Below are 57,279 nucleotides of genomic sequence, written 5' to 3' on the forward strand. Positions count from 1 at the left end.
AAGCACAGGGGGCTGTGGCGCTACTTCCAGAAGTTCGAGGCCAGGCAGCGTTCGCTGCCGGTGCGCGCGGCGGTATGGGCTGCGATCTGGGTGCATGCGCTGATGCTGGTGCCGCGCCTGCTGCGCAGGTCGTTGTAGAGCCGAGCCCACGCTCGGCTGCATGGATAGGGGCATCCACGCATGGTGTGGCTCCACTCGCCGCGCCCACGGTTCACTCCGCCGGGCGCATAATCCGCCCCATGCCTATCATCCAGTCCCTGCTCGACACCGACCTGTACAAGTTCACCATGATGCAGGCGGTGCTCCACCAGCACCCCGGCGCCCAGGTGCAGTACCGGTTCAAGTGCCGCACCCCCGGCATCGACCTGGCAAGCTACATCGCCCAGATCGATGAGGAAATCGACCACCTGTGCAGCCTGCGTTTCAGCGACGCGGAACTGGACTACATGCGTGGCCTGCGCTTCGTGAAGCCGGACTTCGCCGATTTCCTCGGCCTGTTCCATCTGGACCGCAAGTACATCCAGCTGCGTGCGTCGACGGCCGTGCCCGGCGAGATCGAGCTGGACATCACCGGCCCGTGGCTGCACACCATCCTGTTCGAAGTGCCGCTGCTGGCGATCATCAACGAAGTCTGGTTCCGCAACACCACCACGGCCGACTTCGCCGAAGGCGAGCGCCGCCTGCAGGCCAAGGCCGCGCTGCTGCGCGATACCCCCGGTTTCGAGCACTGCCGCATCGCCGACTACGGCAGCCGCCGCCGCTACTCGCGTGACTGGCATGCCCGCCTGCTGCCGCTGCTGCGCGACGCGCTCGGCCCGCAGCTGGTCGGTACCAGCAACGTCCACTTCGCGCGCCTGTATGGCATGACCCCGCACGGCACCATGGCCCACGAGTACCTGCAGGCGTTCCAGGCGCTCGGCCCGCGCCTGCGTGATTCGCAGGTGGCAGCACTGGAATCGTGGGCGCGCGAGTACCGCGGCGATCTTGGCATCGCGCTGTCCGACGTGGTCGGCCTGGACGCGTTCCTGCGCGACTTCGACATGTATTTCTGCAAGCTGTTCGACGGTGTGCGCCATGACTCCGGCGATCCGTTCGACTGGGGCGACCGCATGCTGGCGCATTTCCAGCAGCGCCGGGTCGATCCGCGCAGCAAGGTGCTGGTGTTCAGCGATGGGCTCGACATCGCCAAGGTGATGCGGCTGTACGACTACTTCCGCGGTCGCTGCCAGGTCGCGTTCGGCGTTGGCACCCACCTGACCAATGACCTCGGCCCGACGCCGCTCAACATCGTCATCAAGATGGTCCGCTGCAACGGCCAGCCGGTGGCCAAGCTCAGCGATTCGCCGGGCAAGAGCATGTGCGACGACCCGGGTTACCTGGCCTACCTGCGCCAGGTGTTCGAATTGCCGCAGCCGGAGTAATACCGGCCTGCAGGGCTTACAGGTAGTCGACGACCACCAGGTAGGCGCCCTGCAGCGGCTGCTGCTTCGAAGCCTGCACGCTGTATCGCTCGGAGAAGGCGATATCGCCGGCGCGCATCGCGCTGGCCGACACCGACAGCTTCTGGCCCTGGCGCTTGCCGTCACGCAGCGTCGCCGCCTGGCCATCGGCCAGTGCCGTCACGGCCACCGTCGAGCCCTTGGCCGACGGTGGGCAGGCCGCCAGGCTCAGCTCACCCTGGGACAGGTTCGTCGTGCAGCCCGGCTCGGCGATACGGCCGCTGAAACGGATGCTGCCGCTGCTGGCCTGGGCCAGCGCACTGACGGACATCAGGGCCACGCACAGCAGAATGGAGTTCCTCATGACACGTTCTCTGGTTCGGTGTGTCCTAGTTAGCGACAGGATCGATCAACCTTTAATAGGACGATTCCGAATCTGCTAGGGCCATCACCAAGAAAGAGTGATGCGCATCAAAGAAGCCAAATTCCCCCTGAAAAATGCCTGTTTCCGCGCGTGCCGAACGCGTCGCGCAATGCGACATCTCCAGTCGTTTGTAGCGTGACCGGGCCCCGCGTCAAATCCCCCGCACCCCGAGGCTGTGATTTCGCCTAGCACGTCACATTTAATGCGTCAATGAATTGGCGTTCAGAAAAATAATGAGACTTTCATCACAGTTGTGCCTATACTTGCGTCACGGATTCAGGGAGAGGTATGTCCGAGTCCGGCCACAGGTGAGACGCAAGGATGGGTCTTGTTAGCCCGGCAGTGCTCCTTGCTTCCTCCTCTACTTCTCATCTCTTCAGTAGGGTTAGGTAAAAGCGAATGCACAAGATGAACCTCATTGCCGCTCTGATGCTGGCCGCCGCTCCGCTGGCCGCCAACGCCGCCGACGGCACCATCACCTTCAATGGCAAGGTGACCGACAAGACCTGCACCATCTCGACCCCGGGCGGCAAGGACTTCGCCGTGACCCTGCCGACCGTGTCCAAGAACACCCTGGCCACCGCCGGTGCCGTTGCGGGCCGTACCCCGTTCGCCATCAACCTGACCAAGTGCAGCGCCGGCAACGTCGCCACCTACTTCGAGCCGGGTTCGACCGTCGACTTCAACAGCGGCCGCCTGGTCAACCAGGCCTCGGCCAACGCTGCCACCAACGTGCAGCTGCAGCTGCTGGGCTCGAACAACCAGTTCCTGCCGATCAAGGCTGCTGGCGCTGGCCTGGCGCAGACCAACTCGCAGTGGGTCACCGTCGGCACCGACGGCTCGGCCGATCTGAACTACTACGCTGAGTACTACGCCACTGCCGCCGCCACCCCGGGCGACGTCACCAGCAGCGTCAAGTACACGATCATCTACAACTGATCGTCGTCGTACCCGCATTGGCCGGCGTACGCGCCGGCCAGTGCTTCGCGGCCCCTGGCCACACCCCTCGAGCGTAGTACTTCCGATGAAAGCAATCTTTCCCCGGGCGCTGCTGCTGGCAGCGTTCACGCTGCCCTTCTGCCAGAACGCTCTGGCCGGCGTGGTGGTCAACGGCACGCGAGTGATCTATCCGGCGCAGGCGCGCGAAGTGACCGTGCAGGTCGACAACGTGGGCGATTCGCCGGCGCTGGTCCAGGCCTGGATCGACAGCGGCGACGCCAACCAGACCGCCGACAACAGCGACGCCCCGTTTGTACTGACGCCGCCGATCGCGCGTGTCGAGCCGGGCCGCAGCCAGGCGCTGCGCGTGATCTTCTCCGGTGCGCAGCTGCCGACCGATCGTGAGTCGGTGTTCTGGCTCAACGTGCTGGATGTGCCGCCGTCGCCCGACAACGCCGACAGCGGCGACCAGAATTACCTGCAGGTCGCGTTCCGTTCGCGCCTGAAACTGTTCTACCGGCCGCAGGGCCTGAAGGGCGTCGCCAACGACGCGCCGGCAGCGTTGCGCTGGACCCGCACGGGCGATCGCCTGCGGGTGGAAAACCCCAGCCCCTTCCACGTTACGCTGGCCGAAGTGCATGCCGTGACCGGCAGCAGCGAGAAGACCGTCGAGGACAAGGGCGCCATGGTCGCGCCGAAGCAGAGCCTGGAGTTCACCGCACCGGCGGGCTCCGACCAGGTGCGCTTCATCACCATCAACGATTACGGCGGTCGGGTGGAGCACACGGTCCGCCTCGGCAGTACCGGGGGCTGAACGCGCCGCGCCGGCCATGGGCCTGCGCATCCCGCCACCGCCGCCGTGCGGCGAATTGAAGGAATGTCAGTGTGATCGGAAACAGATTGACATTGTCGATCCACCAGGCGATCTGCCTGCTGGTTGCTGGCGTGGCCTGCCCAGGATGGGCGCTGGCTGCGCCGGCCAATCTCGGCGAACAGGCGCTGATGGCGCAGAGCGGTGCGGCCAATGCGCGTGCACCCGAGTCGGCCCAGTTCAACTCCAGCTTCCTCTCCGGCCAGGCCAAGCAGGTCGACCTGGCCTCCTTCACCAATGGCAACCCGATGGTGGCTGGCACCTACCGTGTCGACGTCTACGTCAACGGTGGCTGGCAGGGCCGTCGCGATCTGCAGTTCAAGGCCGATGAGCAGGGCCGCGTCGACGCCTGCCTGCCGCTGCCGATGCTGGAAGAAATGGGTGTGGACAGCGAGGCCGTGCTGCTGCAGCAGGACCCGACGCTGCCGACCGACACGACCAGCTGCGTGCCGGTACAGCGGCGCATGGCCAATGCCTATGGCATCTATGACAGCGGCAACCTGCGCTACGACCTCAGCATCCCGCAGGTGTTCCTGCGCCGCGAGGCGCGCGGCTACGTCAATCCGTCGCTGTGGGACCGCGGCATCAACGCTGGCTTCGTCGGCTACAGCTTCAACGCCATCGACAGCGACAGCCGTGTTGAAGGGGGGCAGCGCAATCGCAGCGCCTACCTCGGCCTCAACGCCGGCCTGAACCTGGGAGGCTGGCAGTTCCGCCACGATTCCAACCTGACCTGGTCCGAAGGCAACGGCCGCCACTGGCAGAGCATTGCCACCTATGCGCAGCGCGGCATCCCGCAGGTGCGCGGCATGCTCACCATTGGTGAGGCCTACACCACGGGCGAGCTGTTCGATTCGATCGGCTACCGGGGTGCCAGCCTGGCCAGCGACGACCGCATGCTGCCCGATTCGCTGCGCGGTTACGCGCCGGTCGTGCGCGGTATTGCCGAAACCAACGCGCGCATCGAAGTGCGCCAGAACCAGCAGCTGATCTACTCCTCCACCGTATCGCCGGGCAGCTTCGTCATCGACGACCTGTACCCGACCGGCTACGGCGGCGACCTGGAAGTGAGCGTGATCGAGGCCGACGGCCGCCGCCGCGAATTCAAGGTGCCGTTCGGTTCTGTGCCGCAGATGCTGCGCGAAGGCGTGTCGCGCTACTCGCTGACCGCCGGCCAGGTGCGCAACAAGCTGCTGGCCGATGAGCCGTGGCTGGCGCAGGGTACCTACCAGCGTGGCATCGGCAACCAGTTGACCCTGTACGGCGGCAGCGCGCTGAGCGAAGGCTACCTGTCGCTGCTGTACGGTGTCGGCCTGTCCACGCGCGTCGGTGCCTTCGCTGCCGACGTCACCCATGCACGGACCTCGTTCGACCACTACGGCAGCCATACCGGCGCCAGTGTGCGGCTGAGCTACAGCAACATGATCGGCGAGACCGGGACCAACCTGACCCTGGCCGCCTACCGCTACTCCACTGAAGGCTTCTACAGCCTGCAGGACGCGCTGTATGGCCGTGATTCGGACAAGCGCGGCATCGACCCGACCACCCGTGGCCGTCAGCGCAGCCAGTTCCAGGTAACGCTGAACCAGCCGCTGGGCCGACGTGGCGGTGCGCTGTACGTGACCGGCTCGGTGCGTGACTTCTACGACCGTTCCGGCACCTCCAAGCAGTACCAGGTGGGCTACAACAACGCCTGGCGCTCGGTGAACTACGGCTTCTCGGCGCTGCGCACCGAAGAAGGCGTGCTCGGCCGTTCCGATACCCAGTACCTGCTGTCGATGAGCGTGCCGCTGGGCCGGGGCACCCACCCGGTGTCGTTCAGCGCCGACCTTGGCGCGCGCGACCGCGGTGGCTACGACAACAGCCGCGTCGGCATCACCGGTTCGGCCGGCGTCGACAACAACTTCAGCTACGGCGTGGCCCTGTCCGATTCCCGCGAGGGTGGCACCACTGCGGTCGGCAATGCCGAGTACCGCAGCCGCTACTCGGCGTTGAACGCCACCTACAGCCACTCGCGTGATTTCCGCCAGGCGTCGGTCGGTGCCAACGGCAGCGTGGTCGTGCATCCGGGCGGCTTCACCTTCACCCCGCAGCGCGGCGACACCATGGTGCTGGTCGAAGCGCCGGGCGCGCGCGATGCGATCGTCAGCAACGCGCCGGGCCTGCGCGTCGATGGCCGCGGCTACGCCGTGGTGCCGTACGTGTCGCCGTACCGCCTCAACACCGTCACCCTCGATCCGCAGGGCATGGCCCACGACGTCGAACTGGAAAGCACCAGCCAGTCCATCGCGCCGTTCGCCGGTGCCATCAGCTACCTGCGCTTCGACACCCGCAAGGGCAACGCGCTGCTGATCCAGGTGCGCAACGCCGATGGCCGCAGCATGCCGTTCGGTGCGCAGGTCAAGGACGAACAGGGCCAGCCGGTCGGCATGGTCAGCCAGGGCGGCCGCCTGTACGTGCGCAGCGAGAAGAACCAGGGCCAGTTGCAGGTCGAGTGGGGCGCCGGTGCCGACCAGCGCTGCACCATTGATTACCAGGTACCGGCGGGCGCCGATGCGTCCAAGACCGGCTTCATCCCGCTGGAGGCAGCATGCCGATGATTTCTTCCCGTGGCCGCAAGGCGCTGGCCGCGCTGGCCGTACTGGGCGGCGTGCTGCTGGCGCAGCAGGCCAGCGCCGCCTGCCGCATCCAGAACAGCTGGTTCATCGCCCAGGACGTGACCATGGACATGGGCCAGATCGTGATCCTGCCCAGTACCCCGGTCGGCGGTGTGATCAAGGAAATCAGTGAACCGATCACCCAGCAGAACAGCGTTGCCCGCTGCGATTCCTGGACCGGCGGTCGTTCGATCGGTGAGTACGTCAACGCAGCGCAGAAGCGCCCCGTGGCCGGCTTCTCGAACGTCTATGAAACCGATGTGGCAGGCGTCGGCATCCGCCTGTACCGCGATTCGGGTGCGATCCAGACCTACTACCCGCACTCGATCAACTTCGGTGGCGGTTCCGTGGTCAGCCTCATCGGTGGCCAGTTCCGCATCCAGCTGATCAAGACCGCTGCGCAGACCGGTTCGGGCGTGATCGCGCCGAACGGCCGCTTCACCAACTACTACTTCGACGGCGATGGCCCCGGGCGCCCGGTACTGACCTCGACGTTCAAGGGCTCGGGCACCACCGTGGTCAGCCCGACCTGTGAAGTGCAGGCCGGCAGCCGCAACATTGCCGTCGATTTCGGCAGTGTGCCCAACACCACCTTCACTGGTGTCGGCTCCAAGGCCGTTGATCGCGACTTCGAGATCCGCCTGAACTGCCAGGGCAGCAACGTTGCCGCCTACCAGAGCAAGATCGGCATCCGCCTCGATGCCGACCAGGACAGCTCGAACATGCCGGGCGTGCTGAAGCTGAGCGCGGCCAGCAACAGTGCCACCCGCATCGGCATCCAGATGGTCCAGCGCGATGGCAGCACCGAGCGTGAAGTGCGCTTCGGCCAGACCATCAGCGTTGGCACCACCGCGCCGGGTACCAGCGTCATGGCGCTGCCGCTGCGCGCGCGCTACGTGCAGACCCAGGCCGGTACGGTGGGCGCGGGTGTCGCAAACGGCCAGGCCACGTTCACCATCCAGTACGAGTAAGGCCGCCCCGGCGGCTGCCCCTGCTGCGTTCCGCCGCAACGTCGCCCGGCTCACGGGCGGCGTTGACTGCGTCTTGATCCTGCAACGATGAAGATCGATGCCACGACGCGCATACAGACGCCTTAGTGTGATGTATGTCGCGAATTTGGAGTTTCCTCATGAGGTGACCGTCTCCTGCCTGCGGGTGCTGGACGGCAACGCCGAAAGGATCCAGACGTGGCTACTGCTGCTTGCCCCCTTCCGCGCCGGCTTTCGGGAGCGCTCCGGTGAAGGTCCTGTCGGTGTTCGGCACGCGACCGGAAGCCATCAAGATGGGGCCGCTGGTGCGCGCCCTGGCACACGCTGCGGATATCGAATCGGTGGTCTGCATCACCGGGCAGCACCGGGCGATGCTCGACCAGGTGATGGCGCTGTTCGAGATCACCGCCGACCATGACCTCGATGTCATGGTGCCCAACCAGACCCTCAATGGCCTGTGTTCCAGGCTGTTCGAACGGCTTGACGCGCTCTACACGCAGGCCCGCCCCGACTACGTGCTGGTGCATGGCGATACCACCACGGCGATGACCGCGGCCCTGGCCGCGTTCCATCACCGCATCCCGATCGGCCATGTCGAGGCCGGCCTGCGCACCGGCGACATCCACCGGCCGTGGCCGGAGGAGATGAACCGGCGGGTGATCGATGTGGTCGGCCATCAGTTGTATGCACCCACTCCCGGCTCGCGCGCCAACCTGGCCCGTGAGCACCTGGGCGGGCAGATCCTGGTCACCGGCAACACCGTCATCGATGCCCTGCAGCAGACCGTGCAGCGGCTGGATGCCGATCCGGCACTGCGTGCGCAGGCCGACCAACCCTTCCATATGCTCGACCCCGGCCGCCGGCTGCTGCTGGTCACCGGCCATCGCCGCGAGAGTTTCGGCCAGGGCTTCGAGGACATCTGCCGTGCGCTGGCCGAGCTGGCACGGCGGCCGGACCTGCAGGTGCTGTACCCGGTGCACCTCAACCCGAACGTGCAGGGCCCGGTCAATGCCCACCTCGGCAACCTCGACAACGTGCACCTGGTGCCGCCGCAGGATTACCTGCGCTTCGTGCGCCTGATGCAGCGCGCCGACGTCATCCTCACCGACTCCGGTGGCGTGCAGGAAGAAGCCCCGGCGCTGGCCAAACCGGTGCTGGTGATGCGCGATGTCACCGAACGGCCGGAGGCGGTCGAAGCCGGTGTGGTCACGCTGGTCGGCACCACGCCCTCGCGCATCGTCGATGCGGTCAACGCGGTGTTGGCACGCCCCCCGCAGCCGGCCCGCTTCGACCCCGATGCCAGCCCGTACGGGGATGGCCGCGCCAGCGCCCGCATCGTCGCCGCCCTGCGCGGTGCGCCCCTTCCCGAATTCTCGCCCGGCGTCCGCAGCAGCGGCGCCGTCCACCCCATCCACGCGAAGTGACGCCATGACCCAGACCGGCCGCTCTTCCCTGTTTGCATCCGCCACTGCGTTCGTCCTGTCGGGCGTGGTTGGCAGTGCCCATGCCGCCGACAGCGTCGCCGGCCAGTTCACCGAATGGAGCAGCGACAGCACGGTGAACCGGCAGATGACCCTGCGCGAACTCGGTTTCCGCCAGCCACTGGTGCTGAGCGGGCAGGAGAGCCAGCGCGAGGTCTACCTGCCGGTGCCGGCCGGTGTGGCCACCCGCGACGCGCAGCTGCAGCTGGATGGGCGCTACGTGCGCGGCCACGCCGGGCGCACCTCGGGCCTGTGGTCGGTCGATGGCGACCCGATCGCGGCGCGTTCGATCACCGATGCCCAGGGCGATGCCAGCCAGCTGCTGGCCATCGATGGCGAACCCCGCCAGAGCGGCTTCGTACGGGTCGGCGTCGGCTGGTGGTCGATCGTGTCCGATTACCAGTGCGCCGACCAGAGCGCGCCGGCCAATGTGCTGCGGCTGTCGCCGGACTCGCGTTTCAGCTACCGCTTCGACGGCCGCGCCGTGGATACCGTTGCCAAGGCGTGGGGGGCGCTGCCACCGCGGGTGCGCCTGCTGGTGGATGGCAAGGCGCTGCAGGCAACGGCCTACGATGCGGCCTGGCGCATCGGTACCGCGTTGCAGGCCGGGGGCAAACAGGTGCAGGTGGTGGCCCTGCCCAAGGTCGGTGACAGCGTTGACCTGGCCGGTATCAGCATCCCGGCCAGCCTGCAGGGCGTGCCGGCCTACGCCGCGCTGGCCACGGGTGAGCGCGCGCATGCGATCAGGGATCTGGCCGAAGTCGGCGCGCTGCTGTCATTGCGCGACAGCGGGCCGTTGGCCGCCGATGTGATGATCGGCAGCGATGCACTGCGCGCCGGCGTGCGTGCGGCGCTGGATGCGCTGGCCGTACAGGTCGGCGCGGCGGGGGCCGATGCGGGCACCGCGTTCGCCGCGTGGCGCGGTACCGACATGGGCGGCCTGGAAAAGCCCGCCGCCAACGCGTCGGTCAGCGTGGTGGCCGTGGCCGGGCGTCCGACGCTGGTGGTCGACCCGGCGGCGGCGGGCAAGGTCGCCGGGCTGCTCGCCGAGCAGTGGCGCAGCTATGCACTGGGCCGCAGCCTGCAGGTCAGCGCAGCGGGCACGCCCAGACTGGATGGTGACCAGGTACTGCTGAGCCGGCTCGGCAACATCGCTGGCACCATGGATGTGGTGACCCGCGCCGACCGCAGCGCCAGCTTCGACCTCGGCGCACTGTCGGCCGATGGCCGCCTGCCCGAGCAGGTGGTGATCGATGTCTCGGCGGCCCCCAACGCGGCCGGGCAGGGCGCGGTCGCCACGATCTACCTCAACGATTACCTGTTGGGTGGCAAGGTGCTGTCGGCCAACGGCCAGCCGCAACGGCTGGTGGCCAAGGTGCCGGCCTACGCGCTGTCGGCACGCAACGAGATCCGTGTCAGCTTCCTGCGCCAGCCGGCGCGTCCCTACTGCCACGATCCGGCCACGGGCTATCCGGTCTCGATCCTGCCCAGCAGCCACCTGACCTTGGCCAAGCGTTCGCTGGGCAGTGACTTCGTGGGTGCCAGCAGCCAGCTGTCGCGCGGCAACCAGGTGTTCGTGCCCGGCACCTGGCTGCAGGATGCGCCGGCCTCGCTGGGCAAGGTCATCGCGGTGACCAGCGCAGTGGGCGCATCGCCGGAGGCATCGGAACTGAAGGTGGTCGAAGCCGGTGCCGTGGTCAGCCCGGGCGCGCCGTGGCTGGCGTTCGGCGTGGCGCCATCCGGTGTCGATGTGGCCGGCCTGAAGGATGGCCACCTGCTGATCGGCGGCAAGCCGCAACCGCTGTTGGATGTGAGCGGGCTGGATCGTGCCGCGGTGGTGCAGGTGGGGTCGTCCGGTGGCCAGCTGGGCGTTGTTTACAGCGACCTCGGTGCGCAGTCACCGCCGTTCGGCGCCCCATTCCGTTTGCTGCGGGGCGATCTCGCCGTGCTCGACGGCAGTGATGCCGTGCGCGAATTCGACCGCCAGGATCCCTACGGCACGCGTATCGCGCAGGACGGCAACCCGCAATCGAAGTGGGAACGGCACATGGTCTGGCTGCTGCTGCTGGTCGGCGTGATCGTGTTCGCGCTGCTGGCCGCCCGCGTCACCCAGGTGCGTCGCCGCAAGTCCGCCAACACAGGGCACTGATCCACCGTGGACGGTCTGTTCTGGAACATCCAGCTGGCCAACTACTACGCCGCCCTGGAAACCACGGCGGCGGCGGTGGCCGTGCTGATCCTGATCTCCAGCCTCGATGACCTGTTCATCGATGTCTGGTACTGGGTACGCGAGAGCTGGCGCGCGCTCACGATCAAGCGCCGCGATGCCTACCGGCCGCTGACCCAGGACGACCTGCTGCAGCGCCCGCAGCAGCCGCTGGCGATCATGGTGCCGGCGTGGATGGAGTACGACGTCATCGCGCAGATGGTGGAGAACATGATCAACGTGCTCGATTACCGCGAGTACGTCGTGTTCGTCGGCACCTATCCCAACGACCAGCAGACCATCGATGAGGTCGAGCGCATGCGTCGCCGCTACAAGCGCCTGCGCCGCGTGGAAGTGCCGCACGACGGGCCGACCAGCAAGGCCGACTGCCTGAACTGGCTGATCCTGGCGATCTTCGACTACGAGAAGCGCCACGACATCGAGTTCGCCGGGGTGATCCTGCACGATAGCGAGGACGTGCTGCATCCGATGGAACTGCGCTTCTACAACTATCTGCTGCCGCGCAAGGACATGATCCAGCTGCCGGTCACCTCGCTGGACCGCGAGTGGTATGAGCTGGTTGCCGGTGTCTACATGGACGAATTCGCCGAATGGCACGCCAAGGATCTGGTCGTGCGTGAAAGTGTTTCCGGCATGGTGCCATCGGCGGGCGTCGGTACCTGCTTCTCGCGGCGCGCGCTGCTGGCGCTGAGCGCGCAGACCGACAACCAGCCCTTCAACACCGACAGCCTCACCGAGGACTATGACGTCGGTGCGCGGCTGGCGGCGATGGGCATGCAGTCGATCTTCGCCCGCTTCCCGGTGCAGTTCCGCGTGCGTCGCCCGTCCTGGTTCGGCTGGGGGCCGGTGCGCGAGCGCACCCAGCAGATGGCGCTGTGCGTGCGCGAGTACTTCCCCGACAACTTCCGTGCCTCGTACCGGCAGAAGGCGCGCTGGGTGCTGGGCATCGGCCTGCAGAGCTGGGAGTCGCTGGGCTGGCGCGGCTCGCTGGCCACCAAGTACCTGCTGGCGCGCGACCGCAAGGGCATCATCACCTCGTTCGTCAGCATCATTGCCTACCTCATCTTCCTGCAGCTGCTGCTGTTCTGGCTGCTGAAGATGTCCGGGGTGTGGACGATGCAGTTTCCCAGCGTGTTCCAGGCCGGTACCTGGCAGATGAACGTCGCGCTGCTGACCACCGCAGCGCTGGCCACCCGCGTCGTGCAGCGCTTCTATTTCGTCAACCGGCTGTACGGCTGGGAGCATGCCTTGATGTCGATCCCGCGGATGGTGGTCGGCAACATGATCAACTTCATGGCCACCGCCCGCGCGTGGAAGGTGTTCCTGGCCTACCTGCTGTTCGGCAAGCGCATGGTCTGGGACAAGACCATGCACGACTTCCCGGACGCGGCGCAGCTGGTGCAGACGCGCAAGCAGCTCGGCGAACTGTTGACCACCTGGCAGGCGGTGGAGCCGGAGCGCCTGCAGCAGGCACTGGAGCAGCAGCAGGACGGCCGGCAGCAGCCACTGGGCCGCATCCTGCTCACCCAGGGGTGGCTGGATGATGAAACGCTGGCCGAGGCGATCGCCTTCCAGGGCGACCTGCCTCGTGCGGTGATCGACGTGGACTACCTGCGCGCCTGCCACTTCCCGGTCAGTGCCGATGCCTGCGTGCAATGGCGCATGTTGCCGCTGCCACCGCGCCAGCAGGGCACCCTGCGGCTGGCCGTGGCCAGCCCATTGCCCGAAGAAGCGTTGGCACTGCTGAAGCAGGAAACCCGCAGCGAGCACATCGAACAGAGCATTGCCCGCGAAAGCGAAATCAACGCAGGCCTGCGCCTGATCGGCGGCGACCGGCACTGGCAGCTGGACAACGTGCCCCTGCTGGGCGACCTGCTGGTGGAGATGCGCCTGATCGACCACGCGCGCTTCGAGATCGCATTGGACGCGTACAAGCCGCAGCGCGACGGCCGCATCGGCGATTACCTGGTCAAGCAGGGCATCACCACCGAAGACGCCGTGGCCCAGGCCATGCAGGAACAGCGCCGGCGTGCGGCGGCGCTGCAGTCGCCGCCTCCCGGAGCCTTGCCGGCATGAAGACCACGCTGCTGTCCTCCGTCATTGCCGTGGCACTGGCCACGGCGGCCGCGCCGGTGCTGGCCCAGGCCGATGCAGCACTGCCGTTGTCCGGTGCGGCCTACCGCGTCGCCGAGCAGGCGTTTGCCGCCTATGAGCGCGGTGACTACCCGGCGGCTTACCGGCAGTCCACCGAAGCGATCCGGCTGCGCCCGGACGTGGTGCGGCTGCGCCTGTTGCAGATCTATGCGCTGCAGAAACTGGGGCGGGGTGCCGAGGCCCAGCAGCAGGCACGTCGTGCACTGGATGCGGGGTTGAAGGATCCGGCGTTGCCGGCGCTGGCCACTGCCACCGCTGCCCGCAGCACGCCTCCGGATGCCAGGAGCGGGCGCGCACCCTCCCCACCGCGCGTGGCTGGCAGCGGCGCAGACCGCGCCAGGCAGCAGGCCTACGCGCTGGCCACCGAGGCCTACGCCGCTTATGACGCCGGGCGGATGGGAGAGGCAGCCAGCAAGGCCGAGCAGGCTTTCCGGCAGCAGCCAACGCAGGGCGCCTGGGCGATCCTGTGGGTGGCCGCGCTGGAGGCACAGCAGCAGCCCGAACAGGCCGACGCCGCCATTGCCACCGCGCTGCAGCTGGGCGCGCCGAATGTCGAGGCATTGCGCGCACAGCGCGTGGCGCTGGATCGACAGCGCGCGCTGCTGCAGGCCCAGCAGGCGTACCGGTCGCTGTCCACGCAGGATGATGCCGCGGCCGTTGCGCAGGCACGTGCCGCTGTCGAGCTGGCACCGGAGGTGGCGACGTACCGGTTGCTGCTGATTACCGCGCAGCTGCAGCAGGGGCAGCTGGCCGACGCCGAGCGCAGTGCCGACCAGGCACTGCAGGCCGACGGCGGGGATCTCAATGCCCGCGTGATGCGCGGTTATCTGCGCCAGCGCCAGGGCAAGACCCTGCTGGCCAATGAAGACTTCGACGCCGCACTCGCCGCGCCGGGGTCAACCATGCAGCAGCGCAACGTGCGCCTGCTGGCCGTGGATGCGGCCCTGGCCGCTGGGGATCGCGCACGTGCGGGTGCACTGCTGGCGCCGCTGCGCGCGGCATTGCCAGCAGATGCCAGCGATGCACGCGCGCAGCAGCTGCTGCAGCAGGGCATCGAGCAGCGCGCCAAGGCGGTCCGTTCCAGTCGCGAGCGTCCGCGCATGAGCGCGCAGACCTATCCGGCGCCGTTCCAGCACTGCCAGTCTGGCGACAGCGGCAACCGTTGCGAGTTGATGCCGGCCGACCTGCAGGGCGACGGTGGTGCCGCACAGCGTGCCTACGCGGCCTACGCGCGCCGGGACTATGCCGAGGCCATCGGCGAGGCGCGGCAGGCCGTGCAGCTCGCACCGGACGACGCGAGCCTGCAGGGGCTGCTGACCACTACGCTGGCGGCAGGCAACCGCAGCCAGCAGGGCGAAGCACGGCAGCGCCTGGATGCGGCGCTGGCACAGCGCCCTGACGATGCGGAGGCGCTGATGCAGCGCGGCTACCTCAACCAGAAGGCGCACGAGCCGGCGCGCGCACTGGCCGACTTCCGTGCCGCCGAGGCCACCGGCAGGGCACCAAAGGGCGTGGTGCTTGACCAGGCCTACGCCAGCGCGGCCAACGGCGATCACCCGCAGGCGGTGACCCTGCTGCGGACGGCCATTGATCGTGCCGATGCCGGTGAGCTGCCACTGGATGCGCACCAGCGCTACAACATGCGCAATGCCATCGCCAACTATTCGCGCGAGTGGGGCGTGATCGCCTCGGCCGGCTTCCGTGGCGCGCGCCAGGCGGCGACCAATGTCGGCGGCGCGGCGATCAGTACGCCGGGTGATTCGGTGTTCAGCACGCTTGAAGCGTTCTGGCGCCCGCCGGCTTTCAATGACCAGCACGGCACGCTGGAGCTTTACGCGCGGCTGCTCAACACCCTGTACGACGAGGGTGGCACCTACGAGTCGATCCGCGCCGTGGACCCGTGCACCGGCGAATCGACGCCCGATGCACGCGCGCGCGCCGAACGGCTCAGCCGCTCGCGTTCCACCACCGGCTGGCCGTCCACCATCGCCTCGTTCGGCCTGCGCTACGCCTTCGGCCAGACCGGCCTGAGCGCCGGCATCGAGCGTCGCCAGTTCCTCGGCAGCGCCACCCGCACGGGCGATGTCTACCCCGCTTCGGCGGCCGTGCAATGCAGCCTGCAGCTGGCCCGCAACCCGCCACTGGAAGCCAGCACACTGGCCCGCTACCGCCTGGCCAGCGGTTCCGGTGGCTGGATGTCCTACCTGACCTACGGCTATTACCACGGCACCGACCTGCGCACCGACGTGAATCAGTGGTGGATGGTCAGTGGCTACGCGCAGGGCGGTTACACGTGGGATGACAACAGCGCGCATTTCACCCTCGACGCACTCGATGCCAATGGCACGCCGGTGCGCCGGGTGGGCGATGCCAACGGGCGCCTGCATCGCGAACAGTGGTTCGCTGCCGGTGAACTGCGCGCCGGCCGCAGCTTCCGCTTTGGTGCCGGGCAGACCCACTGGGTGGTCACGCCGTATGGGGTGGTGGGGGCGGACTGGCTGGACCAGCGCTCGCGCGTGCGCGACATCCGCTACCCGCTGTTCCCGGCGCAGTCGTTCGCACTCAACGATACGCGGCGTAGCTGGTCACTCGGCGCAGGGCCGGGCGTGGGCGTGCGCTACTGGTTCCGCGAAGACCACTACAACACGCCGCGTTCCTACCTGGACCTGACCGTGCAGTACCGCTTCGCGATCGGCGGCGGTGATACGCAGCGCGCCAAGGGCCTGTTCGCCACCGCCATCCTCTCCTACTGAGGCAGGCCCCAACGTCGTCGCAGCGCCGCGGCCTGCGGCGTGTCCTGGGTCAGCCACGGCTCCAGTGCATAGACCAGCACGTGCTGCGCACCGCTGTCGTGCGCCCACGCCAGCTGCCGCTGGATGCGCGCGGCATCTGCGGTTTCGCCCTTGAACGCGCTGCCGTCGGCGGGGCTGCCGGGCAGTTCGCGGAACAGTTCGACGATCGCATCGAACCCGATGCCCTGTGCCCGGAAATGGCCGAGCAGCGGTTGCAGCTGCTGCACGTTGCCGGCGCCGGCCACCCCCACGCCGTCCTGCACCATCGGCCGCAGCGCGGCCCGTGCCAGCACCGCCTGCCACAGCGCGACCAGGTCGCCGTCGGTCTGCAGGCGGCTGAAGTAGCAGGAGATCGCACAGTCACCGCCGCGCGCGCTGGCGGCCTGCGCCAGCCCGTGCAGCCACTGCGCCAGCCATTGCTGGCGGGCCGGATCGGCCCAGTGGAACTGCTCCAGTTCGTAGGGCAGGTACCAGCCGCCGAAGGCGGGCTGCTGCGCCCACGGCGCCTGTGCCAACCAGCTGCGCGCGTGCGCCAGGCTGTCGGCCAGGAACGCCTGCAGCGTGGCGTCGTCGGCGCCGATGGCCTGCCACCAGCGTTGCTGGAAGGGCAGGCCAACGCGGATGCGGATGTCGTTCTCGCTGGCGGCGGTGAACAGCTGCTGCAGGTTGCTGTCCGGCAGCGACCAGTCGCCATCGCTGCCACCGACGATGCCGGTCCACTGCAGCACCAGCTGCCGGCAGCCCAGCGCATGGGCAAGCTTCAAGGAACGTTGCCAGTCGGCTGGCCCCCACTGCAGATGGCTGCGCCAGGGCTGCAGGAAGGTGCCATCCACCTGCACCGGCAGCGAACAGCCGGGCAGGGTGGTGAGCGTAGCGGCGAGTGGTGCCAGCACTGCCGCGCGCAGCAACCGGCGGCGCAACGGCGAAGACGGATCCGTGGGAAGGTCGGGCCGAACCATGGCCGCATCATCCCAGAGCACCGTGGGTGGGAGGTGAACCCCGCGCCGGGTGGTGCCGGCCGCTGGCCGGCATCGTGCCCCGGGTGGCAGATGAATCACCATCCGGTAGTGCCGGCCGCTGGCCGGCATCGCGCCCCGATTATTCCAACGCGTAGCGCAGCGCGAACAGCACCGCCACCAGCCACACCGCCGGATGCACTTCGCGCCAGCGGCCGGTGCCGGCCTTCAGCGCCGCATACGCGATGAAGCCAAACGCCAGGCCATTCGCGATGGAGTAGGTGAACGGCATCGCCAGGGCACACAGTGCGGCCGGCACCGATTCGGTCAGGTCGCTCCAGTCCACGTCCACCAGTTCGCGCAGCATCAGGCCGGCCACGAACAGCAGCGCCGGTGCGGTGGCATAGCCGGGCACCATCGCCGCCAGCGGCGAGAACAGCAGTGCGGCCAGGAACAGTGCCGACACCACCAGTGCAGTCAGGCCGGTGCGGCCGCCCACCTGCACGCCCGAGGCGCTTTCAGCGAACGCGGTAGTGCTGCTGGTGCCCAGCAGCGAACCGGCCACGATCGCCGTGCTGTCGGCCAGCAGCGCGCGGCCGAAACGCTTCTGCGCGCCCGGCAGTTTCAGCAGTCCGGCGCGACCGACCACGCCATACAGGGTGCCGGTGGCATCGAACACTTCCACCAGCACGAACACCAGCACCACCTGCAGCAACACGGCGATCGGCGCGCCACCGTTGTGGTGCAGCAGGCCCGGCAGGTCCAGCTGCAGGAAGGTCGGCGCCAGGCTCGGCGGCAGCGAGACCAGGCCCTGGTACTGCACGTCGCCCAATGCCCAGCCCGCGCCGGTCACCGCCAGGATCCCGATCAGGATCGCGCCACGGATACGGCGCGCTTCCAGCACCGCGATCAGCAGGAAGCCGGCCAGTGCCAGCAGCGGCGGCGCCGTATTCAACGGGCCCAGCGCCACCAGCGTGTCTTCATTGCCGACGATCACGCCGGACTTCTGCAGCGCGATGATCGCCAGGAACAGGCCGATGCCGGCCACGATCGCCGAGCGCAGCGACGAAGGAATGCCCGACACCAGCCACGCCCGCACACCGGTCAGCGACAGCACCAGGAACACCAGGCCGGAGATGAATACCGCGCCCAGTGCCTGCTGCCACGGCAGGCCGGCGGCACCGACCACGGTGAAGGCGAAGAACGCGTTCAGGCCCATGCCCGGTGCCATGCCGACCGGGAAGTTGGCCGCCAGCGCCATCACCGCCGAACCCAGCGCAGCGGCCAGGCAGGTGGCCACGAACACCGCACCCGCATCCATGCCGGTGGTGCCGAGGATTTCCGGGTTGACGAAGACGATGTAGGACATCGTCAGGAAGGTGGTGACACCGGCCAGCAGCTCGGTGCGCACGGTGGTGCCGTGCTGCTGCAGCTGGAACAGGCGTTCGAACAGGGACATGGGGCGTCTCGCAACAATAAGGTGTCACGACCAACGGTCGTGACCTACCCGAATGCAGAACGGCCGCGCAGAGCGCGGCCGTTCTTCCTTTCTTACTTCAGCGCCTTGAAGCGCAGGCGCTTCGGCGCGGCATCGTCGCCCATGCGACGCTTCTTGTCTTCCTCGTACTCGCGGTAGTTGCCCTGGAAGAACTCCACGTGCGAGTCGCCTTCGAAAGCGATGATGTGCGTGGCGATGCGGTCCAGGAACCAGCGGTCGTGCGAGATCACGAAGGTGTTGCCCGGGAACTCCAGCAGCGCGTCTTCCAGCGCACGCAGCGTTTCGATGTCCAGGTCGTTGGACGGTTCGTCGAGCAGCAGCACGTTGCCGCCCTGCAGCAGGGTCTTGGCCATGTGCAGGCGGCCACGCTCACCACCGGACAGCGAGCCGACCATCTTCTGCTGGTCCTGGCCCTTGAAGTTGAAGCGGCCGATGTAGGCGCGCGACTGGATCTCGATGCCGTTGATGTTGAGGATGTCCAGGCCACCGGCGATTTCCTGGAAGACGTTGTGGTTGCCTTCCAGCTTGTCGCGGCTCTGGTCCACGTAGGACAGCTGCACGGTCGGGCCGATCACGATCTCGCCCGAATCCGGCTTCTCCTGGCCGGTGATCATCTTGAACAGCGTCGACTTGCCGGCGCCGTTCGGGCCGATGATGCCGACGATCGCGCCCGGCGGAATCAGCATCGACAGGTTGTCGATCAGCAGGCGGTCGCCGAACTTCTTGGAGACGTTCTTGAACTCCATCACCATGTTGCCCAGGCGCTCGCCCGGCGGGATGAAGATTTCGTTGGTCTCGTTGCGCTTCTGGTAATCCTGCGACTGCAGCTCTTCCAGGCGGGCCAGACGGGCCTTGCCCTTGGAGCGGCCGCCCTTGGCGTTCTGGCGCGACCACTCCAGTTCCTTCTGGATCGCCTTCTGGCGGGCCTTTTCCTGGTTCTCTTCCTGCTTCAGGCGCTCATCCTTCTGCACCAGCCATTCGGTGTAGTTGCCCTTCCACGGAATGCCGCGGCCGCGGTCCAGTTCCAGGATCCACTCGGCGGCGTTGTCCAGGAAGTAGCGATCGTGGGTGACCGCCACCACGGTGCCGGTATAGCGCGCCAGGAACTGTTCCAGCCATTCCACCGACTCGGCGTCGAGGTGGTTGGTCGGTTCGTCGAGCAGCAGCATGTCCGGCTTCTGCAGCAGCAGGCGGCACAGTGCGACGCGGCGCTTTTCACCGCCGGACAGGTTGGCGATCTTGGCATCCCACGGCGGCAGGCGCAGCGCATCGGCAGCCACGTCCAGCTGGTTTTCCAGGGTATGCGCGTCGCCGGCGGCCAGGATCGCCTCCAGGCGCTCCTGTTCCTTGGCCAGCGCGTCGAAGTCGGCGCCTTCCTCGGCGTAGGCGGCGTACACCGCCTCCAGCGCGGCCTGGGCCTGCAGCACTTCGCCCACGCCTTCCTCGACCGACTCGCGCACGGTCTTGTTCGGGTCCAGTTCCGGTTCCTGCGCCAGGTAACCGACCTTGATGCCGGGCTGCGGGCGGGCTTCACCCTCGAAATCGGTGTCCACGCCGGCCATGATCTTCAGCACGGTGGACTTGCCGGCGCCGTTCAGGCCCAGCAGGCCGATCTTCGCGCCCGGGAAGAAGGACAGGGAAATGTCCTTGATGATCTGCCGCTTGGGCGGGACCACCTTGGACACGCGGTTCATGGTGTAGATGTATTGCGAGGACATGCGGTCTCCGTAGGCGCGGCCCTGCGCCCGACCCGTCACGGGAACATCCCGTTGCGGCAGCGGGCACAGACTGGAATGGAATACCGCCAATTATAGCCGGAACCGGTTCCGGCCCGCGCCCGGCCGGAGCCGCGCAGGCTGGCCGTGGCCTGAATGCTCCGTCACAGTCCTGCAGCGGGAAGCGTTTCCAGCCGGAAACGGTTCAGATCGGTTGCGCAATATGGGCTCACCACCCACCCAAGCAGAGGTCTGACATGCGCATCAATCGAGTAATGGCCGGCGCCGTGGCCTCTGTGCTGGCGCTGGGCGCCGTGACCCCGGCCTTCGCCGACAACGACCATCGCCGCGACCACGACCGCCGCGAGTGGCGCGAGGATCGCCGTGAGTGGCGCCAGGACCGCCGCGACTGGGAGCGCGACCGCCGCGAGGCCCGGCGCGACTGGGAACGCGACCGCCGCGACTGGCACCGTGACCATGATCGCTACTACCGCCCGGCACCGCCGCGCGTGGTCTATCGCCCGGCCTATGGCCCGGGCTATGGCTGGAAGGTCGGCCACCGCTACCGCGACTACTACCGCGGCCCGGTCTACGTGGTGAACGACTACCCGCGCTACAACCTGCGCCGCCCGCCGTACGGCCATCAGTGGATCCGGGATGATCGCGGCAACATGCTGCTGGTGGCCATCGCCACCGGTGTGATCGCCCAGTACGTGCTCAGTCGCTGAGGATCGCGGCCGGGGTCGGATCCCATTCCAACGGAAAGGGCTCTGACCCCACAACATCAATCGAAACCATACGGGGCCGGATTCCTTCGGGGATGCCGGCCCCGTCCGTTTCGGCCCCAGTGGGCCAGTGCGGAGCTACAATCGAGGGCTGAGCCGTACCCCTTTTCCCTGCCTGCTGGAGTACCCGATGTTCCCGCGTGACGTCCGCATCGAATCCTACGATCCCGAACTGGCCAAGGCCATCGCCGCTGAGACCCAGCGCCAGGAAGACCACGTCGAGCTGATCGCCAGCGAGAACTACACCAGCCCGGCGGTGATGGAAGCGCAGGGCAGCCAGCTGACCAACAAGTACGCCGAAGGCTACCCGGGCAAGCGCTACTACGGTGGCTGCGAATACGTGGACATCGCCGAGCAGCTGGCGATCGACCGCCTGAAGCAGCTGTTCGATGCGGACTATGCCAACGTGCAGCCGCACAGCGGTTCGCAGGCCAACCAGGCCGTGTACTTCGCCCTGCTGCAGCCGGGTGACACCATCCTCGGCATGAGCCTGGCCCACGGCGGCCACCTCACCCACGGCGCCAAGGTCAATGCCTCGGGCAAGCTGTTCAACGCCGTGCAGTACGGCGTCAACGACCAGGGCCTGATCGACTATGACGAAGTCGAGCGCCTGGCCCTGGAGCACAAGCCGAAGATGGTCGTGGCCGGCTTCTCGGCCTACTCGCAGGTGATCGACTGGGCGCGCTTCCGCGCCATCGCCGACAAGGTCGGCGCCTACCTGTTCGTCGACATGGCCCACGTCGCCGGCCTGGTCGCCGCAGGCGTCTACCCGAGCCCGCTGGAACACGCCCACGTGGTCACCTCGACCACCCACAAGACCCTGCGCGGCCCGCGCGGCGGCATCATCATCGCCAAGGGCGCCGACGAAGACCTGGTCAAGAAGCTGCAGTCGATCGTGTTCCCGGGCATCCAGGGCGGTCCGCTGATGCACGTCATCGCCGGCAAGGCCGTGGCCTTCAAGGAAGCGCTGGAGCCGGGCTTCAAGGCCTACCAGCAGCAGGTGGTGAAGAACGCCCAGGCGATGGCCAATACGCTGATCGCGCGTGGCTACAAGATCGTCTCCGGCGGCACCCAGAACCACCTGATGCTGGTGGACATGATCGGCAAGGACGTGTCCGGCAAGGACGCGGAAGCCGCGCTGGGCAAGGCCCACATCACCGTCAACAAGAACTCGGTGCCGAACGACCCGCGTTCGCCGTTCGTGACCTCGGGCCTGCGCCTGGGTACGCCGGCGGTGACCACCCGTGGCTACGTCGAACAGGACTGCGTGGATCTGGCCAACTGGATCGCCGACGTGCTCGACGCACCGAACGATGACGCGGTCATCGCCCGCGTGCGCGACGCCGTCAGCGCGCAGTGCCGCAAGTACCCGGTCTACGGCTGATCCGAGAGTGGGGTCAGAGCCCTTTCCTGGCGGAAAGGGATCCGACCCCGCCTTCCGGATCGACGCAGGGGTCGGATCCCTTCCCGCAGGGAAGGGCTCTGACCCCGGCATCGGAGTAACCGCGCATGGATGAGCGCCACCTCAAGTACCTGTACACCGCGCTGGCGGTGCTGTTTGGCCTGCCCAGCCTGGTGATGGGCGGCGCGGCGGCGACGATGCTGCTGCTGATGGGGCTGGGCCAGTTCGGTCATGGCACGCTGGCCTCGGTGACGGTGATGCCGCTGTGGGGCCTGGCCGGCATTGCCGGTTGCCTGGCCTGGTTGTGGCTCAGCGCGGGTTTTCTGCTGCAGGGGCGTGCCGGGCTGCACGTGCACCGCCTCTGGTGGTGGATGCTGCTGGCGGGCGGTCTCGCCGCCTTGCTCCCGCTGGGGCTGGCGCTGTGGTGGGGCATCGCCGTGCATGCCGAAGGCATCGGCTTGTTGCTGCTGGGCCCGTCGATGCTGGTGCCGGCTGCGATGCTGGTGTGGATCAAACGCCGCGCATGACGTGGCCCATGGAAGGAAATCGAACGCATGGATGAGCGTCTGCACAAACGCTGGATGGCGATCGCCGGCCTGCTGGTGGGCCTGCCCACCGTGGCGGCAGGCGGCACGGGTGCCGTGCTGGGGCTGATGGTCGTATGGGACGGCAAGTACCTGACGGGCGACGAGCACACGTGGTTGCTGCTGTGGTCGTCGGCTGGAATCATCGGCCTGCTGTCGTGGTTGTGGCTGAGCGGCCTGTTCCTGTGGCGCGGTGTTGCCGGCCTGCGCCAATCACCGGTTGTCGCCTGGGTCGGCCTTGCGCTGGGGGTGCTGGCCGCGTTGGCCGTGGTCGCCGCCGCGTTGTACTTCACCTTCAAGCATGGGGAAATCTCGACCCTGGCCTTCCTTGGGTTCGGCCCGCCGCTGCTGGTGATGGCCGGGCACCTGGCGTGGCTGCGCTGGGCACGCGCGGCCCCGGTGCCGTCGGCACCTGGTTGAACGTCTGGTCCTGCTGACCTCACTGGACGCTCTGGTTGGCCGAAATGCAGGTACTTCCGCGCAGACAGCATTTGCCGCTGCGCCCTTTCTCAGGTACCTTTGCGACGCTGCCATGACCGTGGCAATAGGTACTTTCCTGAGCCAGGCGTTCCATGCACTGCCCCTTCTGCCAACATGCCGATACCCGGGTCATCGACTCGCGCGTCTCTGAAGACGGCGCGACGATCCGTCGTCGGCGTGAATGTGAAGCCTGCGGCGAGCGCTTCAGCACCCTGGAAACGGTCGAACTGAAGCTGCCGGCCATCGTCAAGAGCGATGGCACGCGCGAGGCGTTCGACCAGCGCAAGGTCCGCGCTGGCTTCGACCGCGCGCTGCAGAAGCGTGCGGTGGCCGAAGACAAGATCGAAGCAGCGGTGCGTGCGGTGGTTCACCAGCTGCGCATCAGCGGCGAGCGCGAAGTGCCCTCGATCAAGGTCGGCGAGTTCGTGATGAACGAACTGCGCAAGCTCGATCATGTCGGCTACGTGCGCTTCGCTTCGGTCTACCGCAGCTTCGAGGACGTGGCCGATTTCCGCGAGGAGATCGAGAAGCTCGAGCGCGACCTGCCGTCCAGTACCGAACAGCTGCAGCTGCTGGGCGATGTGATCGCCCTGACCAAGAAGAAGAAGGGCTGACTGCCTCTGCCTTGGGGGTGCCAACCTTGGTGGGCACCGGTGGCCGCATTCACTGGTGGGTGCCAACCGTTGGTTGGCACTGACGGCATGGATCAACACCGGCGGCGTTACCATGGCTGCATGACCACTTCGTTCTCCGTCCTCGACCACCTGCACATGGCCAACGCGCTGCGCCTGGCCGAGCGCGCTGCCTATACCACCCGCCCCAACCCGATGGTCGGCTGCGTGATCGCCCATGGCGAACGCGTGGTCGGGCAGGGCTGGCACCAGCGCGCCGGTGGCCCGCATGCGGAAGTGTTCGCCCTGCGCGAGGCCGGCACCGAAGCACGCGGTGCCACCGCCTACGTCACCCTGGAACCCTGCGCCCACTACGGGCGCACGCCACCGTGTGCGCTGGCCTTGATCGAAGCCGGCGTGTCGCGCGTGGTCGCGGCGATGCGTGATCCATTCCCCAAGGTCGATGGCGGTGGGTTCGATCTGCTGCGCAATGCCGGCATCGACGTCGCCGAAGGGCTGATGGCGGCGCAGGCGCGCGAGCTCAACAAGGGCTTCCTGTCGCGCGTGGAGCGCAATCGGCCGTGGTTGCGGGTGAAGCTGGCCGCCAGCCTGGATGGCCGTACCGCGATGGCCGATGGCAGTTCCAAGTGGATCACCGGGCCGGCCGCGCGCGAGGACGTGCAGCACTGGCGCGCGCGCGCCGGTGCGATCCTGACCGGCGCCGACACGGTGCTGGCCGACGACCCGATGCTGACCGTGCGCCTGGCCGATACCGAAGTGATGGCACCACTGCGTGTGGTGCTGGATTCGCGCCTGCGCTCGCTCGAATGCAGCCGCGTGCGCGAGGGCGGGGCACCGACGCTGTACCTGCACGCTGCGGCGGTGAGCGCGCCGGATGCGGCCGATGCCGAATTCGCCAGCGTGCCCAGCGCAGAGGGGCGGTTGGACCTGGGCGCGGTGCTGGCGCTGCTGGCCGAGCGCGGCATCAACGAAGTGCACACCGAAGCCGGCGCGACACTGTCCGGTGCGCTGCTGCGCGCTGGCTGGGTCGATGAGCTTCTGCTCTATCAGGCGCCCACGCTGCTGGGCGACAACGGCCGCCCGCTGCTGGCTGGCCTCGGCATTGATGCCATGGACCAGCAGCGTCGCCTGCGCGTGGTTGACCAGCGCCAGGTCGGCGAGGACAACAGGCTGCTGCTGCGCCCATGAAGGAATGACGCAGGGCAGGGGGCTACGCCCATGGCGTCAGGCCGCTTCGTCGTCTTCTTCGCCAACGGGGCATTGGCCTTTCCATTGCTGCTTCCACAGCACATGCAGGTCGCGGCAGTACGCGCCGAGCGCCTCGCCCGGCAGTTGCCTCGCCTTGAACCGCAACTGGCGACGCGTAAAACCGTCGTCGTACTCATCCGGCAGTACCAGCACGGCACACTGGTCGTGGTACATCAGGAAGTCGCGGCAGTGATCATCCTCACTCATCCACGCATCCAGGTGCCTGTCGCTCAGCTGCGTTGACTCGAAGGCGACCGAGGGTTGGACGACGATGATCTTCGTGGCTTTGAACCTGGACGCCTCGGCCTGCCAGCACACCATCAGCGCCAGCAACATGAGCGCGGTCGACGTCATACGGTGTTTCATGCGGTTGCCCTGGTGGAAGAGGGCAACAGCATTGACCATGCAGGCCGCGCAGGGCCATGCAAGGGTTCTGAAAATGCAGTTGCCCTTGCCGTCGGCAACGCTGGGCAGCGCGTAGGCTCGGCGTTACATCGCACTTACGCGCATTCGTCGGTCCACATCATCTCGGCGATCGGGCGCAGTGCCTTGCATTCCTGCGTCATGTCTTCGGCTGACTTCACCTTGGCCTTGGCCTTCAGTTCCTCGGTCATGGCATCCACGCCACTGATCTGGTCCGGCGCGATCTTCGCCACGCAGGCGCGGTGCTGCTGCAACAGCAGGTCACAGCCGGGTACGCCGGTCACCCTCGGTGCGCTGGCCGCCTGCGCGTCCTGCATCCAGTCCTCGAACGGTGCCAGCGCGCCGGTCACGGTACCCACCAGATCGTCGAAGTTGCCGCTGTACCAGTAGCCGTTGTCCTTGGCCGGGTACAGGGTGAAGGTGCCGCTGACCGGCACGCGCGCACCGCTCTGCAGCGCCTGGGTGTAGGCGTCGGTGAACTGCTTGCGCGCGGCCGGGCTGGCGTCGGCTGCAAGGCTGGCGGCGAACAGCGGGCGCACCTTGCCGAGGTCGGGCACCTGGCAGCTGAAAGTGATGCGCGCCAGCTTCTGGTCTTCCACGTACTCGTTGTCTTCAATCACGCTCTTGCTGGCGCGGCACTTCGAATCACGCAGGGCCTTGGCATACAGCGCTTCGCTGGCGGCCGCGTCGGCCTTTGCGCCGGTGCTGGCAAGCACGACCTGCCACGGTTCGGCCAGCGCCTTGGCCAGCGCACCCGGGTTCGGGGTCACCGCGTCCTGGCCTTCGAACGCCGGCTTCAGCGCATCGTTGAGCGCCCGGGTCGCCGCGGCGTCATCTTCCAGCAGCACGCGTGCGTACAGGTCGAAAGCCTGTTCGGGCGTCAGCGTGGCGGGGGCTGCGCCGGCCAGCAGCGGGGCCGCCAGCAGGGCGCTGGCCAGCAGGGTACGCAAGGGAGTCTTCATGACGGTGTTTCCTGTTCCAGAGGCGCGCAAGCGTAGCGCATCTTTGCGCAGGCCCGTTGGTGCCTGTGGCCGCCTGCCGGCGCGCGCGGGCCCAAAAAAAACGGGCCCCTTGCGGGGCCCGTTCGATCGCACGACGAGGAGCGATCGGTAAATCAGAAGCTGGCGCGGACGCCGACCGAGTACTGGGTGACGTCGCGGTAGCCGGCGATCTCGCCCACTACACCCCAGGTCTTGGTGAAGTTGACCTGGCCGCCGACGGTGCCGACCCAGGTGCCCTTGTAGTTGTTGCCGCCATCCATGTAACCGGCCTTGGCCCAGGCTTCGGTCATGCGCGACGGCTTGCCGCGGATACCCATGGTGACGCGGCCCAGGTTGGTGTGGTCCTTGCCGTGGTAACGCACGCCGTCGTAGCGCAGGGTCGATTCGGCGTTCTGGCGCACCCAGGCGGCATCGGCGGTGAAGTCCAGGCGGTCGGTCCACGGCATGTGGTAGCCGATACCCAGCTCCGGCTGGTTCAGTTCCAGCTTCAGCGAGTCTTCGCCGTAGTGGCGGGTCTTGCTGGTGCGCGACCAGCCACCGAACACGTAGACCTGCTCGGCCAGCGCGACCGAGCCGCGCAGGTAGCCACCGTCGACCTTCGGGTCGTCCAGCACGTTGTCGTCAACCTGGACCTGGGTCCAGCCACCTTCCACGTAGGTGTAGCTCAGGGCGTCGGCCGAAGCCGAGAACGGAGCAGCGGCCAGCAGGGCGGCCACGATCAGGATCTTGCGCATGGGAATTCCTGTGAATTTCAGTCCATTGGCGGGCCTGCCCTCGCGGCTGCCCGTGGCGACCTCATGTCGTCCGCTGGGGATTTTAATGAAAGTTTTACAAAATGCGAGAGACCGCCGTCACAAGCTGGTCTGGCTTGGCCGGGGTCAGAGCCCTTTTCTGCGGAAAGGGATCCGACCCCGGCCATCAGAGTGCGAGCCGGCCTGCATCGGGGTCGGATCCGTTTTCCGTCGGAAAACGGCTCTGACCCCTCGCGATTTCGAGGGACCCGGGGTCAGAGCCCTTTCCTGCGGAAAGGGATCCGACCCCGGTCATCAGAATGCGAGCGGGCCTGCATCGGAGTCGGATCCGTTTTCCGTCGGAAAACGGCTCTGACCCCTCCGCGATTTCGAGGGACCCGGGGTCAGAGCCCTTTCCTGCGGAAAGGGATCCGACCCCGGTCATCAGAGTGCGAGCGGGCCTGGATCGGGGTCAGATCCGTTTTCCGTCGGAAAACGGCTCTGACCCGTAGCGATTTCGAGAGGGCCGGGGCCAGAGCCCTTGCCTGCGGAAAGGGATCAGAACCCGGTCATCCCCACCCCGTTCAGCACGGGCTGGTACACTAGCCACGCCGGTTCGCCGGTACACAAACGTCTTCAGGGCGGGGTGCAATTCCCCACCGGCGGTAGGTGCGCAAGCACGAGCCCGCGAGCGCCCCGGCCCACGGCCGGGGGTCAGCAGATCCGGTCCAATGCCGGAGCCGACGGTCATAGTCCGGATGAAAGAAGACGGTGCCACAGGGCCTTCGCGGCCCTGCGCCCGCCTGTTTGCCTTGCGGCGTTTTTCGCTCACTTTTCGCGGAGAACGTTACTTGTTTACTGGAATCATCGAAGGCGTCGGCCGTCTGGCCGCACGCGAATCCATCGGCGGCGATGTCCGCTTCACCTTCCACGTCGGGAATCTGCCGTTCGACAACGTGCAGATGGGCGAGAGCATTGCCATCAACGGTGTCTGCCTCACCGTCATCGCGTTCGACGCCAGCAGCTTCCAGGCCGATGCCTCCACCGAGACCCTGGGCCTGACCACGCTGGGCCAGCTGGGCGAGGGCGCGGTCATCAACCTGGAGCGCGCCATGCGCCCGACCGACCGCCTCGGCGGCCATCTGGTCAGCGGCCACGTCGACGGCCTCGGCCAGGTGCTGTCCATCCATGAAGACGCGCGCGCCCAGCGCTGGCGTTTCGCCGCGCCTGCCTCGCTGCGCCGCTATATCGCCAAGAAGGGCTCGATCTGCGTGGACGGCGTCAGCCTCACCGTCAACGAAGTGGACGACGAAGGCTTCGAAGTCGCCCTGATCCCGCACACCGTGGCCAACACCGCCTTCTCCGCCACCGGCGTGGGCAGCGCGGTCAATCTGGAAATCGATCTGGTGGCCCGTTACGTCGAGCGATTGATGGGTGTGCCGAGCAACGGTCAGCACCCACAGGGAGACGCAGCATGAACTTCGCCCCGATTCCGGAAATCCTGGAAGACATCCGTCTGGGCCGCATGGTGGTCATCGTCGATGACGAAGACCGCGAGAACGAAGGCGACCTGATCATGGCCGCCGAGCTGGTCAAGCCGTCGGACATCAACTTCATGGTCACCCACGGCCGCGGCCTGGTGTGCCTGCCGCTGACCCGCAGCCGCGCCGCCGACCTCGGCCTGGCGCCGATGGTGCAGGCCAATACCGCCCAGTTCCAGACCAACTTCACGGTCAGCATCGAGGCCGCCGAGGGCGTCACCACCGGCATTTCGGCGCATGACCGCGCGCATACCATCCGCACCGCGGTAAAGCCCAATGCCAAGCCGTCGGACCTGCACCAGCCGGGCCACATCTTCCCGCTGATCGCCCAGCCGGGCGGCGTGCTGACCCGCGCCGGCCACACCGAAGCCGGCGTCGACCTGGCCATGCTCGCCGGGCTGGAACCGGCCGGCGTGCTGGTGGAAATCCTGAACCCGGATGGCAGCATGGCGCGCCGCCCGGAGCTTGAAGTGTTCGCCCGCGAGCACGGCCTGAAGATGGGCTCCATCGCCGATCTGATCGCCTACCGCCTGGCCACCGAAAAGACCGTCGAGCGCGTGGACGAGCGCGAGATCGACACCGAATTCGGTCCGTTCAAGCTGGTGACCTACCGCGACCGCATCGCCCACGACCTGCACTTCGCGCTGGTTCGTGGCACGCCGGATGCGGACACCCCGACCCTGGTGCGCGTGCAGGTGGAAAACCCGCTGGCCGACCTGCTGCACTGGCGCCGCGACGACTTCGGCGTGGCGGCCACCGATGCCCTGCGCGCGATCGATGCCGAGGGCGCCGGCGTGATGGTGGTGCTGTCGGCCCCGCGCGACGGTGAAGCCCTGCTGGCCCGCCTGCGCCAGCAGCCGGCGCCGGTGGTGCCGGGCAAGGACAAGGATGTGGGCCAGTGGCGCCGCAACGGTGCCGGCGCACAGATCCTGTCTGACCTGGGCCTGGGCAAGCTGCGGGTGCTGGGCACCCCGCGCCGCCAGGTTGGCCTGGCCGGTTACGGCCTGGAAGTGGTGGAGACGGTCACCCTGTAATGGGGGATTGCCGGCCAGCCGCCGGCACTACCGGTGGGTGCCGGCCCCATGCCACCGGTGGGTGCCGACCGTTGGTCGGCACACCCTGCGGGCCCCCGCCAGCCACGGCCGGGGCCCATCCACGCTAGAATTACCCCCTTATCGAGTCCCTAAGCCGCATATGAGCCACTACGAAGGCGATCTTCGCACTCCCGAGTCGGCGCGCTTCGCCATCCTGGCCAGCCGCTGGAACGCCCGCATCACCGACGCGCTGGTCGCAGGCGCGCGCCTGAGCCTGGCCGGCAACGGCATCACCGAAGCCAACATCGACGTGATCCGCGTGCCGGGTGCCTGGGAACTGCCGCTGGTGGCCGCGCGCCTGGCCGCCGCCCATGAACACGCCGCCATCCTCACCCTGGGCTGCGTGATCCGTGGCGACACCCGCCACTACGAACACGTGGCCGACCGCTGCGCCGAAGGCCTGATGCGCGTGCAGCTGGATTTCGGCGTGCCGGTGCTGAACGGCGTGCTGGCGGTGGAACGCGTTGAAGACGCCGAGGCGCGCGCAGGCGGCAGCCACGGCAACAAGGGCGAGGAAGTCGCACTCGCCGCACTGGAAATGGTCAATCTGCTGGAGCAACTGCCATGAACAAGAACACCCAGGGCAAGCCCTCCGGTAAACCCGTCCGCCGCGATGGCGTCGATCCGGTGCTGCGCTCGCGCGCCCGCCGTCGTGCCGTGCAGGCCATCTACGCCTGGCAGATCTCCGGCGGCAACGCACAGTCGCTGATCGCCCAGTTCGCCCACGAGCAGGCCCGTGAAATCGCTGACCTGGCGTACTTCGAGGCGCTGCTGCACGGCGTGCTCGACAACCGTCGTGACATCGATGAAGCGCTCGGCCCGTACCTGGACCGTGGCATCGAGGAAGTGGACGCGATCGAACGCGCGGTGCTGCGCCTGGCCGCCTACGAGCTGCGCTACCGCCTGGACGTGCCATACCGCGTGGTGATCAACGAAGCGATCGAATCGGCCAAGCGCTTCGGTTCCGAACACGGCCACACCTACGTCAACGGCGTGCTGGATCGTGCCGCCGTGGAATGGCGCAAGGTCGAATCGGGTCACTGACCCGATTTCTGTAGAGCCGAGCCATGCTCGGCTCACCGTGCAGCGCACGGTTGCGTTCGGCAATGCGGCGCGTGATCGAACTGCAGCCGAGCATGGCTCGGCTCTACAAAAAAGCAGAACGCCCCATGTCCCTGGCCGAATTCGCCCTCATCGACCGCATCCGCGCCCGCACCCTCGAGCGCGACGACATCCTGCTCGGCATCGGTGACGACGCCGCGCTGCTGCAGCCGCGTGCCAACGAGCAACTGGTGGTCACCGCCGATACGCTCAACAGCGGCGTGCACTTCCCGGTTGAGACGCCTGCCTTCGACATCGGCTGGAAGACCCTGGCGGTCAACCTGTCGGACCTGGCCGCGATGGGCGCGCGCCCGGCGTGGTGCACGCTGGCACTGTCCCTGCCGGAAGCGTCTGAAGATTGGATCGAGGCCTTTGCCGATGGCTTCTTCGCCCTGGCCGACCAGCACGACATCGCGCTGATCGGTGGCGACACCACGCGTGGTCCGCTGTCGCTGTCGGTGACCGCGATGGGCCAGGTCGGGCGTGGCCAGGCCCTGCGGCGCGACCGCGCGCAGGTGGGTGATGATGTCTGGGTGAGTGGCACGCTGGGCGATGCCGCCGGCGCGCTGCGCCTGTGGCAACAAGGTGCGTTGAGCATCGCCACCGCCACGCTGCTGGCCGACTACGAAAGCCTGCGCCTGCGCCTGCTGCGGCCGACGCCGCGCGTGACCCTGGGCCTGCGCCTGCGGGCCTTCGCGCACGCGGCGGTGGATGTGTCCGACGGCCTGCTGGCCGACCTCGGTCATATCGCCACGCGTAGCACCGTGGCCGCGCATGTGGACGCCGATTCGCTGCCGATCTCGCACGCGCTGCGTGAGCTGCTCGGCCGCGACACTGCGCGCGACTGCGCACTGCGCGGGGGCGACGACTACGAACTGTGCTTCACCGCCGCCGCCGACCAGCGCGACGCACTGCACTACCTCGCCGAATCGCTGGACGTGCCGCTCACCCGCATCGGTCGGATTGCCGAAGGGCAGGGCGTGCATGTGGATGGCGAAGCCGCCGACGGCGGTTACCAGCACTTCGCGTAGCCGCAGCGGTACCGCCCTGCTGGGTGCCAAGCTTCGGTGTGGGGTCAGATCGGTGTTGCTCTGGCAGGTGCCAACCTTGGTTGGCACGGATGTGTCAGCCGCCCTTGCCAACAGCATGTCGACCAAGGTCGACACCTACCCAGGCGGGAACACCTCGGTGTTGCTCTGGTAGGTGCCAACCTTGGTTGGCACGAATGCGTCAGCCGCCCGTGCCAACAGCGTGTCGACCAAGGTCGACACCCACCAACGCGGGCGGGTTACACGTGCGGAACCGCTGTATCGAAGCGGTTGTTGCCCGGCGTGCCGGGTAGCAGCAGGAACACCAGCACCACCAGGCCCACGATCGGCACCAGCATCAGCAGGCACCACCAGCCGGAACGGTCGGTGTCATGCAGGCGGCGCACGGTCACTGCAATCATCGGCACGATGATCGCCAGCCACACCAACGCGCCCACGCCCGTCGATATCAGTGCCAGCGTGCTTGAACCGGTGTAGCCAGCAATGAAGCCCAGCACATTCGACGGAATCAACAGGATCATGATGAACAACTGGAACCACCAGAACTCACCGCGGCTGGCGCGCCCGCTGAACTGGGCATAGCGGGTAAGCGGAATCATCATCTTGTGCATCCGGGCACTCCCTGAAAAGAAGTGCGCACTATTGGTGCTCCTGTGATGATGAACAATCGGAATCGTTGGAATTGCACGCAGCGTGCAACTGAACTGAGCGCTACCCCGCACTTCTCCTTGTTGGATGCTTACACTGCCCGCAACTGCACATCCACATACTCGGCCAATCCACGGCAGGCCAGTAGCAGGCCCTCGCGCGCGCCATCGCCTATCTGCTGATCAATATCCCCGTCCACGCGGACGCGTTCAGTGGCGTGCAGCAGTTCCAGCAGGAAACTCAGCCCCGCATTGGCGCGGTCGATGCGCGCCAAGGCCAGCCGCTGACCAGGCGTACGGTTGTGGCCGGGCCACGGCTGGCCGTCGGCGGCATCGCCCTGGCGGATGTACTGCAGGCAGGCCTGCAGGGTGATGGCGCCAGGGCTGTTACCGGTCTGCAGCGCAACGATGGTGTCTTCCAGCGTGCGGGCCAGGTCATCGGGCAGGCGCGTGGCGGCCTCGCCCAGGGTGGCGAACAGGTGCGGGTAAGGGGAAGCGGTCATGGCGGCGTCCTTGTGCAAGCGGCAAGGGGCCACCCTGCTTAACAGCGAGGGTGGCGGACGGTGCGTGGTTCCAATACCGGAGGTCGATGTAGAAGCGCCGGCGGGCACGAGGCCCCCACGCACCGCCCGCCATGTAAGCGCGGACAGAATGCCTGCCGACGCCACCCAACAAGGAAAGAGCGGCGCCGGCAGGCAAGCGTAACCAACACATCAACCTAACGGGATTGGAAGCCCGTGCCACCCGTTGTCGGTGGCGCTACATGATTTGCATGAAGTGCCAGTGCTACCAATGAGAATTGTTGGAAAGTTCGAAAGCGTTGCAATCGCGCGGCGCACGCCACAGCGTGGCAATCGCGACATTCGTGTAGAGCCGAGCCGACGCTCGGCTCATCACAATCTCATCGAGAAGCAGCCGAGCATGGCTCGGCTCTACAGAAAGTAGAACGCGCTTCTACCTCACCACTTGTACGACATGCTCAGGTTCGCCGTCGCTTCGCGGTAACCATGGTCACCGCGCATCACGCCGAAGCCACCCCAGGCACTCAGCCCGGAACGGAAGTCCACGCGCGCACCGGCATTCAACTCGTAGCGGCTGCGCGGCACGCCGGCCTTCAGCGCTTCATCGTCGAACGCCATGCCGTTGCTGGCGCCATCGCGGTACCAGTTGGCCACCACATACGGGCTGACCGACGCGCCGGCGGCACTGCGGCCTTCGCCCTGCAGGCGCAGGCCCACGCGGCCGGACAGACCGCTGTCGCCCAGGCTGCGCACCACCGTGCCGTTGGCTTCCTCGTGGCGATCGGTGTTGGCGTCGGTGTAGACCAGCTGCAGTTCCGGCTGCAAGCTCAGCGCGGTGCTGCCGATCTGGCCGATGCCGAAGCGGTAGCCGGCTTCCAGCGAGCTCTGCCAGATGTCCGAGTCGTAGCGTTCCTCGGCCAGGCCTTCGCCCTGCACGCGGTTGCGGAAGTGGCCGCGCTGCACGCTGGCATCCACATACAGTGCATCGTTGCTCCAATTGCCGTACACGCCCAGCGCGCCGCCGTTGAGCTTGCCGCGTGCGCTGTAGCCGGTCAGCTGTGAACGTGAAGTGGCGTCGGACTTGGCCAGCGTACCCATCACGCCCACGCGGCCCTGGCCGTTGTCGAACACGCCGATGTCCGCACCCAGCTGCAGGCGCGAGCGGTCCACGCGCAGGTCCAGCTGGTCTTCCACCGCCGACAGCTTGCTCTGTGTAGCGTCCACGCGGGCCCAGCCACGCACGCCATCAATGGCGGAGGTGTTGCCGCCCTGGCGGTCGCGCCAGCCATGGCGCAGCAGCTGGTCCATCGCGAATTGGTTGGCCAGGTACGCGCCGGCTTCCGGGCGCAACACCGGCGTGGGGTCGATCGGATCGACCGGATCGACCGGATCGACCGGATCCACCGGGTCCACCGGGTCCACCGGGTCCACCGGATCGACCGGCTTACACTCCGGCAGCGTCGGGTCGATCACACACGGATCCGGCGCCCCGGCAAGTTCCGAGCGCAGGTACCAGCCGCCGTTGGTCGCGTCCTTGAACAGGAAGTACTCGTACTGCCCACCCACCGCGCGGCCCTGCAGGTCGAACTGCGCATTGGACGCACCGCCCACACGGATCAGCTCGATGCCCTTGTCGGTCTTGGCGCCTGCGCCGCCGGCATTGAGCACACGCACGTTGGCCTGGCCGTTGGCGTCGCCCTTGATGATCAGCGTGTCGGTGGCCGAACTGTCGTCGCCCAGCTGGGTGTTGAACAGCAGGGTGCCACCGGCCCCGTCGAAGGTATCCACGGTGAGCGTGTTGAACGTACTGCCATTGCCCAGCGCCACCGTACCGGTGCTACCCAGCGCGAGATGACCGACAGTGCTGTCGCCGGACATCAGCCAGGTGCTGTCGCCGTCGATGCTGGCCGAGGTGACGTTGAAGAAGCGGCCGTCGATCTGTGCCTTGTTGCGCAGTTCCACGTTGATCATGCCGTTGGGGACCGTTGTCGTGTCCAGCACCACATCGCCAGCGATGCGCGAGTCATCGACAGTGAAATCGACTGTGGTGCGGCCAGCTGCGACAGCGGTCCGCCCTTTCAGTTGGATGAGAATTCCATCCCCTCCATGCAGTTGGCTGCCGTTGGCAACGGCGACATCGATGTGAGCATCACTGGCACGGCCATGGACCCAGATGGCTGCCGCGCTCTTGGCCGACAGGGTTGAACGGTCCAAATGCACCTCGAAGTTCTGTCCGTTTGCGACTGGCGAGATGACAACACCATGATTCTCGGCATCGATACGGGAGCGGTTGTGCAGCACGAGACTGCCATGGGTCATGAGTGCCCCCACGCCGTCCGAGAGAGGATTGCCACTGCTCGTGGGCAGGGCATCAACCCTGACGGTACTTGCGTCGAGCAGGATGCGCCCACTGCCAACGCTCATCCCGGAAAAACCCAGGCCTACGGACTGCCTGTCACCAGGTTGCTGGCCTGCACCGGGCGAGACCACAACGTGAGAGCCGGAAAGCGTAACCTGCGCTTGATCGTGTACTCGCAGGTTCCCCACAAAAGTACTGTCACGCGCGTCCAGCAGCGAATTTCCATCCAGCTTTACGGCATGTTCGGCGTAGTCGCCCGATGGCTTGCGCGAGACCGTCGAAGCAACCAGCGTTACGCGTGAGTCATCGGCCAGAATGGTCTGGGCCGCTCCTCCGTTCACGGTCAGCAGCGAGCCGTTCTTCAACGTCCACGCTTCGACCGGATCCCCAGCACCGACCTCCGCAGTCTGGCCATCGAGATCGCCGGCCAAAACGACCCCGGCGGGAAGGGACGCCAGCGCCAGCAACAGGCTGCGGAACAGCGGGCGCGGCGTCAGAGGATGGGATGCGGTGGCGGTGCGCTTCATGGGGGAATCCTTGTGTCGGAGAAGGGGGAGAGACGCGACACGACGCAACCGCATTCAGACGAAGTGCCGTATATCCTTCATCTCTGTGATGGTGGCGTGAAGGGTGGGCAATTGCGAAGTCATGTGTCTCTACTGGCGCCAGTCTCTGTGCGCAGCCCGGCCGAACCCATGCAAAAAGTTGTAAAGCACACTGAACACCGGTAGCGCCTTCAGCTTTCAGCCAGCACTGCGACAGCCTGTCGCAGGTGGGTTGCAAGTGATTCGATGGAGGCAGTGAACGGAGATGACGAGCATGGCGCCTCCTTTCAGGAGCAACCCCATGCACACACCCACCCCACGCCACCATGCGCTGGCCGCCGCCCTCGCCATTGCACTGCTTGCAAGCATTCCCGCCTCGGCCCAGCAGATCGTGGCCGACGGCGACGACCAGATGCCTGCCGAAGGCGATTACCACACCACTGAGCCGGTGCTGCCGGGCGACCCGTCGGGGCATGCCTTCTACGCAGTCAACGGCGGCCGCATTCTTCCGACAGGGCCGGTCAACCTCTCCACCGAAGGACGCGGAGCGCACGCTGCGCACGCCGAAGGTACCGGCAGCCTGATCTCGTTGCAGGGCGCATCGGTGAGCACCACCGGCATCTCCGCAGCAGGCGCGTCAGTTGCTACGGGCGCCCGGCTGGAGGCCGCCGATGTAGTGATCGAGACACGCGGCAACAGCGCCCACGGGGTACAGGTGCAGGGGGCGGATGCCGTGCTGAGAAACGTGCAGGTCCGCAGCACTGGCGGCGATGCGCTGCGGTTGATGGGGGGCACGCTGCAGGTTCAGGGCGCTCAGTTGCAGGTGAACCGCTACGGTACTTACGGTCTGTATGCGAATGCGGGCACAGCAACGCTGGATGGGGTCCACATCGACATGGCGGGTGACGCGGGCAATGGTGTCCTGGCGACCGGCACGGCCGAGGTCGTCCTGCAGGACGCGAGCATTGGACGCGTGGGTCATTCGGGTGTGGCCGCAACGGCGCATCGCGGCGCGCGCCTGGTGATGAAGGGTGTGGACATCGACATGCGCGGTGACGCCGCCGTCGGTCTGGCGATGGGAGGCAGCGTAAACGTTTCCGACAGCCGCATCAGCGTGCAGGGCGCCCATGGTCGTGCCGTCGATCAGTCAGGTGGTGCGCTGGACGTGCAGAGCAGCGAGCTGTCCGGCAATACGGGACTGAGGCTGATGGACAATGGCAGCGTGAACCTGCGTGACAGCAGTGTCCGCAGCGAGCTGGTCGCATTGGATATCAATGGCCGAGGCAACGTCGTGACAGTGGAGCGCAGCTCGCTTGCAACGTCTGCAGGTACCGCCATCTGGATGCCGAACGATTCCACGCTGGTGCTGAGTGAGTCTTCAGTGGTGGCCCAGGGAGACGGTGGGCTCGGCCTTGATGCACGGGGCGGCAGCGCGCAGCTTTTCAGTACCAACCTGCGCACAGGGGGGCGTTCTGCCCATGGTCTGTATGCGCAGGGTGGCGCCGGGCGGCCGCCCGGGATCGAGGCGGTCGATTCCCAGGTGCTGACCGAAGGAGATGGGTCTGCTGCGGCGATTGCGCGCACCGGCGGGACCGTCACGCTGGTCGACAGCCGCTTGCAGACCGTCGGCCGATCCTCGCACGGTGTCATTGCCGGTGGTGCTGGGCAGATCGCTTTGAACAACACCCATGTACGCACCGAAGGCGAGGGCGCGTGGGCGGCGGTGATCAATGACAACGGTCGGATGCGTATCGACGGCGGCTCGCTGGTGAGCGTCCAGCATGGTGGCGTATGGCTGCGTAGCAGCCGCGACCCGGGCCTGACCCTGTCCAATGGTGCGGTGGTATCGGGCGGCAATGGCATCGCCTTGGCACTGGATGCCGCAGTGGCCGGGCGCTTCGATGTGGTGCTGGAGGGCCGCTCGCGGATGGACGGTGACATCGCCATCACCCCGGAGGACGAGGACGCTGGGCTGCCGCCACAGTCGGACGTGCATGTACGGCTGGCCGATGGTTCGCTCTGGCAGGGTTCGTCGGATCTGGTGCAGACGATGGTGATCGAGAACGGCAGCCAGTGGACGCTGACCGGTGATGCCACGGTGGGCGAGTTGCAGGTACTCAACAGTGGCGTGGCCTTGTCCGACGGCAGCGGCCGTTTCAATACGCTCACCGTGGACGGCGACCTGCACAGCGCAGGGGCGACGTTCCTGTTCCAGGGCACGCTGGCCGGCGATGACAGCGCGATGGACCGCCTGCACGTGCGCGGCGACAGCTCCGGCGACGCGCTGATCGCGGTGAAGAACATCGGTGGCGTAGGCGCACCTACCGTGGATGGCATCGCGCTGATCGAGATCGACGGTGCATCGCTGGCGAGTTACACGCTGAGCGGCCGCGCGGTGGGCGGATCGTACGAGTACTTCCTGTTCCAGGGCGGCCTGGCCGATCCTTCCGATGGCAACTGGTACCTGCGTTCGCAGTGGTTCGATATCTGCCAGGACAACCCGGCCGCACCGGGGTGCGTGGTCGATCCGGGCCCGGATCCGGATCCGGATCCAACCGATCCGACTGATCCGATCGATCCGATCGATCCGGGCGATCCGGGCGATCCGATCCTGCCGCCACCGGTGCTGCGCCCGGAAGCGGGGGCATACCTGGCCAACCAGTCGGCGGCGATCAACCTGTTCGCGCACCGCATGCACGAGCGTAATGGCGCGCGTTCGATGGACGGCGAGCGCCAGGCCTGGGCACGCGTAGGCCGCAACCAGGCTGATTTCAGTGCGGTCGGTGGCCAGTTGTCGGTGGACGGCACTGCCTCAGTGCTGCAGATCGGCACTGACCTGCTGCAGCGTGGCAACGCGGTTGCCGGTGTGATGCTGGGCAGCGGCCGCGCCGACAGCAGCGCAGTGTCCGATCTGACCGGCTACAGCGCCAAGGGCCGGGTGCGTGGCAGCGCCGTGGGTGTGTACGGCACCTGGATGCAGGATGCAGACAGTACGCGGGGCGCATATGTGGATGCGGCCCTGCAGTACGGCCGCTTCGACAACCGGGTGCAGGGCATCGGCCTGGCGCCGGAGCACTACGACTCGCGCATGGCCAGTGCGTCGCTGGAGGCCGGCTACACCTTCAAGATGTGGCAGGGCACCGCCAGCGCACTGTACGTGCAGCCGCAGCTGCAGCTGAGCCATGTCGATTTCCGCGCCGATCGGCACGTGGAGAGCAACGGTACGGTGGTCGACCACGCCGACGCCGGTGGCCTGAGCGGGCGCCTGGGCGTGCGTGTGTTCGGCCATGGCACGGCCGCCGGCAACATCGTGCAGCCGTACCTGGGCGTGAACTGGCTACGTGGCAGCGGCACCAGCACGTTGCAGTTCAACGGCGACACGCTGGGTGCGGACGTGCCGCGCAACCGCTATGAAGTGCAGGCCGGTGCCGAGCTGAGGCTGGGCCAGCGTTGGGGTGCGTGGGGTGGCGTGAGCGTGCAGCGCGGCGATCATGGCTACCGCAACGTAGGTGGCCAGCTGGGTCTGCGCATGGCCTGGTAAGCGCATGAAGCGGGGTCGGATCCCATTGCCAAGGCAATGGGCTCTGACCCCCAGTTGCTGCTGTAGAGCCAAGCCTATGCTCGGCTCACTGCGATCTGGACGAAGGTCAGCCGAGCAGGGCTCGGCTCTACAATCGCGCCGATCCGGGACTGGACCTGAACGTTGTCCACGTCTGTCGCGATTGTCCATTGAATGACTGCGCAAACGGTGGCGATGCTGCCGCCCTTTCTTCTGCCGGTTGCCCGCGTGTCCTCTCCCGAACGTTCCCACAACGCCGCCATCGATGGCCTGCGTGCACTGGCGGTGCTGGCCGTCGTCCTTTTCCACACCAACGCGACGTGGCTGCCCGGCGGCTTCACCGGTGTGGACCTGTTCTTCGTGGTATCCGGCTTCGTGATCAGCCAGTCGCTGGCCTCGCGCGCCCAAGCATCGCTGGGTGCGATGCTGCTCGATTTCTACCGGCGTCGCGTGCTGCGCCTGTTGCCGGCGCTGCTGGTGATGCTGATGGCCACTTTCGTACTGTCGGCACTGTTCATTCCCCGCGCGTGGCGCAATGAGCAGTTCGACCAGACCGGCTGGGCCGCGCTGGTCGGTTTCAGCAACATCGTGCTGGCCGGCCAGCAGGACGATTACTTCTCGCCCGGCGCTGAACTCAATCCGTTCCTGCATACCTGGACGCTGGGTGTGGAAGAGCAGTTCTACCTGGTCTTCCCGCTGTTGTTCTTCGTGTGGCTGCGCGGGCGTGAGCGCTGGCCGGGGGCGCGTTGGCTGTTGCCGGCGCTCACCGTGCTGTCGCTGGCGTGGGCGGGCTGGCAGGCGCGATCGGCGCCGGCGTCGGCGTTCTATCTGCTGCCGGCGCGGTTCTGGGAGCTGGCCGCAGGTGCGCTGCTCTACCAGTGGATGCATAAATGTACGCCACGCCAGGGCAGCGACGCGGCTGCCGCGGCGGGCCTGGCGCTGCTGGCCGCGGGTGTGCTGATCGCCCCGCAGCTGGCGATGCCGATGCCGGGCGTGCTGGCGACCGTGGCCGGTACCCTGTTGCTGTTGGCGGGCGTGTCGACAGCGGGGCCATCGCGCATCGCCCGTGCGCTGGGCTGCGCACCGCTGGCCTACCTGGGCCGGCTGTCCTATTCGATGTACCTGTGGCATTGGCCGCTGCTGGTAGTGCTGCGCTGGACGTATGGCCTGCACGGCGCCGCGCTGTGGCTGTATCCGGTACTGCTGCTGGCGGTATCCGCTGTGTCGTATCACTTCATCGAGCGCCCGCTGCGCAGTGCGGCGCCGCTGCTGCGGCTGGCACCGGCCAAGGTGCTGGCGATGGCGTTGCCGCTGGTGGCGCTGTGCGGTGCCGGCGCCTGGGCCACGGTCGAGTACCACGAGCAGGTCTCGCTCAGCGTCACCCGCAACGGCTACGCATGGCAGGCGCGTCGCTACCCGGCGTGGCGCCCGCTGGAACCGGTGAGTGCGCCGGCGCTTGAAGGGCGGCGCCTGTTCGTGGCCGGCGACTCGCATGCGGCGGCGTATCGCACCATGACCAGCATGGTCGCGCGACAGACCGGCATGGAGGTGCGCCAGCAGGATCGCGGCGGCTGCAGCTTCGTCAACCTGCTGCGGGCCAGCCCGGCCGACTGCCAGGACTTCATTGAAGACACGCTGTCGACCATCGAACGCGAGGCGCGCCCGGGTGACATCGTGCTGCTGGCGGCCTTGCGCATGCCGGAACTGCGCGGCTTCGACTGGCAGCAGCAGGACGCACAGCCGATCTATCAACAGCTGCTGGCCGAGCGCACGCCGGCGCACGCACAGGCTGCACGCGACGAAGCCGATCGCGTGCTGGGGCGTTTGCAGAAGCTGGGCGTACACGTGGTGATCGACGCACCGCTGCCATTGTTCAAGGCCGGTGCGTACCGCTGTTCGGACTGGTTCAACCGCCGCAATCCGGCGTGTGCCGGCGGTCTGAGCATGCCGCGTGCGGATCTGGAAATGCTGCGCGTGCCGCAGATGGCACTGCTGGATGACCTGGCGGCACGTTACCCGTCACTGACCGTATGGGATCCGCTGCCGCTGCTGTGCGGGCCGCAGGCCTGTTCGGCGGTGGAAGACGGCGAACCATTGTTCTTCGACAATGATCACCTGAGCGGGCATGGCAACCGCGTGCTGCTGCCCAGTTTCCGGCAGACCCTGATCGATATCGCAGCCGACAAGACGGTGTAGAGCCGAGCCCACGCTCGGCTTGCGCGCACAGCGCGGGCGTCATCGCGATCTGGTCGAAGAGCAGCCGAGCATGGCTCGGCTCTACAGGAGCGCGAAGGTTAACGACACGTCGTTGTAGAGCCGAGCCCACGCTCGGCTTGCGCACACAGCGCGGGCGTCATCGCGATCTGGTCGAAGAGCAGCCGAGCATGGCTCGGCTCTACAGGAGCGCGAAGGTGAACGACACGTTGTTGTAGAGCCGAGCCCACGCTCGGCTTGCGCACACAGCGCGGGCGTCATCGCGATCTGGTCGAAGAGCAGCCGAGCATGGCTCGGCTCTACAGGAGCGCGAAGGAGTGCGCGCAGTCTATGCCGGCGGCAGCACCTTGCCCGGGTTGAGGATGCCGTTCGGGTCCAGCGCGGCCTTGATCGCGCGCATCGTTGCCAGCGTTTCCGGGGTGAAGGCCTGCGCCATGAAATCGCGCTTGGCCAGGCCGATGCCGTGTTCGCCCGACAACGTGCCGCCCAATGCCAGCGTCAGCTCGAAGATCCTTGGCAGCGCGGCATGTGCGCGTGCGTTCTCGTCGGCATCGTCCGGGTGGTAGAGGATGTTGACGTGCAGGTTGCCGTTGCCGGCATGGCCGAAGGTGACGATGGTCAGCGTGTAGTCACGTGCCAGCGCCTGCACGCCGGCCACCAGCTCCGGAATGCGCGACACCGGGACCACCACATCTTCATTGATCTTGCCCGGCGCCACACTGCGCAGCGCAGGCGACAGCGCCTTGCGCGCCGCCCACAGCTGGTCGCGTGCGCGGCCTTCCATCGCCACGTCCAGTTCGATCATGCCGTCGCCTTCGGCGGCGCTGGCCAGGGCCTGCAGCAGATAGGGCAGGGTGTCGTGGTCACCATCGGCCTCGACCAGCAGCATCGCACCGGCCTCTGGCACGTCAGCACCATTGAGCCGCAGCAGCTCCAGGCTGCGCGCGTCCATGAATTCCAGGCGGGTGGGTACCACCGGCTGCGACATCAACCGCGACACGGCGGCCGCAGCAGCATCGGCATCGCGGTACAGCACGCGCAGCCCGGCCTGGCTGACCGGCAACGGGGTCAGCTTCAGCGTGGCTTCCACGATCAGTGCCAGCGTGCCTTCGCTGCCCACCAGCAGATGGGTGAGGTCGTAGCCGGTGGCGTCCTTGGTGTAGGCACCACCGCAGCGGATCAGCTCGCCGGTGCCGGTCACCGCCACCAGGCCCAGCACGTTGTCGCGACTGGTGCCGTACTTCACCGCGCGCGGGCCGCCGGCATTGCAAGCGAGGTTGCCGCCGATGCTGCAGATCTCGGCGCTGGAAGGATCCGGCGCCCAGAACAGGCCATGCGGGGCCAGTGCCTGCTGCAGGGTGCCATTGAGCACGCCGGGCTGCACGACCGCGCAGCGATCACCGGCGCGGATCTCGATGATGCGGTCCATGCGGGTGAACGACAGCACGATGCTGCCCGGCTGCGGGACGGCTGCACCGGTAGTTCCGGTGCCGGCGCCGCGCGCGACCAGCGCCACGCCATGCGCGCGACAGGCATGTACCAGTGCCTGAACCTGTTCGACGTCGGCGGGCAGCGCCACGGCTGCCGGACGCTGGCGGCGCCATGAATTGTCCTGCGCGTTGGCCTCCAGCGCGCTGTCATCCATGCGCCAGCCCTCCGCGCCCAGCAGGGTGGACAGTTCGGCGACCAGGGCAGCAGGCAGGGCAGGACTCATGACGGATCTCGAGAGGCAGCAGGAGCGGGTTGGATCAGTTTCCAGGCGACAACGGCGCCGGCCAGTGGCAGCCACACCCAGCGCAGTTCGGAGAGCAGGGTAGCCACGCCGCGTGCGCTGAAGAACTGTGGGGCGAAGGGTGAAACGCGGATCGGTCGCCACGGTGCGAAGAAGCGGTGTTCGCTCCACGGCCAGGCCAGTGCGACGCCGAGGCCGCCGGAGGTCATCGCATCCAGCAGTGGATGGCTGGCGGCGCAGACGAAGACGAATACAGCGGCTTGTACGGTCGATGCCACCGTTGGCCCTGCCTTGGTAGGTGCCAACCTTGGTTGGCACGAAACCGCCGACCAAGGTCGGCGACTACCGGGGCTGTGTGGTGCCGACCAAGGTCGGCCGCTACCAAAGAATGCGAACGCCGCCGCCAATGCCGCCAGCACTCCGGCAAACAGCAGCGAATGGCTGGCACCGCGATGGCCGAAGGCATCCGCATAGGGAATGTGCAGCGCAAAGGCCAGTACATCGGCATCGGGCAGCATCGCGGCGATCACGCCTGCAACCAGCAGGCGCGGCGGGATGCGGCCACGATCAGCGGCGCACCACAGCGCCAGCGGCACGGCGGCATGAGTGATGATCGACGGCATCAGTCACGCACCATGGTAGTGCCGGCCAGGCTGCGCTCTGGCGGGGGCCAACCTTGGTTGGCACAGACGCGCCGACCAAGGTCGGCTTCTACCAAGGCGGACAGTACACATCAGCAATCATCCAGCCGGAATGCGTCACGCAGCCAATGCAGCTGCGGCGGTTCGCCACTGGCTTCCACCACGTCGAAGCGGCAGGGCGCATTGGCCAGCGCGGGGTGGTCCTGCAGGTACAGCTGCGCGGCATGCGCCAGGCGCCGGCATTTGCGCGCATCGACTGAAGCGGCACCGCCACCGTACTCTGATCGCGCGCGATAGCGCACCTCCACGAACACCACGATGCCGGCATCGTCCATCACCAGGTCCAGTTCACCGCCGCGATAACGCACGTTGCGCGCGCGCGGCTGCAGTCCGGCCTGTTGCAGATGCTGCTCGGCGGCGGCTTCCACCGCCGAGCCACGTTGGCTGCGCTCAGCGACCACCGACGATCGGCATCGGCCGGCCGCCATTGAAGGTCGACCATGCCGGCTGGCGCAGGATGTTCCCGTTGCTGTCCAGGAACAGGGTGCCGGTGGCACCGTCCAGGCCGCCTTCGTTGGACAGCTTGTCCAGATAGGCGGTGATCTTCCAGGCGTCGGCGCCGAAGGCGAACAGGCGGCCGGCCGCACCGCGTGCGCTCGGCAGGGTGCTGGCCACCTGGCTGGCCGAGGGCAGGCCGGACACGCTGCGCACGTTCCAGGCTTCATTCGGGTAGACGATGCCGTCCAGGGCCACGTCTTCTTCCACCTTGCCGCTGCCGACGGTCAGCTGCGAGGTGCCGACGCGGGTGGCGCCACCGGCACCGGCCAGCGCCAGCTGCGGCGCCAGCAGGCGGGCCTGCGGTGCACGCACGGCGAGGAACACCGCATCGACCTGGCCGGCATTGCGCACCTGGGCGCTGACGTCGCCCACCGCATCGCTGACGCCGACCGTGGCCACGACCTGGCCACCGCGCTGGGCGAAACGCTGGGCGAAGGCGGCAGCGGCACGGCGGCCGGTGTCGTCGGCGCTGTTGATCACCAGCGCCTTGCCGCGCTCGCGGCCGCGCAGGTACTCGGCCGCGACGATGCCATCGTCTTCCGGTGCCAGCGAGAAGCCGGCGCTGCCGGCCGGCGGTGCGTCCTTGCCACGGTTCAGGGCCAGCACCGGCACCTGCAGCTGCTGGCGGCCGTACACCGCGTCCACTTCGTCGCGGCCCAGTGGGCCGACCACGAAGTCGGCACCGGAGGCAACGGCCTTGTCGTAGGCGGCGAGGGCACCGGCCGGGGTGCCAGCGGTGTCGAAGAAGTTGATGTCCGGGCGGCGGCGGCTTTCACCGTAGTAGGCGCTCAACAGGCCATCGCGCACCGGCTGCGCGGCGGTGGCCAGGCGGCCGCTGAGCGGCAGCAGCACGGCCAGCTTGGCCGGCGGGCGGTAACCGTCGCTCATCGCCGGCGGGCGCTTGCTGGTGTCGAACTGGGCCGCGCCATCGCGGTCGAACGGGCGCGGCAGCGGCAGGCCGCGCGCGATCAGCGCACGGCCGGCGAAGTTGTACAGCGGGTCGTTGGCCGGCAGCGCGGCGGCACGGCTGCGCAGGGTGGCGTCGTCGAGGGTGCCGAGCAGGCCGGCGATGGCGGCCTGGTTCTCGCTGCGCGCACTGCCGGTCAGGCCGGCATGGGCACGGGCGCGCTCGTTGGCGGCACCGAATGCATCGCCGGTGCCCTGCAGGGCCTGGGCCCGGGCCAGCAGCCAGCGGGTGCGCAGGCCGACCGCAACGCTGTCGGCATGATCCTTCAGCAGGGCCAGCGCCTGCGCCGGCTGCTTGTCGGCCAGCGCCAGCTCGGCACCGGTCAGCTGGTAGCGCTGCAGGCTGGCGCCGGACAGCTGGCGGGCGGTGAGCTGGCCGAGCAGGCTGCGCGCGCGGGCACTGTCACCGGCCAGATGCCAGGCCCAGGCCGCATCGGCCAGTGCGTTGCTGCGGGCACCGCCACGCAGCGTGGCGGCCAGGCCTTCCAGCTGCAGTGCGGCGTCGCGCGGCTTGCCCTGTTCGATCAGCGCCAGCGCCTGGCCCTGGGCCGGCGAATCGGGGGTGCTGGTCAGGCTGGTGGTGGCACAACCGGCCAGCAGCATCAGCGACAACGACAGGGCGGAGAACCGTGCGGCGGGCTTGTTCATGATCGGGTCCATGCGATGAGGGCAGCGGCCTTGGCCGGGTACACGCTACGATTCTACCCTTGCCCCGTGAGTACCGCTGAAATGAGTGTCCCAACCCTGTACGTCGTCGCCACCCCGATCGGCAACCTGGCCGATCTGAGCCCGCGCGCGCAGGAGGTGCTGCGTTCGGTGGCGGCCATCTGTGCCGAGGACACCCGCCGCAGTGGCCAGCTGCTGTCCCATTTCGGCATCCAGCAACCACTGGTGGCCCTGCACGAACACAATGAAGAGGCCCTGGCGCAGCGCCTGGTCTCGCGCCTGCAGGCCGGCGAGTCGCTGGCGCTGGTCAGCGATGCCGGTACCCCGCTGGTCAGTGACCCCGGGTTCCGCCTGGTGCGTGCCGCGCGCGCGGCGGGCATCAAGGTCAGCCCGGTACCCGGTGCCTGTGCCGCCATCGCCGCGCTGAGCGTGGCCGGCCTGCCCAGCGACCGTTTCAGTTTCGAGGGCTTCCTGCCGGCCAAGGCCAGCGGCCGCCGCGACCGCCTGCAGGCGCTGGCCGGCGAAGTGCGCACGATGGTGTTCTACGAATCCTCGCACCGCATCGCCGAATCACTGGCCGACATGGCGGCGATCTTCGGTGGCGAACGCCCGGCGGTGCTGGCCCGCGAGCTGACCAAGCTGTTCGAGACCGTGCTCGATGGTGACCTGGCGGGCCTGCTGGCCAAGGTCGAGGCCGACGACAACCAGCGCAAGGGCGAATTCGTGGTGATGGTGCAGGGCGCCGGCGATGACGAGGAAGCGCAGCTGGCACACGGCCGTCGCGTCTACGCGAAGCTGAGCGAGCACCTGCCGCCGTCGACCGCCGCCAAGCTGGCCGCGGAACTGACCGGTGCGCCGCGCAAGGCGTTGTACGGCAGTTGATGGATCGCTCCGGGCCATGTCCCGGAGCGCGCGGCGCGAAATGCGAAACGGTTCGGATCCGCCGGAGGGGCGCCAACCTCTGGCGCGTGAACGTGCCCACGTGCGCGGCTGAGGGACGAATCCGGGGACAGGCAATGTCGTGATGAGCAGCAATGACCGACCCACTGATGATCGTACGAACCCAGCAGCCTTGGGTATTACGGGACCTCCTGCAGAGCGACATTGAGATCAGTGGAGCCCGTGCGGATACTCCCGATGCGGAAGGGTGTCCGTAGTGTGACCCCATTTCCGAGGCCTCTGAGGCGTGAGGACTGGTGCTCGGGATGTCTGTCCTGGACGAAGACGCTCCGGCACACGCCTCTTCATCCCCCCTTGGGAGTAATTGTTCGAGATGGCATTGACAGCCTACCTTCAAGCTCATTTCCTGCCAAAGGATGCGTTCGCCGCATTCTGCAATGTGTCAGAAGAAAGACTCAGTCGCCTGATTGCAGTGGGTGCGGTGCCGCAGCCCACCTACACCTGCGAGGGTGGCACCATCCGATCTGCAGTGTTCGGCTCCATTCCCATCAGCGAAGACCTTGTGGGGGAGTACTTCCGTACCGATTGCGCACGCTGGATACGCATTGCCGATGATGCACCACCGGGCAGTGAGCGGGCGGCTGTGGTCGACGTTCTGCTGCAGGAGCTCGAGGGCTACATGACAGCCGTGCTTGGGGATGCCAACGCTGCGCACGACAAGGCGCAACTGCTGCTCCCGCACTTCTTCAACGGGACCTTCGGTCTGTGTATCGCAGATCCGTCCACCGGCGCCGGCATCGCAAGAAAGGAGCTGCTCCAGGAACAACTGGTCGCACTCGCCAGTGACACCCACACTCCTCTCGACGCGCGTGTCGACAGGCAGGCGCTGCTGGCACTGATCGACGATTATGCGCGTGCGTCGATGCCGTTCTCGCCGGCCGAGTATGACCGTAGCAGCAGAAAACGATGGGTTGACGATCTTCGCCGGGAGCTGGACGAAAAGTCCTGAAAAGCGTGCAGGCTGCATGGGTCATTCATAGCCTGGGACGCTGCAATGCGAATGAGCGGCGGAATTCCGGGGGTGAAGGAGTGAAGCTCTCAAATTTACTTGAGGGAGGGAAGACAGATGCTGGAAAAGGGATTGTTCCTGCTGTTCGCTCTGGCCGACGTGCCAGCTCCTGCAGCTGAAGGGCCGACACCTGCGGCCATTACCGAAGCCGATCTGGGCCCGGACTATGTTGGCTACCTGCTGTTCGATCCGGGGTTGGTCGAATTCAATCGGCTGCAGTCGGTCCGCGATTACAGCAATTACCTGACCTATCGCGCGGCACGTGACGCGTTGGAGAACTACGAGGGATGTCTGCAGGTGGGGGCCGACAACCACGCACAGATCGAGGCGGCCTACCAGCAATTGGTGAACAGCCAGCAGCGGTACGTCAGCGCAGCGCAATGGCGCGACCTGCGGCAGGCCCTTCGTGCGGGGCGCGAGCCGGTGCCCGAGCGCGCGTCGTGGCAATGCGCCGCATTCGTGGACAACGCGCCGTATTTCGATGCGGGGTTGGACGATGCACTGTTGGGCGCCACCGAATTGGCGCGCGAGCAGGCCGGGGAAGGGGATTCGCGTAGCGATGCGCTGCGCCCGGTCCTCGGCGTTCAAATGGGGGGCGCGACCTTGATCGAATCCGAGCCTGACGAAGGTCCGGCCCATCGCGCCGGCCTGCGCAAGGGGGATGAGGTGCTGGCCGTGGCGGGTACCCGAGTGAAGACCGTCTTCGGTATCGGCCAAGCGTTGAAAGCCCACGCGCCGGGCGATCGCGTGGACGTGCGCGTCCGCCGCATTGAATGGGACGGTTCGCAACCGCAGGTGCGGGAATTGATCGTCGGGGTGGTGCTGGAGTCGCGGGCGGCGGTGATGGCGAGGGCGAAGGGCCGCTAGAGCCACGCCACGCGTGGATGAACCGCACGCCGCGATCGGCACGGCAGGAAGGGCGTGCGTACGCTAGAATACGCGCTGGCGGAGTCGGCCAGACAGTCGCGTCATCCCTTCGGGGGTGCCGAGGAAAGTCCGGGCTCCATAGGGCAAGGTGCCAGGTAACGCCTGGGCGGCGCAAGCCGACGGAAAGTGCAACAGAAAGATACCGCCTACGTCTTCTTCGGAAGGCCGGTAAGGGTGAAATGGTGCGGTAAGAGCGCACCGCGAGTCTGGCAACAGACCGGCACGGCAAACCCCACCTGGAGCAAGACCAAATAGGGATCCTTTGGCGCGGCCCGCGTTGGATCCGGGTAGGTTGCTTGAGCGTTGCGGTGACGTAACGCCTAGAGGAATGACTGTCCACGACAGAACCCGGCTTATCGGCCGGCTCCGCCTCTTTCTTCGATAGGCATGAACCGCGCATCGGTAGTGCCGGCCGCTGGCCGGCAGCTTCACGATGCCCGCAGCGGCGGACAGAGTGCTGCCGGCCAGCGGCCGGCACTACCTCGACGACGCGCGGTCCTCAGCCCGGCGTGCGGTACTGCCCGGCGGAAATGAACTGCGAGAAGCGCTCGCACCACACCACGACGGTGGTGTAGTCGTCCACATCCACGTTCGCGGGCACCTCGACCAGGAAGCGGTTGAAGGTCTTCACTTCGCCGATGCGCTGGGCCTGCGCCTTGATCTTCAGGAAGTCGGCCTTGTTGTCGACGAAATCGTGGACCAGATACACCTTGTAATCCGGGCCCGGTCCCATCTTCCCGTCGAAGGCGACCTGGGTGGCGCTGACACTGACCTTGCCTTCGGCCCAGTGCACTGCGTCGCTGCCCTTCAGGTCGCGGCGGAAGGTGGTGCGGTAGGTGGCGTCTTTCATGACGGCCTGTACCTGTTCCACCGGCGGGTCATCGGGGGCGATCAGGATCGGCAGGAGGTAGACGCCCAGGCCGAAGCCCAGGCCGAGGGTGAGCAGGTGGGTGGCGAGCAGGATGAGGATGCGACGCATGGGGCCTCCTTGAGGGTTGTGGTCGATTGCGCGGCGCGATGCCGGGCGCGACCACCCTGGGAGGTCAGGGGCGACATTTATAGACACAGTGCCGATTGCGAAAAGGGCACAGTCGGCTGGCTGTGATGCTGAAACCGCTGTGGCGCGGACGGATCGCGGTCGCGGCTGGAAGCTGAATGACGTTTCAGGCCCGCTGCGATGACGACTGCCGTCGCGTGGATCGCGACAGCACGCTGCGGGTAGTGCCGGCCGCTGGCCGGCAACTTCATGCTGCATCCGAAGATCCAGAGGTTGCCGGCCAGCGGCCGGCACTACCCCCCCCCGCCAAGAGCATCCGGCCAAGGGCCGTCATGACCGGGTCAGAAAATGACGTGGCTCTGGCCGCTGGGAGCGCCCTGCGGGCCGAAGCGGCGTTCGTGGATCTCGCCATGGCCGTCGGCGTCGATCAGCAGCACGGTGCTGGCGCGGGTGCCGTAGTCATCGCCACGGATGAAGGCCGGGCTCAGCCAGCGCTCGCGTTCCAGGCCGATGCCGGTGTCGGGCAGGTCGCTGTCGGCAGGGCGGTGTTCGTCGGCCAGAGCATTCCAGAGTGGGGTCAGGTCCGGGGTCAGATCCATTTCGCTGTGCGAAAGGGATCTGACCCCGTCTTTCTGAAGCCAGGCTTCAAGGGCCGCCATCAGCCGCCGGGTCTTCGGCCAGGGCGCGTCCAGCGCGCCGTTGGACATGCCGTGCACGCCCGGGCCGAGGGTCTGCCGTTCGGCGGGATGGTTGCCGAGGTACTCCAGGCTGTCGCTATCGGCCAGCAACAGATTGAACGGGGCATAGGCGCCAGCCACGGTCGCCAATCGGTCGATATGCACGGCGGCCGGGTCGCGGCCACGCAGGAAGTCGGCCACCAGCGCGCCCCGCGACGGGCCGGTCTGGGCCGCCAGCGGGTCGCGGACGTTGGTGACCACCGCCATCCGGCCCGAGGCGCCAACCCCGGCCCAGCCACCGCCGGAGCGCAGATCGCGCCCGCCGATGACGGACGTCTCATCCTGCCAGGGGGCCAGCGCCGCCGTCGGGCGGGCGTGGAACTCATCACGGTTGCCGGTCATCACCAGCCGCCAGCGCGGGTGGTGCATCCAGCCAAGAGCGAGCAGGCACATGGCCTCATTGTGCACGGTTTGCGCAGTCCGGCGCCGTTTCCGGCCCGTTCCGGATGAATGCGCGGCCGATGTTTCACGCCCTCTCCACGCCCCTGAACTTCCGTTCAATCTCAAAAATTGAGACGGATCAGCAACTTGTGGATAAGCCTTGAACAATTCTCTAAAGGTTGTTGCAAGCCATTGATGCGGCTGGCGATTTCCCCGCTGAAAAGTTGTTGACAACCCTCGGCCCGCTGCTAAGGTGGGCATCAGAGGGAAATCCGGGTGTTTTGTGGGTTTTCGTGGTTCAATGTTTCACCGGGCGAAGGACAAGGTGCAGGCGTCGTGTTCCAGGGCGAGACGGCCATCACAGTTGACGACAAAGGGCGCATGGCGGTTCCCACCGCTTACCGCGACCTCGTCGCGCGCGCCAGCAACAACCGTCTCGTGCTGACCTACAACCCGTTCGAAGCCGGCTGCCTGTGGCTGTATGCAGAGTCGGAATGGGAGCGGGTCCGCGACGATGTGATGTCCAAGCCCAACACCCAGCGCGTCGTGCGCCTGTTGCAGCAGAAGCTGGTCGGCTCGGCCGCCCATCTGGAACTGGACGGCAACGGTCGCATCAGCATCCCCGCCAGCCACCGCGGTGCGGTGGGCATTGAGAAGAAGGCGGTATTGCTCGGTATGGGCGACAAGTTCGAATTGTGGAGCGAGCAGGCGCATCGGGCCCTGATCCAGCAGACGTTGTCTGACGAGGATCTGGGTGATGGGTTGCTCGACCTGAAGTTGTGAGCCGGGGTGCCCGGATGCGCCCAGAAGCGCAGGCCGGTCACCTTCCGGTGTCGCAGTCGCCGGCGGTGCACCTGCCGGTCCTGTACACCCAGGTCCTTGAAGGCCTGAGGGTGATCGAAAACGGACGTTATCTGGATGGCACGTTCGGTCGTGGCGGTCATGCACGTGGCGTGCTCACCCAGCTCGGTCCCGAGGGGCGCCTGCTGGTCATGGACAAGGATCCGGAAGCCATCGCCGTTGCCGAGCGCGATTTCGCGCCGGACCCGCGCGTGTCCATTTTCCGGGGCAGCTTCGCCCAGCTGCTGCAGTGGGACGCGACGGCCGAAGGCCTGGACGGCGTGCTGTTCGACCTCGGCGTGTCGTCGCCGCAGCTGGACGTGGCCGAACGTGGCTTCAGCTTCGGCAAGGACGGCCCGCTGGACATGCGCATGGATCCGGACAGCGGTGAAAGCGCCGCGCAGTGGATCAACCGCGTCGAAGAGCGCGAGATCGCTGATGTGCTGTGGACCTACGGCGAAGAGCGCCAGAGCCGGCGCATCGCCCGCGCCATCGTGGCCCGCCGCGAGAAGCAGCCGTTCTCCCGCACCGCCGAACTGGCCGAGCTGATCGCCTCGGTGATGCCGCGTGGGAAGGACAAGATTCACCCGGCCACGCGCAGCTTCCAGGCCATCCGCATCCACATCAACCGCGAGCTGGCCGATCTGGAAGCCGGGCTCGATGCGGCGGTGGAACGGCTCAAGCCAGGTGGCCGCCTGGCGGTGATCAGCTTCCACTCGCTGGAAGACCGCATCGTCAAGCAGTACATGAACCGCCTGGCCAAGGCGCCGCCGGCCAACCGCCGGCTGCCCGAGGCGGTTGCGTTCGTGCCGACGCTGGACCTGATCGGCGGCGCCATCAAGGCCACCGACGAAGAGCTGGCCGCCAACCCGCGTGCCCGCAGCGCCGTGCTGCGCGTGGCACAGAAGCGGGGGGGCGATGCATGAGCCGGCTGCTGCTGATCATCCTGCTGGCCTGCACCGTCGCCTCGGCGATCGGCGTGGTGTTCGTGCGCCACCGCCACCGGCAGACCTTCATCGAGCTGTCGCGTGCCGAGCGCAAGCGCGATGACATCAACCTTGAGTTCGGCCGCCTGCAGCTGGAACAGGCCACCCTGGCCGAAGCCAACCGCGTGGACCGCATTGCCCGCGAGAAGCTGGGCATGAAGTTCCCCGAGGCCGCTGACATCGTGGTGGTGCGCCCATGAGCAAGACCGGCCGCAACCGCCCGCGCAACGCCTTCAACCTGCGCCAGCGCCTGCGCTGGGTCGCGCTGGCGCTTGGCCTGTGCTCGGTGTCGCTGGTGGGTCGCGCGGCCTACGTGCAGATCATCAACAGCGATTTCTACCAGCGCCAGGGCGAGGCCCGCTACCTGCGCGAGCTGCCGATCAAGACCTCGCGCGGCATGATCACCGACCGCAACGGCGAGCCGCTGGCGGTGTCCACCCCGGTCGCCTCGATCTGGGTCAACCCGCAGGACCTGCTGCGTTCGCCCGAGCGCATCCCGGAGCTGGCCCAGGCGGTCGGCATGTCGGTGGATGAGCTGAGCAGCCGCCTGTCGCAGAAGTCGGACAAGGAATTCATGTACCTGCGCCGCCGGATCAATCCGGACGAGGCAGAGAAGGTGGTCGCGCTGAAGATTCCGGGCGTGGCCGCGCAGCGCGAGTTCCGCCGCTTCTACCCACAGGGCGAAGCGATGGCGCACGTGCTGGGCTTCACCAACATCGACGACCGCGGCCAGGAAGGCCTGGAACTGGCGTTCGACGAATGGCTGCGCGGCAAGGCCGGTGCCAAGCGGGTGATCCGCAACCGCAAGGGCGAGACCGTTGAAAGCGATCTGCTGCGCGCCGCCGAGCCGGGCAAGGACCTGACCCTCAGCATCGACCGCCGCATCCAGTACCTGGCCTTCAAGGAACTGCGCAACGCGCTGGTGGCCAACAAGGCGGCCGGTGGTTCGATGGTGATCATGGACGTGACCACCGGCGAGATCCTGGCCATGGTCAACCTGCCGACCTACAACCCGAACTCGCTGACCGGCGCGATCCCCGATACGCGCCGCAACCGCGCGGTGACCGACCTGGTCGAGCCGGGTTCGACGATGAAGCCGCTGACCATCGCCACCGCGCTGCAGGCCGGTGCGGTGACCAAGGACACCATCATCGACACCAACCCGGGCTACATGACCCTGGGCCGCTTCACCATCCGCGACGTGCCGCGCAACAACGGTGTGCTCAACGTGACCGGCGTGATCACCCGCAGTTCGAACGTGGGTGCGGCCAAGGTTGCGGCGAAGATGCCGGACCAGACCTTCTACGACGGCGTGCGCCGCTTCGGCTATGGCTCGGCGCCGCACAGCGGTTTCCCGGGTGAATCGGCCGGCGTGGTGATGCGTCCGGCACGCTGGTCGGGTACCACCAAGACCACCATGTCCTATGGCTACGGCCTGTCGGTCACGCCGCTGCAGATTGCCACCGCGTACTCGGCGCTGGCCAACGGCGGGCGCCTGATTGCGCCGACCTTCGTCAAGGGCCAGCGCAATGAAGGCCAGCAGATCATCGACGAGAACGTCGCCCGGCAGGTGGTGGCGATGATGGAAACGGTGGTCACCCAGGGCGGCGCCAAGCAGGCGGCGGTGCTGGGTTACCGCGTGGCCGGCAAGACCGGCACCGCGCGCAAGGCCGGCCCGGGCGGTTATGAGCGCGGCCATTACAACGCGCTGTTCGCCGGCGTGGTGCCGGCCACCAACCCGCGTTTCGCTACCGTCATCGTCATCAACGACCCGCAGGCCGGCAAGTTCTACGGCGGCCTGGTGTCGGCGCCGGTCTACCACAACGTGATGGAAGGCACCCTGCGCCTGATGGACGTGCCGCTGGACGACCTGCAGTCGTGGCTGGCCGCACAGCAGTCGGGCAAGGTCGGCCATTCGGCCTCGATCCTGCCTGCGCCGCCGGCCGAGACCGCGCTGCCGGTCGATGCCGCCGCTGAATTCGACGCTGCGCTGCCAAGCGCGCAAGCCCAGACGCCGCCCGCTACGGGAGGCACGCAATGAGTCCTTCGATGTTGCTTTCGCAGTTGCTTCCGGACGTGGCCCTGGCGGGTCATGATCCCGTTCTGACCGGCCTGGTGCTGGACAGCCGTGCCGTGCGCCCCGGTAACGCCTTCGTCGCCATCGCCGGTTTCGGCGCGCATGGCCTGGGCTTTGTCGAGCAGGCGCGCGCTGCCGGTGCCAGTGCCATCCTGTTCGAACCGCCGGCACCGGCCGATCTGCCGGCCCCGGCTGATGCGATCGCCGTGCCGGGCCTGCGCGCGCGCATGGGCGCGATGGCCGACCAGTTCCATGGCGCGCCATCGCGGGCGATGGCGATGGTCGGCGTGACCGGCACCAACGGCAAGACCTCCACCGTGCAGCTGCTGGCCCAGGCCTGGCATCTGCTCGGAACGCCCAGTGGCAGTATCGGCACGCTGGGTGCCGGACTTTATGGTGCGGTCGAGCCGACCGGCTTCACCACGCCGCTGGTGCTGCAGATGCATGCGCTTCTGGCGCAGCTGCGCGACGCCGGTGCGCGCGCGGTGGCGATGGAAGTCAGCTCGCATGCGCTGGACCAGGGCCGCGTGGACGCCGTGCACTACGACGTGGCGGTGTTCACCAACCTCACCCGCGACCATCTGGACTACCACGGTGACATGGCCAGCTACGGCGCGGCCAAGGCGCGGCTGTTCCATCGCCCGGGCCTGAAGGCCGCGGTGATCAATCTGGACGATGCCTTCGGCCGGCAGCTGTTCGCGGGCCTGCCGGCCGGCGTGCAGGCGATCGGGCTGAGCTCGCGTGGTGCCACCGACGCCAGCGTGCGCGCCGAGGCACTGCAGCTGGACGGTCGTGGCATCGCCTTCGAGCTGGTCATCGACGGCCAGCGCGCGGCGGTGCAGTCGCCGCTGCTGGGCCGCTTCAACGTGGACAACCTGCTGGCCGTGGCCGGTACCCTGCACGCGCAGGGCCAGCCGCTGCCGCGTATCGCCGAAGTGCTGTCGGCGCTGCAGCCGATCCGCGGCCGCATGAACCGCTTGGGCGGTGAAGACGGACTGCCGACGGTGGTGGTCGACTACGCGCACACCCCGGATGCGCTGGAACAGGCGCTGGACAGCCTCCACGGGCACCTGCAGGGCACGCTGTTCTGCGTGTTCGGCTGCGGCGGCGAGCGCGACACCGGCAAGCGCCCGCAGATGGCGGCGATTGCCGAGCGCCTGGCCAACCAGGTCATCGTCACCGACGACAACCCGCGTGGCGAGGATGGCGACGTGATCGTGGCCGACATCCTGGCCGGCTTCCAGAACGCAGATGCCGTGACCGTGCAGCGCAGCCGCGCGCGTGCGATCGGCCTGGCGGTGAAGCGTGCCGGTGCAGGCGACATCATCCTGATCGCAGGCAAGGGCCACGAGCCGTACCAGGAAGTGAATGGCGTGCGCCATGACTTCGACGACACCGAAGTGGCCGCCGCTGCACTGGCGGCCAAGGCCGGTGTGCTCAGCGCGCAGGCCGGGGAGGGCGCCGCATGAAGCGCACCCTGCTTTCGCTGATCGCACACTGGGCCGGCGGCGAGATCCACGGCGACGACGTGGCCATCGATGCGGTCAGCAATGACACCCGCAATCTCGGTCCGGGCAGTCTGTATGTGGCGCTGCGCGGCGAGCGTTTCGACGGCCATGACTTCGCGGCCGACGCGCAGGCGCGCGGTGCCAGTGCGCTGCTGGTCGAGCGCCTGCTGCCGGTCGAACTGCCGCAGGTGCTGGTGGCCGACAGCGAACTGGCGCTGGCGAAGATCGCCACCGGC

General features: G+C 67.3%; 48 protein-coding genes, 1 other RNA gene, 1 pseudogene and 1 riboswitch (2 of these 51 running past the window's edge). Of the genes and pseudogenes, 34 read left to right on the forward strand and 16 right to left on the reverse strand.

The window, feature by feature from the left end:
• Both AC5P53_RS16595 and pncB read left to right on the forward strand, forming a co-directional pair.
• Positions 1–138, forward strand: the final stretch of a protein-coding gene (locus AC5P53_RS16595) for a glycosyltransferase family 2 protein (RefSeq protein ID WP_032962463.1). The gene continues 702 nt to the left of window position 1, outside the view; the window shows 138 of its 840 coding nt (coding positions 703–840); its start codon lies off the left edge, out of view; it ends in the stop codon at positions 136–138.
• Positions 139–239: 101 nt separating this feature from the next.
• Entirely contained in the window at positions 240–1,421 is a 1,182-nt protein-coding gene (pncB, locus tag AC5P53_RS16600) for a nicotinate phosphoribosyltransferase (RefSeq protein ID WP_014645901.1), read from the forward strand.
• Between the two features lie 16 nt (positions 1,422–1,437).
• Here the strand turns inward: pncB and AC5P53_RS16605 are convergent, their stop codons facing one another.
• Positions 1,438–1,803, reverse strand: a complete 366-nt coding sequence (locus AC5P53_RS16605) for a hypothetical protein (protein ID WP_014645902.1) — start codon at positions 1,801–1,803, stop codon at positions 1,438–1,440.
• A 459-nt stretch (positions 1,804–2,262) separates the two neighbouring features.
• Between AC5P53_RS16605 and AC5P53_RS16610 the strand changes: the two genes are divergently transcribed.
• The 8 genes and pseudogenes from AC5P53_RS16610 to AC5P53_RS16645 all read left to right on the forward strand — a co-directional run bounded on the left by AC5P53_RS16610 (position 2,263) and on the right by AC5P53_RS16645 (position 15,934).
• On the forward strand, positions 2,263–2,802 hold the full coding sequence (locus AC5P53_RS16610) for a fimbrial protein (protein ID WP_014645903.1): 540 nt from the start codon (positions 2,263–2,265) through the stop codon (positions 2,800–2,802).
• Positions 2,803–2,887: 85 nt separating this feature from the next.
• Entirely contained in the window at positions 2,888–3,616 is a 729-nt protein-coding gene (locus AC5P53_RS16615) for a fimbrial biogenesis chaperone (protein ID WP_014645904.1), read from the forward strand.
• A gap of 92 nt (positions 3,617–3,708) precedes the next feature.
• Positions 3,709–6,273: a fimbria/pilus outer membrane usher protein gene (locus AC5P53_RS16620; RefSeq protein ID WP_049442170.1), complete on the forward strand. Its 2,565-nt coding sequence runs from the start codon at positions 3,709–3,711 to the stop codon at positions 6,271–6,273.
• Positions 6,264–7,301 (forward strand): fimbrial protein, encoded by a 1,038-nt coding sequence (locus AC5P53_RS16625; protein WP_049442171.1) that lies wholly within the window; start codon positions 6,264–6,266, stop codon positions 7,299–7,301. The genes AC5P53_RS16620 and AC5P53_RS16625 overlap by 10 nt, the downstream gene beginning before the upstream one ends.
• Before the next feature lie 266 nt (positions 7,302–7,567).
• A pseudogene (gene wecB / locus AC5P53_RS16630) lies at positions 7,568–8,751 on the forward strand (non-hydrolyzing UDP-N-acetylglucosamine 2-epimerase).
• Positions 8,748–10,949: a cellulose biosynthesis cyclic di-GMP-binding regulatory protein BcsB gene (locus AC5P53_RS16635; RefSeq protein WP_241887268.1), complete on the forward strand. Its 2,202-nt coding sequence runs from the start codon at positions 8,748–8,750 to the stop codon at positions 10,947–10,949. The pseudogene wecB and the gene AC5P53_RS16635 overlap by 4 nt, the downstream one beginning before the upstream one ends.
• Positions 10,950–10,955: 6 nt before the next feature.
• Positions 10,956–13,103 (forward strand): glycosyl transferase family protein, encoded by a 2,148-nt coding sequence (locus AC5P53_RS16640; RefSeq protein ID WP_241887269.1) that lies wholly within the window; start codon positions 10,956–10,958, stop codon positions 13,101–13,103.
• Positions 13,100–15,934, forward strand: coding sequence for an NfrA family protein (locus tag AC5P53_RS16645; RefSeq protein WP_241887270.1), 2,835 nt, complete (start codon positions 13,100–13,102; stop codon positions 15,932–15,934). The genes AC5P53_RS16640 and AC5P53_RS16645 overlap by 4 nt, the downstream gene beginning before the upstream one ends.
• Here AC5P53_RS16645 and AC5P53_RS16650 read toward each other — a convergent pair.
• The 3 genes from AC5P53_RS16650 to ettA all read right to left on the reverse strand — a co-directional run bounded on the left by AC5P53_RS16650 (position 15,928) and on the right by ettA (position 20,145).
• Positions 15,928–16,932, reverse strand: coding sequence for a DUF4434 domain-containing protein (locus tag AC5P53_RS16650; RefSeq protein ID WP_241887271.1), 1,005 nt, complete (start codon positions 16,930–16,932; stop codon positions 15,928–15,930). The genes AC5P53_RS16645 and AC5P53_RS16650 overlap by 7 nt on opposite strands.
• Positions 16,933–17,071: 139 nt before the next feature.
• Entirely contained in the window at positions 17,072–18,388 is a 1,317-nt protein-coding gene (locus tag AC5P53_RS16655) for an NCS2 family permease (protein ID WP_032962452.1), read from the reverse strand.
• A gap of 92 nt (positions 18,389–18,480) precedes the next feature.
• Positions 18,481–20,145, reverse strand: a complete 1,665-nt coding sequence (gene ettA / locus AC5P53_RS16660) for an energy-dependent translational throttle protein EttA (RefSeq protein ID WP_005415249.1) — start codon at positions 20,143–20,145, stop codon at positions 18,481–18,483.
• A gap of 254 nt (positions 20,146–20,399) precedes the next feature.
• On the opposite strand from ettA, the gene AC5P53_RS16665 reads away from it, so the two are divergent.
• The 6 genes from AC5P53_RS16665 to ribD all read left to right on the forward strand — a co-directional run bounded on the left by AC5P53_RS16665 (position 20,400) and on the right by ribD (position 25,213).
• Positions 20,400–20,870 carry an RcnB family protein gene (locus tag AC5P53_RS16665; RefSeq protein WP_049408719.1) on the forward strand — a complete coding sequence of 157 codons (471 nt, stop codon included), beginning with the start codon at positions 20,400–20,402 and terminating at the stop codon, positions 20,868–20,870.
• A 187-nt stretch (positions 20,871–21,057) separates the two neighbouring features.
• Positions 21,058–22,311 carry a serine hydroxymethyltransferase gene (gene glyA / locus AC5P53_RS16670; protein WP_014645914.1) on the forward strand — a complete coding sequence of 418 codons (1,254 nt, stop codon included), beginning with the start codon at positions 21,058–21,060 and terminating at the stop codon, positions 22,309–22,311.
• Positions 22,312–22,436: 125 nt separating this feature from the next.
• A complete protein-coding gene (locus AC5P53_RS16675) occupies positions 22,437–22,856 on the forward strand; it encodes a hypothetical protein (RefSeq protein WP_049442181.1) in 420 nt (139 codons plus the stop codon).
• A 27-nt stretch (positions 22,857–22,883) separates the two neighbouring features.
• The gene (locus AC5P53_RS16680) at positions 22,884–23,333 is read left to right on the forward strand and encodes a hypothetical protein (RefSeq protein ID WP_032962449.1); all 450 of its coding nucleotides are present in this window, start codon (positions 22,884–22,886) and stop codon (positions 23,331–23,333) included.
• Between the two features lie 152 nt (positions 23,334–23,485).
• The gene (gene nrdR / locus AC5P53_RS16685; protein WP_010481984.1) at positions 23,486–24,007 is read left to right on the forward strand and encodes a transcriptional regulator NrdR; all 522 of its coding nucleotides are present in this window, start codon (positions 23,486–23,488) and stop codon (positions 24,005–24,007) included.
• A gap of 120 nt (positions 24,008–24,127) precedes the next feature.
• Positions 24,128–25,213: a bifunctional diaminohydroxyphosphoribosylaminopyrimidine deaminase/5-amino-6-(5-phosphoribosylamino)uracil reductase RibD gene (gene ribD, locus AC5P53_RS16690; protein ID WP_241887272.1), complete on the forward strand. Its 1,086-nt coding sequence runs from the start codon at positions 24,128–24,130 to the stop codon at positions 25,211–25,213.
• Positions 25,214–25,249: 36 nt separating this feature from the next.
• Here the strand turns inward: ribD and AC5P53_RS16695 are convergent, their stop codons facing one another.
• The 3 genes from AC5P53_RS16695 to AC5P53_RS16705 form a co-directional block, all read right to left on the reverse strand.
• Positions 25,250–25,627 (reverse strand): hypothetical protein, encoded by a 378-nt coding sequence (locus AC5P53_RS16695; protein ID WP_014645918.1) that lies wholly within the window; start codon positions 25,625–25,627, stop codon positions 25,250–25,252.
• Between the two features lie 146 nt (positions 25,628–25,773).
• Positions 25,774–26,658 (reverse strand): hypothetical protein, encoded by an 885-nt coding sequence (locus AC5P53_RS16700; RefSeq protein WP_241887273.1) that lies wholly within the window; start codon positions 26,656–26,658, stop codon positions 25,774–25,776.
• A 152-nt stretch (positions 26,659–26,810) separates the two neighbouring features.
• Positions 26,811–27,431, reverse strand: coding sequence for a hypothetical protein (locus AC5P53_RS16705; RefSeq protein ID WP_014645920.1), 621 nt, complete (start codon positions 27,429–27,431; stop codon positions 26,811–26,813).
• A 625-nt stretch (positions 27,432–28,056) separates the two neighbouring features.
• A riboswitch (FMN riboswitch) is annotated at positions 28,057–28,202 on the forward strand.
• 77 nt (positions 28,203–28,279) lie between these two features.
• On the opposite strand from AC5P53_RS16705, the gene AC5P53_RS16710 reads away from it, so the two are divergent.
• The 5 genes from AC5P53_RS16710 to thiL all read left to right on the forward strand — a co-directional run bounded on the left by AC5P53_RS16710 (position 28,280) and on the right by thiL (position 32,195).
• Positions 28,280–28,906 (forward strand): riboflavin synthase, encoded by a 627-nt coding sequence (locus tag AC5P53_RS16710; RefSeq protein ID WP_197606337.1) that lies wholly within the window; start codon positions 28,280–28,282, stop codon positions 28,904–28,906.
• On the forward strand, positions 28,903–30,003 hold the full coding sequence (gene ribB, locus AC5P53_RS16715; protein WP_014645922.1) for a 3,4-dihydroxy-2-butanone-4-phosphate synthase: 1,101 nt from the start codon (positions 28,903–28,905) through the stop codon (positions 30,001–30,003). Before AC5P53_RS16710 ends, ribB begins: the two co-directional genes overlap by 4 nt.
• 160 nt (positions 30,004–30,163) lie before the next feature.
• Positions 30,164–30,631 carry a 6,7-dimethyl-8-ribityllumazine synthase gene (gene ribH, locus AC5P53_RS16720; protein WP_005415267.1) on the forward strand — a complete coding sequence of 156 codons (468 nt, stop codon included), beginning with the start codon at positions 30,164–30,166 and terminating at the stop codon, positions 30,629–30,631.
• Positions 30,628–31,107: a transcription antitermination factor NusB gene (gene nusB / locus AC5P53_RS16725; protein WP_005408062.1), complete on the forward strand. Its 480-nt coding sequence runs from the start codon at positions 30,628–30,630 to the stop codon at positions 31,105–31,107. The genes ribH and nusB overlap by 4 nt, the downstream gene beginning before the upstream one ends.
• A 125-nt stretch (positions 31,108–31,232) precedes the next feature.
• Entirely contained in the window at positions 31,233–32,195 is a 963-nt protein-coding gene (thiL, locus tag AC5P53_RS16730) for a thiamine-phosphate kinase (protein WP_197574526.1), read from the forward strand.
• 257 nt (positions 32,196–32,452) lie between these two features.
• Here thiL and AC5P53_RS16735 read toward each other — a convergent pair whose 3' ends face one another.
• From AC5P53_RS16735 to AC5P53_RS16745, 3 genes are all read right to left on the reverse strand, one after another.
• Positions 32,453–32,824, reverse strand: coding sequence for a DUF805 domain-containing protein (locus AC5P53_RS16735; protein ID WP_241887274.1), 372 nt, complete (start codon positions 32,822–32,824; stop codon positions 32,453–32,455).
• A gap of 128 nt (positions 32,825–32,952) precedes the next feature.
• Complete coding sequence (locus tag AC5P53_RS16740; RefSeq protein ID WP_134808501.1) at positions 32,953–33,363, reverse strand: hypothetical protein; 411 nt, start codon at positions 33,361–33,363, stop codon at positions 32,953–32,955.
• A 456-nt stretch (positions 33,364–33,819) separates the two neighbouring features.
• Entirely contained in the window at positions 33,820–35,595 is a 1,776-nt protein-coding gene (locus tag AC5P53_RS16745) for an autotransporter outer membrane beta-barrel domain-containing protein (RefSeq protein ID WP_241887275.1), read from the reverse strand.
• On the opposite strand from AC5P53_RS16745, the gene AC5P53_RS16750 reads away from it, so the two are divergent.
• The 3 genes from AC5P53_RS16750 (at position 35,596) to AC5P53_RS16760 (ending at position 42,040) form a co-directional block, all read left to right on the forward strand.
• Positions 35,596–36,042, forward strand: coding sequence for a hypothetical protein (locus AC5P53_RS16750; RefSeq protein ID WP_241887276.1), 447 nt, complete (start codon positions 35,596–35,598; stop codon positions 36,040–36,042).
• Between the two features lie 544 nt (positions 36,043–36,586).
• Positions 36,587–39,826 carry an autotransporter outer membrane beta-barrel domain-containing protein gene (locus tag AC5P53_RS16755; RefSeq protein ID WP_241887277.1) on the forward strand — a complete coding sequence of 1,080 codons (3,240 nt, stop codon included), beginning with the start codon at positions 36,587–36,589 and terminating at the stop codon, positions 39,824–39,826.
• Between the two features lie 192 nt (positions 39,827–40,018).
• Positions 40,019–42,040: an acyltransferase family protein gene (locus AC5P53_RS16760; RefSeq protein WP_495227470.1), complete on the forward strand. Its 2,022-nt coding sequence runs from the start codon at positions 40,019–40,021 to the stop codon at positions 42,038–42,040.
• A 346-nt stretch (positions 42,041–42,386) separates the two neighbouring features.
• Here the strand turns inward: AC5P53_RS16760 and AC5P53_RS16765 are convergent, their stop codons facing one another.
• The 4 genes from AC5P53_RS16765 to AC5P53_RS16780 form a co-directional block, all read right to left on the reverse strand.
• Complete coding sequence (locus AC5P53_RS16765; protein ID WP_241887279.1) at positions 42,387–43,772, reverse strand: FAD-linked oxidase C-terminal domain-containing protein; 1,386 nt, start codon at positions 43,770–43,772, stop codon at positions 42,387–42,389.
• Positions 43,769–44,413 carry a metal-dependent hydrolase gene (locus AC5P53_RS16770; RefSeq protein WP_180835923.1) on the reverse strand — a complete coding sequence of 215 codons (645 nt, stop codon included), beginning with the start codon at positions 44,411–44,413 and terminating at the stop codon, positions 43,769–43,771. Before AC5P53_RS16770 ends, AC5P53_RS16765 begins: the two co-directional genes overlap by 4 nt.
• 110 nt (positions 44,414–44,523) lie before the next feature.
• Positions 44,524–44,892 (reverse strand): YraN family protein, encoded by a 369-nt coding sequence (locus AC5P53_RS16775; RefSeq protein WP_041864068.1) that lies wholly within the window; start codon positions 44,890–44,892, stop codon positions 44,524–44,526.
• Positions 44,882–46,603, reverse strand: a complete 1,722-nt coding sequence (locus AC5P53_RS16780; RefSeq protein ID WP_241887280.1) for a penicillin-binding protein activator — start codon at positions 46,601–46,603, stop codon at positions 44,882–44,884. Before AC5P53_RS16780 ends, AC5P53_RS16775 begins: the two co-directional genes overlap by 11 nt.
• Before the next feature lie 81 nt (positions 46,604–46,684).
• On the opposite strand from AC5P53_RS16780, the gene rsmI reads away from it, so the two are divergent.
• The 4 genes from rsmI to rnpB all read left to right on the forward strand — a co-directional run bounded on the left by rsmI (position 46,685) and on the right by rnpB (position 49,889).
• Positions 46,685–47,503, forward strand: a complete 819-nt coding sequence (rsmI, locus tag AC5P53_RS16785) for a 16S rRNA (cytidine(1402)-2'-O)-methyltransferase (protein ID WP_057494394.1) — start codon at positions 46,685–46,687, stop codon at positions 47,501–47,503.
• A gap of 391 nt (positions 47,504–47,894) precedes the next feature.
• A complete protein-coding gene (locus tag AC5P53_RS16790) occupies positions 47,895–48,530 on the forward strand; it encodes a DUF6058 family natural product biosynthesis protein (protein WP_154330044.1) in 636 nt (211 codons plus the stop codon).
• 132 nt (positions 48,531–48,662) lie between these two features.
• A complete protein-coding gene (locus AC5P53_RS16795) occupies positions 48,663–49,457 on the forward strand; it encodes a PDZ domain-containing protein (protein WP_241887281.1) in 795 nt (264 codons plus the stop codon).
• 80 nt (positions 49,458–49,537) lie between these two features.
• Positions 49,538–49,889, forward strand: an RNA gene (gene rnpB / locus AC5P53_RS16800) — RNase P RNA component class A.
• A gap of 127 nt (positions 49,890–50,016) precedes the next feature.
• Here rnpB and AC5P53_RS16805 read toward each other — a convergent pair.
• Positions 50,017–50,496 carry a DM13 domain-containing protein gene (locus AC5P53_RS16805; protein ID WP_495227471.1) on the reverse strand — a complete coding sequence of 160 codons (480 nt, stop codon included), beginning with the start codon at positions 50,494–50,496 and terminating at the stop codon, positions 50,017–50,019.
• Positions 50,497–50,855: 359 nt separating this feature from the next.
• Positions 50,856–51,644, reverse strand: a complete 789-nt coding sequence (locus AC5P53_RS16810; protein WP_241887621.1) for an NRDE family protein — start codon at positions 51,642–51,644, stop codon at positions 50,856–50,858.
• 324 nt (positions 51,645–51,968) lie between these two features.
• Here AC5P53_RS16810 and mraZ point away from each other — a divergent pair, with 324 nt between their 5' ends.
• The 6 genes in view from mraZ to AC5P53_RS16840 are tightly spaced (at most 14 nt apart) and all read left to right on the forward strand, a layout consistent with a single transcriptional unit that may run on beyond the window.
• Positions 51,969–52,415 (forward strand): division/cell wall cluster transcriptional repressor MraZ, encoded by a 447-nt coding sequence (gene mraZ, locus AC5P53_RS16815; RefSeq protein WP_004143635.1) that lies wholly within the window; start codon positions 51,969–51,971, stop codon positions 52,413–52,415.
• A 14-nt stretch (positions 52,416–52,429) separates the two neighbouring features.
• On the forward strand, positions 52,430–53,398 hold the full coding sequence (gene rsmH, locus AC5P53_RS16820) for a 16S rRNA (cytosine(1402)-N(4))-methyltransferase RsmH (RefSeq protein WP_014645936.1): 969 nt from the start codon (positions 52,430–52,432) through the stop codon (positions 53,396–53,398).
• Positions 53,395–53,658: a cell division protein FtsL gene (ftsL, locus tag AC5P53_RS16825; protein WP_005415286.1), complete on the forward strand. Its 264-nt coding sequence runs from the start codon at positions 53,395–53,397 to the stop codon at positions 53,656–53,658. The genes rsmH and ftsL overlap by 4 nt, the downstream gene beginning before the upstream one ends.
• Positions 53,655–55,499 (forward strand): peptidoglycan D,D-transpeptidase FtsI family protein, encoded by a 1,845-nt coding sequence (locus AC5P53_RS16830; protein WP_014645937.1) that lies wholly within the window; start codon positions 53,655–53,657, stop codon positions 55,497–55,499. Before ftsL ends, AC5P53_RS16830 begins: the two co-directional genes overlap by 4 nt.
• The gene (locus AC5P53_RS16835; protein WP_111205763.1) at positions 55,496–57,004 is read left to right on the forward strand and encodes a UDP-N-acetylmuramoyl-L-alanyl-D-glutamate--2,6-diaminopimelate ligase; all 1,509 of its coding nucleotides are present in this window, start codon (positions 55,496–55,498) and stop codon (positions 57,002–57,004) included. Before AC5P53_RS16830 ends, AC5P53_RS16835 begins: the two co-directional genes overlap by 4 nt.
• Positions 57,001–57,279, forward strand: the 5' end (the start) of a protein-coding gene (locus AC5P53_RS16840; protein ID WP_241887622.1) for a UDP-N-acetylmuramoyl-tripeptide--D-alanyl-D-alanine ligase. It continues 1,116 nt past the right edge of the window; the window shows 279 of its 1,395 coding nt (coding positions 1–279); its start codon is at positions 57,001–57,003; the stop codon falls past the right edge of the window. Before AC5P53_RS16835 ends, AC5P53_RS16840 begins: the two co-directional genes overlap by 4 nt.

The sequence above is a fragment of the Stenotrophomonas sp. YJH_SMC_82 genome, from assembly GCF_059368875.1.

Excerpts from the sequence above, each read along its gene's own strand:
- pncB (WP_014645901.1), top strand. The coding sequence starts at position 240 with ATGCCTATCATCCAGTCCCTGCTCGACACCGACCTGTACAAGTTCACC.
- AC5P53_RS16605 (WP_014645902.1), bottom strand. The coding sequence starts at position 1,803 with ATGAGGAACTCCATTCTGCTGTGCGTGGCCCTGATGTCCGTCAGTGCG.
- AC5P53_RS16610 (WP_014645903.1), top strand. The coding sequence starts at position 2,263 with ATGCACAAGATGAACCTCATTGCCGCTCTGATGCTGGCCGCCGCTCCG.
- AC5P53_RS16615 (WP_014645904.1), top strand. The coding sequence starts at position 2,888 with ATGAAAGCAATCTTTCCCCGGGCGCTGCTGCTGGCAGCGTTCACGCTG.
- AC5P53_RS16625 (WP_049442171.1), top strand. The coding sequence starts at position 6,264 with ATGCCGATGATTTCTTCCCGTGGCCGCAAGGCGCTGGCCGCGCTGGCC.
- AC5P53_RS16635 (WP_241887268.1), top strand. The coding sequence starts at position 8,748 with ATGACCCAGACCGGCCGCTCTTCCCTGTTTGCATCCGCCACTGCGTTC.
- AC5P53_RS16645 (WP_241887270.1), top strand. The coding sequence starts at position 13,100 with ATGAAGACCACGCTGCTGTCCTCCGTCATTGCCGTGGCACTGGCCACG.
- AC5P53_RS16650 (WP_241887271.1), bottom strand. The coding sequence starts at position 16,932 with ATGGTTCGGCCCGACCTTCCCACGGATCCGTCTTCGCCGTTGCGCCGC.
- AC5P53_RS16655 (WP_032962452.1), bottom strand. The coding sequence starts at position 18,388 with ATGTCCCTGTTCGAACGCCTGTTCCAGCTGCAGCAGCACGGCACCACC.
- ettA (WP_005415249.1), bottom strand. The coding sequence starts at position 20,145 with ATGTCCTCGCAATACATCTACACCATGAACCGCGTGTCCAAGGTGGTC.
- AC5P53_RS16665 (WP_049408719.1), top strand. The coding sequence starts at position 20,400 with ATGCGCATCAATCGAGTAATGGCCGGCGCCGTGGCCTCTGTGCTGGCG.
- glyA (WP_014645914.1), top strand. The coding sequence starts at position 21,058 with ATGTTCCCGCGTGACGTCCGCATCGAATCCTACGATCCCGAACTGGCC.
- AC5P53_RS16675 (WP_049442181.1), top strand. The coding sequence starts at position 22,437 with ATGGATGAGCGCCACCTCAAGTACCTGTACACCGCGCTGGCGGTGCTG.
- AC5P53_RS16680 (WP_032962449.1), top strand. The coding sequence starts at position 22,884 with ATGGATGAGCGTCTGCACAAACGCTGGATGGCGATCGCCGGCCTGCTG.
- nrdR (WP_010481984.1), top strand. The coding sequence starts at position 23,486 with ATGCACTGCCCCTTCTGCCAACATGCCGATACCCGGGTCATCGACTCG.
- ribD (WP_241887272.1), top strand. The coding sequence starts at position 24,128 with ATGACCACTTCGTTCTCCGTCCTCGACCACCTGCACATGGCCAACGCG.
- AC5P53_RS16695 (WP_014645918.1), bottom strand. The coding sequence starts at position 25,627 with ATGACGTCGACCGCGCTCATGTTGCTGGCGCTGATGGTGTGCTGGCAG.
- AC5P53_RS16700 (WP_241887273.1), bottom strand. The coding sequence starts at position 26,658 with ATGAAGACTCCCTTGCGTACCCTGCTGGCCAGCGCCCTGCTGGCGGCC.
- AC5P53_RS16705 (WP_014645920.1), bottom strand. The coding sequence starts at position 27,431 with ATGCGCAAGATCCTGATCGTGGCCGCCCTGCTGGCCGCTGCTCCGTTC.
- ribB (WP_014645922.1), top strand. The coding sequence starts at position 28,903 with ATGAACTTCGCCCCGATTCCGGAAATCCTGGAAGACATCCGTCTGGGC.
- ribH (WP_005415267.1), top strand. The coding sequence starts at position 30,164 with ATGAGCCACTACGAAGGCGATCTTCGCACTCCCGAGTCGGCGCGCTTC.
- nusB (WP_005408062.1), top strand. The coding sequence starts at position 30,628 with ATGAACAAGAACACCCAGGGCAAGCCCTCCGGTAAACCCGTCCGCCGC.
- thiL (WP_197574526.1), top strand. The coding sequence starts at position 31,233 with ATGTCCCTGGCCGAATTCGCCCTCATCGACCGCATCCGCGCCCGCACC.
- AC5P53_RS16735 (WP_241887274.1), bottom strand. The coding sequence starts at position 32,824 with ATGCACAAGATGATGATTCCGCTTACCCGCTATGCCCAGTTCAGCGGG.
- AC5P53_RS16740 (WP_134808501.1), bottom strand. The coding sequence starts at position 33,363 with ATGACCGCTTCCCCTTACCCGCACCTGTTCGCCACCCTGGGCGAGGCC.
- AC5P53_RS16750 (WP_241887276.1), top strand. The coding sequence starts at position 35,596 with ATGCACCTCGAAGTTCTGTCCGTTTGCGACTGGCGAGATGACAACACC.
- AC5P53_RS16755 (WP_241887277.1), top strand. The coding sequence starts at position 36,587 with ATGCACACACCCACCCCACGCCACCATGCGCTGGCCGCCGCCCTCGCC.
- AC5P53_RS16760 (WP_495227470.1), top strand. The coding sequence starts at position 40,019 with ATGACTGCGCAAACGGTGGCGATGCTGCCGCCCTTTCTTCTGCCGGTT.
- AC5P53_RS16765 (WP_241887279.1), bottom strand. The coding sequence starts at position 43,772 with ATGAGTCCTGCCCTGCCTGCTGCCCTGGTCGCCGAACTGTCCACCCTG.
- AC5P53_RS16770 (WP_180835923.1), bottom strand. The coding sequence starts at position 44,413 with ATGCCGTCGATCATCACTCATGCCGCCGTGCCGCTGGCGCTGTGGTGC.
- AC5P53_RS16780 (WP_241887280.1), bottom strand. The coding sequence starts at position 46,603 with ATGAACAAGCCCGCCGCACGGTTCTCCGCCCTGTCGTTGTCGCTGATG.
- rsmI (WP_057494394.1), top strand. The coding sequence starts at position 46,685 with ATGAGTGTCCCAACCCTGTACGTCGTCGCCACCCCGATCGGCAACCTG.
- AC5P53_RS16790 (WP_154330044.1), top strand. The coding sequence starts at position 47,895 with ATGGCATTGACAGCCTACCTTCAAGCTCATTTCCTGCCAAAGGATGCG.
- AC5P53_RS16805 (WP_495227471.1), bottom strand. The coding sequence starts at position 50,496 with ATGCGTCGCATCCTCATCCTGCTCGCCACCCACCTGCTCACCCTCGGC.
- AC5P53_RS16810 (WP_241887621.1), bottom strand. The coding sequence starts at position 51,644 with ATGTGCCTGCTCGCTCTTGGCTGGATGCACCACCCGCGCTGGCGGCTG.
- rsmH (WP_014645936.1), top strand. The coding sequence starts at position 52,430 with ATGCGCCCAGAAGCGCAGGCCGGTCACCTTCCGGTGTCGCAGTCGCCG.
- ftsL (WP_005415286.1), top strand. The coding sequence starts at position 53,395 with ATGAGCCGGCTGCTGCTGATCATCCTGCTGGCCTGCACCGTCGCCTCG.
- AC5P53_RS16830 (WP_014645937.1), top strand. The coding sequence starts at position 53,655 with ATGAGCAAGACCGGCCGCAACCGCCCGCGCAACGCCTTCAACCTGCGC.
- AC5P53_RS16835 (WP_111205763.1), top strand. The coding sequence starts at position 55,496 with ATGAGTCCTTCGATGTTGCTTTCGCAGTTGCTTCCGGACGTGGCCCTG.